Annotated in this window: 52 protein-coding genes and 2 pseudogenes (1 of these 54 only partly in view); 15 read left to right on the forward strand and 39 right to left on the reverse strand. The window is 63.2% G+C overall.

Annotated features, from left to right (window positions below):
* The first annotated feature begins 18 nt into the window (after nt 1-18).
* The 3 genes from HII33_RS00005 to HII33_RS00015 all read left to right on the forward strand — a co-directional run bounded on the left by HII33_RS00005 (nt 19) and on the right by HII33_RS00015 (nt 2,008).
* Entirely contained in the window at nt 19-537 is a 519-nt protein-coding gene (locus tag HII33_RS00005; protein WP_343036829.1) for a replication initiation factor domain-containing protein, read from the forward strand.
* A 77-nt stretch (nt 538-614) separates the two neighbouring features.
* Nucleotides 615-878, forward strand: a complete 264-nt coding sequence (locus HII33_RS00010) for a DUF3173 family protein (RefSeq protein ID WP_225048761.1) — start codon at nt 615-617, stop codon at nt 876-878.
* A complete protein-coding gene (locus tag HII33_RS00015) occupies nt 875-2,008 on the forward strand; it encodes a site-specific integrase (protein WP_179393755.1) in 1,134 nt (377 codons plus the stop codon). Before HII33_RS00010 ends, HII33_RS00015 begins: the two co-directional genes overlap by 4 nt.
* Here HII33_RS00015 and HII33_RS00020 read toward each other — a convergent pair.
* A complete protein-coding gene (locus HII33_RS00020) occupies nt 1,965-2,474 on the reverse strand; it encodes a MerR family transcriptional regulator (RefSeq protein ID WP_179393756.1) in 510 nt (169 codons plus the stop codon). The genes HII33_RS00015 and HII33_RS00020 overlap by 44 nt on opposite strands.
* 256 nt (nt 2,475-2,730) lie before the next feature.
* Between HII33_RS00020 and HII33_RS00025 the strand changes: the two genes are divergently transcribed.
* On the forward strand, nt 2,731-3,015 hold the full coding sequence (locus tag HII33_RS00025) for a hypothetical protein (RefSeq protein ID WP_179393757.1): 285 nt from the start codon (nt 2,731-2,733) through the stop codon (nt 3,013-3,015).
* A gap of 168 nt (nt 3,016-3,183) precedes the next feature.
* Here HII33_RS00025 and HII33_RS00030 read toward each other — a convergent pair whose 3' ends face one another.
* The 5 genes from HII33_RS00030 to HII33_RS00050 all read right to left on the reverse strand — a co-directional run bounded on the left by HII33_RS00030 (nt 3,184) and on the right by HII33_RS00050 (nt 10,069).
* Nucleotides 3,184-4,473 carry an adenylosuccinate synthase gene (locus HII33_RS00030; protein ID WP_179393758.1) on the reverse strand — a complete coding sequence of 430 codons (1,290 nt, stop codon included), beginning with the start codon at nt 4,471-4,473 and terminating at the stop codon, nt 3,184-3,186.
* 168 nt (nt 4,474-4,641) lie between these two features.
* Nucleotides 4,642-5,793 carry a hypothetical protein gene (locus HII33_RS00035; RefSeq protein WP_179393759.1) on the reverse strand — a complete coding sequence of 384 codons (1,152 nt, stop codon included), beginning with the start codon at nt 5,791-5,793 and terminating at the stop codon, nt 4,642-4,644.
* Between the two features lie 138 nt (nt 5,794-5,931).
* Entirely contained in the window at nt 5,932-7,320 is a 1,389-nt protein-coding gene (gene dnaB, locus HII33_RS00040) for a replicative DNA helicase (protein WP_179393760.1), read from the reverse strand.
* 252 nt (nt 7,321-7,572) lie between these two features.
* Entirely contained in the window at nt 7,573-8,028 is a 456-nt protein-coding gene (gene rplI / locus HII33_RS00045) for a 50S ribosomal protein L9 (protein ID WP_179393761.1), read from the reverse strand.
* 34 nt (nt 8,029-8,062) lie between these two features.
* On the reverse strand, nt 8,063-10,069 hold the full coding sequence (locus HII33_RS00050) for a GGDEF domain-containing protein (RefSeq protein WP_179393762.1): 2,007 nt from the start codon (nt 10,067-10,069) through the stop codon (nt 8,063-8,065).
* Nucleotides 10,070-10,200: 131 nt separating this feature from the next.
* Between HII33_RS00050 and HII33_RS00055 the strand changes: the two genes are divergently transcribed.
* Nucleotides 10,201-10,803: a sugar O-acetyltransferase gene (locus HII33_RS00055; RefSeq protein WP_218841883.1), complete on the forward strand. Its 603-nt coding sequence runs from the start codon at nt 10,201-10,203 to the stop codon at nt 10,801-10,803.
* Nucleotides 10,804-10,873: 70 nt separating this feature from the next.
* On the opposite strand, the gene HII33_RS00060 is transcribed toward HII33_RS00055, so the two are convergent.
* The 4 genes from HII33_RS00060 to HII33_RS00075 all read right to left on the reverse strand — a co-directional run bounded on the left by HII33_RS00060 (nt 10,874) and on the right by HII33_RS00075 (nt 16,218).
* The gene (locus HII33_RS00060; protein WP_179393763.1) at nt 10,874-11,416 is read right to left on the reverse strand and encodes a type 1 glutamine amidotransferase domain-containing protein; all 543 of its coding nucleotides are present in this window, start codon (nt 11,414-11,416) and stop codon (nt 10,874-10,876) included.
* A gap of 67 nt (nt 11,417-11,483) precedes the next feature.
* Entirely contained in the window at nt 11,484-12,689 is a 1,206-nt protein-coding gene (locus HII33_RS00065) for an MFS transporter (protein ID WP_179393764.1), read from the reverse strand.
* A gap of 194 nt (nt 12,690-12,883) precedes the next feature.
* Nucleotides 12,884-13,393: a transcription repressor NadR gene (locus HII33_RS00070; RefSeq protein WP_179393765.1), complete on the reverse strand. Its 510-nt coding sequence runs from the start codon at nt 13,391-13,393 to the stop codon at nt 12,884-12,886.
* 125 nt (nt 13,394-13,518) lie between these two features.
* The gene (locus HII33_RS00075) at nt 13,519-16,218 is read right to left on the reverse strand and encodes an HAD-IC family P-type ATPase (RefSeq protein WP_179393766.1); all 2,700 of its coding nucleotides are present in this window, start codon (nt 16,216-16,218) and stop codon (nt 13,519-13,521) included.
* 301 nt (nt 16,219-16,519) lie between these two features.
* Here HII33_RS00075 and HII33_RS00080 point away from each other — a divergent pair, with 301 nt between their 5' ends.
* Both HII33_RS00080 and HII33_RS13925 read left to right on the forward strand, forming a co-directional pair.
* Nucleotides 16,520-17,908, forward strand: coding sequence for a TrkH family potassium uptake protein (locus tag HII33_RS00080; RefSeq protein ID WP_179393767.1), 1,389 nt, complete (start codon nt 16,520-16,522; stop codon nt 17,906-17,908).
* Nucleotides 17,909-17,926: 18 nt separating this feature from the next.
* On the forward strand, nt 17,927-18,562 hold the full coding sequence (locus tag HII33_RS13925; protein ID WP_179393768.1) for an NAD-binding protein: 636 nt from the start codon (nt 17,927-17,929) through the stop codon (nt 18,560-18,562).
* A 196-nt stretch (nt 18,563-18,758) separates the two neighbouring features.
* On the opposite strand, the gene HII33_RS00090 is transcribed toward HII33_RS13925, so the two are convergent.
* The 6 genes from HII33_RS00090 to HII33_RS00115 all read right to left on the reverse strand — a co-directional run bounded on the left by HII33_RS00090 (nt 18,759) and on the right by HII33_RS00115 (nt 23,482).
* Nucleotides 18,759-19,142, reverse strand: a complete 384-nt coding sequence (locus HII33_RS00090) for a DUF805 domain-containing protein (RefSeq protein WP_179393769.1) — start codon at nt 19,140-19,142, stop codon at nt 18,759-18,761.
* A gap of 24 nt (nt 19,143-19,166) precedes the next feature.
* Complete coding sequence (locus tag HII33_RS00095) at nt 19,167-19,682, reverse strand: HdeD family acid-resistance protein (protein WP_179393770.1); 516 nt, start codon at nt 19,680-19,682, stop codon at nt 19,167-19,169.
* A 193-nt stretch (nt 19,683-19,875) separates the two neighbouring features.
* Nucleotides 19,876-20,205 carry an AzlD domain-containing protein gene (locus HII33_RS00100; RefSeq protein WP_343036813.1) on the reverse strand — a complete coding sequence of 110 codons (330 nt, stop codon included), beginning with the start codon at nt 20,203-20,205 and terminating at the stop codon, nt 19,876-19,878.
* Nucleotides 20,195-20,902, reverse strand: coding sequence for an AzlC family ABC transporter permease (locus tag HII33_RS00105; protein ID WP_179393771.1), 708 nt, complete (start codon nt 20,900-20,902; stop codon nt 20,195-20,197). Before HII33_RS00105 ends, HII33_RS00100 begins: the two co-directional genes overlap by 11 nt.
* Before the next feature lie 192 nt (nt 20,903-21,094).
* Nucleotides 21,095-22,369 (reverse strand): ABC transporter substrate-binding protein, encoded by a 1,275-nt coding sequence (locus tag HII33_RS00110; protein WP_179393772.1) that lies wholly within the window; start codon nt 22,367-22,369, stop codon nt 21,095-21,097.
* 174 nt (nt 22,370-22,543) lie between these two features.
* Nucleotides 22,544-23,482 carry a 2-dehydropantoate 2-reductase gene (locus HII33_RS00115; protein ID WP_179394671.1) on the reverse strand — a complete coding sequence of 313 codons (939 nt, stop codon included), beginning with the start codon at nt 23,480-23,482 and terminating at the stop codon, nt 22,544-22,546.
* 102 nt (nt 23,483-23,584) lie between these two features.
* Here HII33_RS00115 and HII33_RS00120 point away from each other — a divergent pair, with 102 nt between their 5' ends.
* Nucleotides 23,585-24,313: a carbon-nitrogen hydrolase family protein gene (locus tag HII33_RS00120; RefSeq protein ID WP_179393773.1), complete on the forward strand. Its 729-nt coding sequence runs from the start codon at nt 23,585-23,587 to the stop codon at nt 24,311-24,313.
* A 69-nt stretch (nt 24,314-24,382) separates the two neighbouring features.
* On the opposite strand, the gene HII33_RS00125 is transcribed toward HII33_RS00120, so the two are convergent.
* On the reverse strand, nt 24,383-25,789 hold the full coding sequence (locus HII33_RS00125) for a PstS family phosphate ABC transporter substrate-binding protein (protein WP_179393774.1): 1,407 nt from the start codon (nt 25,787-25,789) through the stop codon (nt 24,383-24,385).
* A gap of 301 nt (nt 25,790-26,090) precedes the next feature.
* Here HII33_RS00125 and HII33_RS00130 point away from each other — a divergent pair, with 301 nt between their 5' ends.
* Nucleotides 26,091-26,666 carry a helix-turn-helix transcriptional regulator gene (locus HII33_RS00130; protein ID WP_179393775.1) on the forward strand — a complete coding sequence of 192 codons (576 nt, stop codon included), beginning with the start codon at nt 26,091-26,093 and terminating at the stop codon, nt 26,664-26,666.
* A gap of 148 nt (nt 26,667-26,814) precedes the next feature.
* Here HII33_RS00130 and HII33_RS00135 read toward each other — a convergent pair whose 3' ends face one another.
* The 4 genes and pseudogenes from HII33_RS00135 to HII33_RS00150 all read right to left on the reverse strand — a co-directional run bounded on the left by HII33_RS00135 (nt 26,815) and on the right by HII33_RS00150 (nt 32,296).
* On the reverse strand, nt 26,815-28,716 hold the full coding sequence (locus HII33_RS00135) for an ABC transporter ATP-binding protein (protein WP_179393776.1): 1,902 nt from the start codon (nt 28,714-28,716) through the stop codon (nt 26,815-26,817).
* Nucleotides 28,706-30,529, reverse strand: a complete 1,824-nt coding sequence (locus HII33_RS00140) for an ABC transporter ATP-binding protein (protein WP_179394672.1) — start codon at nt 30,527-30,529, stop codon at nt 28,706-28,708. Before HII33_RS00140 ends, HII33_RS00135 begins: the two co-directional genes overlap by 11 nt.
* A 63-nt stretch (nt 30,530-30,592) precedes the next feature.
* A pseudogene (locus HII33_RS00145) lies at nt 30,593-31,410 on the reverse strand (sensor histidine kinase); the annotation flags it as partial.
* Nucleotides 31,411-31,693: 283 nt separating this feature from the next.
* A complete protein-coding gene (locus tag HII33_RS00150) occupies nt 31,694-32,296 on the reverse strand; it encodes a LytR/AlgR family response regulator transcription factor (RefSeq protein WP_343036814.1) in 603 nt (200 codons plus the stop codon).
* A 179-nt stretch (nt 32,297-32,475) separates the two neighbouring features.
* Here HII33_RS00150 and HII33_RS00155 point away from each other — a divergent pair, with 179 nt between their 5' ends.
* Nucleotides 32,476-32,928 carry an NUDIX hydrolase gene (locus tag HII33_RS00155; RefSeq protein ID WP_179393777.1) on the forward strand — a complete coding sequence of 151 codons (453 nt, stop codon included), beginning with the start codon at nt 32,476-32,478 and terminating at the stop codon, nt 32,926-32,928.
* A gap of 457 nt (nt 32,929-33,385) precedes the next feature.
* Here HII33_RS00155 and HII33_RS00160 read toward each other — a convergent pair whose 3' ends face one another.
* From HII33_RS00160 to HII33_RS00210, 12 genes and pseudogenes are all read right to left on the reverse strand, one after another.
* On the reverse strand, nt 33,386-34,849 hold the full coding sequence (locus tag HII33_RS00160) for a glycoside hydrolase family 1 protein (RefSeq protein ID WP_179393778.1): 1,464 nt from the start codon (nt 34,847-34,849) through the stop codon (nt 33,386-33,388).
* A complete protein-coding gene (locus HII33_RS00165) occupies nt 34,833-36,722 on the reverse strand; it encodes a beta-glucoside-specific PTS transporter subunit IIABC (protein ID WP_179393779.1) in 1,890 nt (629 codons plus the stop codon). Before HII33_RS00165 ends, HII33_RS00160 begins: the two co-directional genes overlap by 17 nt.
* A gap of 177 nt (nt 36,723-36,899) precedes the next feature.
* The gene (gene licT, locus HII33_RS00170) at nt 36,900-37,736 is read right to left on the reverse strand and encodes a BglG family transcription antiterminator LicT (RefSeq protein WP_179393780.1); all 837 of its coding nucleotides are present in this window, start codon (nt 37,734-37,736) and stop codon (nt 36,900-36,902) included.
* A gap of 288 nt (nt 37,737-38,024) precedes the next feature.
* Nucleotides 38,025-39,023 (reverse strand): DUF4179 domain-containing protein, encoded by a 999-nt coding sequence (locus tag HII33_RS00175; RefSeq protein WP_179393781.1) that lies wholly within the window; start codon nt 39,021-39,023, stop codon nt 38,025-38,027.
* Complete coding sequence (locus HII33_RS00180) at nt 39,016-39,546, reverse strand: sigma-70 family RNA polymerase sigma factor (protein WP_179393782.1); 531 nt, start codon at nt 39,544-39,546, stop codon at nt 39,016-39,018. The genes HII33_RS00175 and HII33_RS00180 overlap by 8 nt, the downstream gene beginning before the upstream one ends.
* 233 nt (nt 39,547-39,779) lie before the next feature.
* Nucleotides 39,780-41,318, reverse strand: coding sequence for a multicopper oxidase family protein (locus HII33_RS00185; RefSeq protein WP_179393783.1), 1,539 nt, complete (start codon nt 41,316-41,318; stop codon nt 39,780-39,782).
* A gap of 165 nt (nt 41,319-41,483) precedes the next feature.
* Nucleotides 41,484-43,325: a hypothetical protein gene (locus HII33_RS00190; protein ID WP_179393784.1), complete on the reverse strand. Its 1,842-nt coding sequence runs from the start codon at nt 43,323-43,325 to the stop codon at nt 41,484-41,486.
* A gap of 115 nt (nt 43,326-43,440) precedes the next feature.
* On the reverse strand, nt 43,441-44,064 hold the full coding sequence (locus HII33_RS13725; RefSeq protein ID WP_246287277.1) for a sugar O-acetyltransferase: 624 nt from the start codon (nt 44,062-44,064) through the stop codon (nt 43,441-43,443).
* A gap of 75 nt (nt 44,065-44,139) precedes the next feature.
* Nucleotides 44,140-44,616, reverse strand: a pseudogene (locus HII33_RS13930) (LbetaH domain-containing protein); the annotation flags it as partial.
* Between the two features lie 150 nt (nt 44,617-44,766).
* Nucleotides 44,767-45,327: a ferritin-like domain-containing protein gene (locus HII33_RS00200; RefSeq protein WP_179393786.1), complete on the reverse strand. Its 561-nt coding sequence runs from the start codon at nt 45,325-45,327 to the stop codon at nt 44,767-44,769.
* A gap of 13 nt (nt 45,328-45,340) precedes the next feature.
* On the reverse strand, nt 45,341-45,571 hold the full coding sequence (locus HII33_RS00205) for a heavy-metal-associated domain-containing protein (protein WP_179393787.1): 231 nt from the start codon (nt 45,569-45,571) through the stop codon (nt 45,341-45,343).
* A 76-nt stretch (nt 45,572-45,647) separates the two neighbouring features.
* Nucleotides 45,648-47,528, reverse strand: a complete 1,881-nt coding sequence (locus tag HII33_RS00210; RefSeq protein WP_179394673.1) for a heavy metal translocating P-type ATPase — start codon at nt 47,526-47,528, stop codon at nt 45,648-45,650.
* 162 nt (nt 47,529-47,690) lie between these two features.
* Here HII33_RS00210 and HII33_RS00215 point away from each other — a divergent pair, with 162 nt between their 5' ends.
* The 3 genes from HII33_RS00215 to HII33_RS00225 all read left to right on the forward strand — a co-directional run bounded on the left by HII33_RS00215 (nt 47,691) and on the right by HII33_RS00225 (nt 51,069).
* The gene (locus tag HII33_RS00215) at nt 47,691-48,857 is read left to right on the forward strand and encodes an Mbeg1-like protein (protein ID WP_179393788.1); all 1,167 of its coding nucleotides are present in this window, start codon (nt 47,691-47,693) and stop codon (nt 48,855-48,857) included.
* 99 nt (nt 48,858-48,956) lie between these two features.
* On the forward strand, nt 48,957-49,763 hold the full coding sequence (locus HII33_RS00220) for a Cof-type HAD-IIB family hydrolase (protein WP_179393789.1): 807 nt from the start codon (nt 48,957-48,959) through the stop codon (nt 49,761-49,763).
* Between the two features lie 82 nt (nt 49,764-49,845).
* Nucleotides 49,846-51,069: an MFS transporter gene (locus tag HII33_RS00225; RefSeq protein WP_179393790.1), complete on the forward strand. Its 1,224-nt coding sequence runs from the start codon at nt 49,846-49,848 to the stop codon at nt 51,067-51,069.
* A 178-nt stretch (nt 51,070-51,247) separates the two neighbouring features.
* Here the strand turns inward: HII33_RS00225 and HII33_RS00230 are convergent, their stop codons facing one another.
* From HII33_RS00230 to HII33_RS00245, 4 genes are all read right to left on the reverse strand, one after another.
* Nucleotides 51,248-51,571 (reverse strand): MazG nucleotide pyrophosphohydrolase domain-containing protein, encoded by a 324-nt coding sequence (locus tag HII33_RS00230; RefSeq protein ID WP_179393791.1) that lies wholly within the window; start codon nt 51,569-51,571, stop codon nt 51,248-51,250.
* Between the two features lie 84 nt (nt 51,572-51,655).
* Nucleotides 51,656-53,134 (reverse strand): UDP-N-acetylmuramoyl-L-alanyl-D-glutamate--2,6-diaminopimelate ligase, encoded by a 1,479-nt coding sequence (locus HII33_RS00235; RefSeq protein ID WP_179393792.1) that lies wholly within the window; start codon nt 53,132-53,134, stop codon nt 51,656-51,658.
* A 65-nt stretch (nt 53,135-53,199) separates the two neighbouring features.
* Nucleotides 53,200-53,724 (reverse strand): P-loop NTPase family protein, encoded by a 525-nt coding sequence (locus HII33_RS00240; protein WP_179393793.1) that lies wholly within the window; start codon nt 53,722-53,724, stop codon nt 53,200-53,202.
* Between the two features lie 43 nt (nt 53,725-53,767).
* Entirely contained in the window at nt 53,768-54,277 is a 510-nt protein-coding gene (locus tag HII33_RS00245; RefSeq protein ID WP_179393794.1) for a hypothetical protein, read from the reverse strand.
* 191 nt (nt 54,278-54,468) lie between these two features.
* On the opposite strand from HII33_RS00245, the gene HII33_RS00250 reads away from it, so the two are divergent.
* Nucleotides 54,469-55,188, forward strand: coding sequence for a class I SAM-dependent methyltransferase (locus HII33_RS00250; RefSeq protein WP_179393795.1), 720 nt, complete (start codon nt 54,469-54,471; stop codon nt 55,186-55,188).
* A 136-nt stretch (nt 55,189-55,324) separates the two neighbouring features.
* Here the strand turns inward: HII33_RS00250 and HII33_RS00255 are convergent, their stop codons facing one another.
* Nucleotides 55,325-55,801, reverse strand: coding sequence for a MarR family transcriptional regulator (locus tag HII33_RS00255; RefSeq protein ID WP_179393796.1), 477 nt, complete (start codon nt 55,799-55,801; stop codon nt 55,325-55,327).
* 103 nt (nt 55,802-55,904) lie between these two features.
* Between HII33_RS00255 and HII33_RS00260 the strand changes: the two genes are divergently transcribed.
* Nucleotides 55,905-56,459: an NADPH-dependent FMN reductase gene (locus HII33_RS00260; protein WP_179393797.1), complete on the forward strand. Its 555-nt coding sequence runs from the start codon at nt 55,905-55,907 to the stop codon at nt 56,457-56,459.
* 4 nt (nt 56,460-56,463) lie between these two features.
* Here HII33_RS00260 and HII33_RS00265 read toward each other — a convergent pair whose 3' ends face one another.
* Nucleotides 56,464-57,189, reverse strand: the 3' portion of a protein-coding gene (locus HII33_RS00265) for a YitT family protein (RefSeq protein WP_179394674.1). It continues 75 nt past the right edge of the window; 726 of the gene's 801 nt are visible here — the last part of the coding sequence; its start codon lies beyond the right edge, outside the window; the stop codon is at nt 56,464-56,466.

Raw genomic sequence — 57,189 nt, forward strand, 5'->3', positions numbered from 1 at the left:
GGCATGGTCATGCGCTGAATTGTAACGCCTGACTATAAACTCGGAACACACAAATCAAATAGATTCACTGTCTCGAAACTTGACTTAAATCCACGCTTAGCTGATGAACGGGCAACAAAAGCGATTGAGGCGTTGTTAAACGAGCGTGACCCTGCCAAGGTGATATTTGGTATCATCAATCGCTATATACGTTTTTTAAAGCCCAACGGCAAGGCTAGAGCAAGTTGGCCGCTGGACGACCTCTGGGCGAATTTTATCGGCAAATACGTTGAGAAGCTTCGGCTAACAACCCAACCAGAGCCATTCTCTATCAAACGCACGTACAAGTGGATTGAGAAGCAAGTTGCGCCGACCTTGAAGATGTTACTCGCCTACGATTCAGCTACCGCCCAAGACATTTTGATGACGATGATTGCCAACGCTACTATCACGCAAAAGGAGATGAGTGTTCTACAAGCAATGCTCGCATCAACCGAAGAAATGATTATCCCAAGTGAGGAATCAAAAAAGAGCGACTACGCCGACCTAAGCAAGTAGTCACCCTTCACAGATAAAATATGGGTTCTATCTGGTTTGATTATCTCACTCCCGCCAAACTTTAGGAAGTGATTTGATTGAATATTAACGTACCAGCACAGCCAGTCTTCCTGACGATGACTAGAGCTGATCTTATTAACCTAGGATACAGTCAATCGCAAGCAAGCCGCATCATCAAAATGGCAAAAGAGTTGTTGCTCAAACGTGGCCTTGGATGGTACGGTAAGAAAGGCGTAGACCGTGTTCCAGTGGAAGCAGTAGACGCAGTATTAGGCTTGAAACTAAGCCAACTTGAGGGTGCACCAAGTGGCCTTTCCGCAGTTAAGGAGGAACTATCTTGACTACGAAAGACCATATTACAAAACAAGCGGACGGCACTTTTAGCTTCCGCGTGAGCTTAGGAACTGACAAACGGACTGGCAAGCGAATTCAAAAACGCGCCAGCGGCTTCAAAACGAAAACGGAGGCGAAAAAAGCAAGAGTTGCAATGTTGGCAGCTGGGGTCGCCGATGATGAGGACATCAAGAAGACGAAGTTTGGCGAGTTTATGGAGGACGTGTTCAAGCCTTGGTACAAAACCCAAGTGAAGCCACGCACCTACCGCCAACGACTGGTTTTGATGAACACCGATTATCTGACTAGGTTCAACGACATCATCATTGACCAAATTCGGCCGATTGATGTGCAACATTGGCAAGTCAGCCTGCTCAAGGACTGTAAGCAATCCTATGCGCGTACCATCAACATTATGTTAGGCCAAGTGCTTGAACGTGCTAAGGCACTGGGTATCATCACTGAAAATCCTGTGCGGATCGTTGGCCTCATCAAGAAGAAGAAAGCAAAAATCCAGTTCTGGACGCAAGCCGACTTCCAAAAGGTGCTTACTAAGACAAATACCGACACGTACACGGGCCGATTTGATTACACGATGTTGTGGTTCATGTTCATGTCAGGCTTGCGTAGCGGTGAAGCACGGGCGTTAAAGTGGACAGACGTTGATCTCGAAGCTAAGACCGTGAGCGTCAATAAGACGATGGACTATCACAACCGCAACTGGTTTGAAACGCCTGCGCCGAAGACTGCCGCTAGCCGTCGTACCGTGGCGCTTGATGATGATACCGTAGCGTGTTTAGGCGCGTGGCAGGTCGCACAAGCGGCGATGGTGAATTCCGAGTGGGTATTCTCACGCGATGGGATTCCGTGCTCTGACGGACAATTTTTGGACATTGTGGACGCGTACAGTACACTCGCCAAAGTTCAGCGAATTACCGTGCACGGCCTCCGCCACTCGCATGTGTCGCTGTTGATCAGCCTTGGTGAAAATCCACTCCCGATTAAAGAACGTCTGGGGCATGAGGATATCGAAACGACACTCGGCACTTACGGTCATCTCTACCCAAACAGTAACTTTGAAGTCGCAAAAAAGCTCAACGGGATATTCTCCAAAGAGGTGCCCGATGAGCCAAAATAATTTGGAAAGGGTCAAAATTGTGCCACCATAAAATCGGTGGTGCTAGAAACCTTGATACCACGGGACGGGCGCGAGATGTGCCATTGTTCCCGGGAAATTCCTGCGCAGCCCGCGCGATCCGCGTCGCCAACTCCGCGCGAACGTCACGCAGCTGGCCCTGGCGCACGGCCAACGTCGCCAACTGCTCGTCGATCGACTTCAGCTCTCGATCGACGAGCTGGACGTTCGCCTGCCACTGGGCCAGCGTCCCACAGTTGCTGTCGTGGCGCGCACGGATCTCCAGGATCGCGGCGATCGAGAAACCCATCGCCTGCAACGCCCGAATCGCCTCAAAGTCTGCCGCATCAGCCGCTGTATACCAGTAGTTGCGGCCCCGTCGCGCCGGGTGCATCAGTCCACGCTGGACATAGAAGCGAACCGTCTCTTTAGTCGTCTGGTGGGCTGTAATAAATTCACCGATCAGCATATTAGCCTCCGTTCCCGTGTGCCGTCTTGTCGATACGCGGCTGGCGACCGCAGACAAACACTTCCGCCCAAAGTACAGGCGACGCAGAAAGTGCTTGCTTCCGCCCAAAGTACGGGCGACGCAGAAAGTGCTTGCTTCCGCCCAAAGTACGGGCGACGCAGAAAGTGCTTGCTTCCGCCCAAAGTACAGGCGACGCAGAAAGTGCTTGCTATGGGGTGCACCCCACGCGGTTCAATCATGTCAGGAGGTGTTGACAATGACGATTATTCTAACGTGCCTGATCACTGCCTACGCCGGGACAACGGCCTGGGCTGCGATCGCTGACTGGCGCACATATCCGGGCCCGAGCACGCTCTCGCTGACCGCTGCGCTCTGCTTGGGGCTCGGCCTGCGGTGGGCAGTGCTCGTCCCAGTCGGCGTGGTCGCATTACTTTTGGCCGCCATCTGCAACGGGATCGCGCGTTACGGCCACATCCACTGGACCCATCTGCTGGTGCGTAGCGTGTGGTCACTGATCCTCCTCGGCCTGTGGTGGTGCTGAACCCATCCAGGTGGCCACGCGTCTGCGCCAAGCCTGTGACTCACCAAGCGCGCTGACTTGCTTCCGTTCGCCCTGGCCATGAGCACACGCTGGCCACCCACCGATACAAATCAGCACGCGCCCCCCAATGGGGAGCGCGTGCTGTTCGAACGGGCGACCGTCGCGAGCCTAGAACTTCTCCCAGATGTTCGCCAGGATGTTGGTCTGCTCGCGGTCCGGGCCGACGGAGAAGGTCAGCAGGTCCACGCCGATCAGCTCGGCGATGCGGGTGACATAGTTGCGCGCGGCCGCAGGTAGGTCGGCCAGCGTCTTGGCCCCGGTGATGTCGTCAGTCCAGCCAGGCAGCTCCTCGTAGACCGGCTTGCACTGCGCCAGTTCCTTGAGCGATGCCGGGTAGCGGCCGATGGTCTCACCGTTGAGTTCGTAGCCCGTGCAGATCTTGATGGTCTCGAGGCCGGTCAGGACGTCCACGGAGTTCAGGCAGAGGTCGGTGACGCCTGCCACGCGGCACGCGTGCCGCACAACGACGGCGTCGAACCAGCCGACTCGGCGCGGACGCCCGGTGACCGTGCCGTACTCGTGGCCGGCTTCACGGATGAAATCGCCGGCCTCATCGAACAGCTCGGTCGGGAACGGCCCGTCGCCGACGCGGGAGGTGTAAGCCTTGGCCACCCCGGCCACGCGGTCGATCTTGCTGGCGCCGACGCCGGTACCGTTGGCGACGCCACCGGCCGGGTTGGAGCTGGTGACGAATGGGTAGGTCCCCTGGTCGATGTCGAGCATCGTGCCCTGCGCCCCTTCGAACAGGATGTTCTCACCCTGCTCCAGCGCCTCATTCAGCAGCACCGTGGTGTCGCAGACGTACTGGGCCAACTGCTGGCCGTAGCCGTAGTATTCCTCGAACACGTCCTCAAAGGCGATCGGATCCACCCCGTAGATCTTCGTGAACAGCTTGTTTTTCTCGTCCAGGTTCGCGCGCAGCTTCGCCTCGAAGGTGTCGCGCTCCAGCAGGTCGGCGATGCGGATCCCAACGCGTGCAGCCTTGTCCATGTAGGCCGGGCCGATGCCACGGTTGGTCGTACCGATCTTCCCGTCGCCCTTGCTGGCCTCTTGGGCCTTGTCCAGCGCGATGTGGTACGGCAAGATGACATGCGCGCGGTCGGAGATGCGCAGATTCGCGCCGTCCACCCCTTGCGCCTTCAAGGTCGCCAGCTCGGTAACGAGGCTCTTCGGGTTGACCACGACGCCGTTGCCGATCACGGAGAGCTGGTGTGCGTGCAGGATACCGGACGGGATCAGGCGCAGCTTGTACACGACCCCATCACTGTGAATGGTGTGGCCGGCGTTGTCGCCCCCCTGGTAACGGCTAATGATGTTCGCGCCCTGGCTCAGAAAATCGGTGATCTTGCCCTTTCCTTCGTCGCCCCACTGCGTGCCTACGATAACTACTGTTCCCATGTTGTTCCGTCTCCTTTTGTCGATTCGTGAACTGCCACTAGCTATTCTAACAACAAGCTCCCGCTGTGACAAGCAAAAACCGAATAATGGTTTCCCAAGCAAGCGATGAATAATAAAAACCCGAACGATAATCGTCCGGGTCAGGTTTTGACTAAAAATAACCGAATCTTAGCGGCCGCTATGCAGCCGTGCCTCTTGCAGGTAAGCGTAGATGTGGCCAAACGCCAGCTCCTGCACGTCGGCCAAGGCGATCACCTCGTCCTCATCGGTGTCGTCGGCGTGCATCACGAAGTCCGTGGCCGTCACGTCGAACGGCACGCCCATCAGCGACAGCGGCGCTTTGGTCCGCACCCGCACGACGCGCTCGAAGGCCGCGGATTCGCGGATCAGATCCGCGATCAAGTCCGCACTGGCGTCGAACTCACGATCAGCGTTGAGCACCGGCTGCTTGTCCAGGTGGTGCGCCATCATCCAGCCGCTGTACGTCGCGATCGTCTGGAGGTAATCGCTGGCCAGCGTCACGCTTTGTAGCCCCGTCAACCGTAACACCACGTAGCCGCCGAACTGGCCGGCCATGTCGCGGAGACTGAGCACGACCACCGTCGCGTTGACCGCTAGGACGAGGCCGACGTAGAATTGCTCACCTTGGCCCTTCGGCATCGCGACGATCAGCTGGCCGCTGGCCGCGGCCGCCGCCAGCACCGGCTGCAACTGCCCATCGTTCTGGTGAATGTCGGTGCGCACGTGCTGGAGCTTGTCGCGCCCCTGCACCAGAGCTGTTTCGAGCCGCAACTCAAGGCCCTGGAACTCGATCACAAGCACATCAGTGAAGTCGACTTGCAGATAGCGCACATCGGTGTAGTTGAACTTGTTGAACACCGCCAGTGTGAACCGGTCCGCCGCCACGGCGGTCACTTGTCCTTCCAGGTAGGCGTCGTCATCGGCCAGCATCACCAAGATCAGCTCCTGGCTCTGCTTGGCCTGCGTCGCCAGCTGGCCGATCAGCTCCTGCGTCGCGTCGAAGTGGAAGGCCGGGCTGCTCGCCGGCAGGGTCAAGAACTGGTTATCCGCTGCGACCTGCATGCGGAAGGTCATGTCGTCTAGGTCATCGCCGGCGAACTCGACTTGATCGATCGCCGTGAAGCTGATCAGCACCGAGCCGTCCGCCAGGCCCGCGTCGTTATACGTTGCAAGCAGCACGCCGGTCTTGCCCAGCACCTGCACGTAACCGGTATAAAAATCCTCGGTGTCACGTTGGTACACATTGATCAAAAGCTGCTCGTTCAAAGCAGCCATCAGACTCATCAGGATGGCGTCCAAGGCACATCCTCCTTCTTGTGGTTTTGATGCCCATATCACCCGGGCAATAATCGGGGCAGGGCCACGCGCCGCTGTGGGGGCGTCGAACGCCGTCAGGCCACGGCGGTGGCTAAGCGTTCCGCCGCGCTGCGTGCTGGTCTACTGGCCCGGCACGTAGGCGATGGAGCTGAATTTGTTGTAAGACTTCACGAACAGCAGCTTCACCGTGCCGCGCGCACCGGAGCGGTTCTTCTCGATGATCACTTCGACTTCACCGACGTTCTGGTCGTCTTCGTTGTGATCGTTCTCTTCTTCGCCGTCGCCGTCCGGGTCGCGGTAGTAGTCATCGCGGTACAGGAAGGCGACGATGTCGGCGTCCTGCTCGATGGAGCCGGACTCACGGATGTCGGACAGCACCGGCCGCTTATCCTGGCGCTGCTCAACGCCACGCGAGAGCTGGGACAGGGCGATGACCGGACAGTGCAGTTCCTTGGCGAGCTTCTTGAGCTGCCGGGAGATCGCGCTGACTTCCTGCTGGCGGCTTTCTTGGCCGGAACCTTCGATCAGCTGCAGGTAATCGATCACGATCAGCCCAAGCGGACTGCTGCCGTGCTCGTGCTCTTTTTGAAGCTTCAGGCACTGCGAGCGGATCTGCGCCATGCGCACCCCCGGGGTGTCGTCGATGTAGATGCTGGCTTGGCTCAGGCTCCCCATCGCGATGATCAAGTGCTGCCACTCTTCTTCGTTCAGCTGACCGGTGCGCAGGTGCTGCGCGTCGATGCTACCCTCGGCGCACAGCATCCGGTTGACCAGCGACTCGGCGCCCATTTCGAGCGAGAACATCGCGACGGTCTTGCCCGTCTTGGTGCCCACGTTCTGCGCAATGTTGAGCACGAACGCCGTTTTACCCACCGCCGGCCGCGCGGCGAGGATGATCAACTCATCGTCGTGCAGGCCGGTGGTCATGTGGTCAAGGTCTTTGAAGCCAGTCGGCAGGCCGGTGATCTCCGTGTCGTTCTGGTAGAGCTTGTCGATCTCCTCCATGGTCGCGTTGAGGACTTCTTTGATCGGCCGAAACCCCGACCGGTTGTTGCCGTCGCTGACCGCCATGATCTGACTCTCAGCGTTCTCCACCAACCCGGTGACGTCGGCCTGATCGTCGTAGGCCTGCTGGATGATCTTCTCCGACGTCTCGATCAGCCGGCGCAGCTGCGCCTTGTCCGCTACGATCTTCGCGTAGTAGACCACGTTGGCCGCCGTCGGCACCGCGTCGGCCAGCTCGACCAGGTAAGCCATGCCGCCGATATCGTCGAGCTGGTTGTGGCCGTCGAGGAACTCCTGGACCGTCAACGGGTCGATCGCGTCGCCCCGGTCGGACAGCTCGTTCATCGCGTGGAAGATCAGCTGGTGGGCGCGCTTATAGAAGTCGCCTTCGACCAGATATTCCGCGGCGTCGATCAGCGAGTTCGGCGTGAGAAAAATGCCCCCGAGGACTGCTTGTTCCGCTTCAAGATTGACTGGCGGTGTGCGCCTGATCTGATTATCCATGCTTGTCCTCCTGTACCTTAGGCCGGGTTTTGTATCCTATATAGTGTAGATTAAAACGGCACGCCTGACAACCGCGAAGAAGACGCGGGCCCGGGGCGCGACTCGTCCAGTACATCACGGGCCCTAACGCCACGCCCTTGCTGTACAAGAGCGGCCCACTATAAACCCTAAGTGCAGGGTTTATAGTGGACCGCTCGTCTACGCTGGGCTAAACCCGTGTTCTGGCACAGCCCTAGTCTTCTTCAAGCCGGCTTACTTCTGTTCCGTAATGTGCACCCGGATGTTCGCCTCGACGCCCGGGTACAGCGTCACGCTGACGTTGCGGTACCCCAGCGCCTTGATCGGCTCCGGCAGGTCCATCTTGCGCTTGTCGACCTTGATCTGGTACTGCTTCTCGAGCGCCTGGGCGATCTGCTTGCTCGGGATCGACCCGAACAGGCGGGCGTCCTCGCCGGCCTTGCTCTGGATCTGCACGACGGTCTTGTCGTCTTCAAGCTGCGCCTTGATCGCTTCGGCCGCCGCCTTGGCTTCGGCCTCCTTCTTCTCTTCCAGCTTCTGCTGGCCGCGCAGGGCGCTCATGGCCTGCGGCGTCGCCAGCTTGGCCTTCCCGGTCTTGATCAAGAAGTTCTGACCGTAGCCATCCGGCACTTCCTTGACTTCGCCGCGCTTACCTTTGCCGCGGACATCTTGGGTAAAAATCACTTTCATGTTCGATTCCTTCTTTCTGCATTGGGGCCCGGCGCTAGTTGTTCGCCTGCTCCTCTTCGATCGTCTGGGCCAGCATAGCACGGACCTGGGCGATGGACTTGTCGGCGATCTGGGTCGCCGCGTTGCTCAGGTGGCCGCCACCGCCCAGTTGTTCCATCAGACGCTGAACGTTGACGTCACCGAGGCTGCGCGCGGAGATGCCAACCTTATTGTCGGCGCGCTTGGTGATGACGAAGCTCGCGTCGATGCCGTTGAGCTGCAGGAGCGTGTCGGCCGCCTGCGCCGCGATGACGGGGTCGTAGGCCTTCGTCTCTTCACCAGTACATAATGCCATACTTGGCGCGATCATTTCAATCGTGTCAATGAGGTGGTTCTTTTGGATGTAGCTGTCGATGTTCTCCTTCAACAGGTTCTGGGTCATCAGGCCATCCGCCCCGTTGCTGCGCAGGTAGCTGGCGGCGTCGAAGGTCCGCGTGCCAGTGCGTAGCGAGAAGTTCTTGGTGTCAACGGTGATGCCGGCGAGCATCGCAGTGGCCTCCAGCTTGTTGAGCGCCGGCGCACCAGTCGGCTGATACTCGAACATCTCGGTGATCAGCTCACACGTCGAGCTCGCATACGGCTCGATGTAGACGAGCATCGGGTTCTCGGGGAACTCCTCGCCCCGGCGGTGGTGATCGATGATCACGGTGCGGGCGGAGAGCTTGTCGTACAGCTCCGGCGCCGCAGTGATCGAGGCCTTGCTGTGGTCGACCAGCACCAGCAAGCTCTTATCGGTCGCCTGTGCCAGGGCCGCTTCGGGCGTGACGATGGCGTTGGCGATCTCCGGGTCCTGGCCGACAGCGGTCATCAGCCGTTCGACGTCGGAGTGCAGGTGGCTCGGATCGACGACGACGTAGCAATCCTTGCCGTTCATCTGCGCGATGCGGCGAATGCCGAGGCCTGCGCCGATCGCATCCATGTCGGGCCGCTTATGCCCGACGACGAAGACCTTGTCCGTCTGCTTGAACAGCTCCTGCAACGCCTGTGCGATCATGCGCGCCCGCACGCGGGTCCGCTTCTCCATCGGGTTGGTCTTGCCACCGTAAAAATGCGCCTGCTCCCCTTTTTCCCGCACGACGACTTGGTCACCGCCGCGGCCTAGCGCCAGATCCAGGTTAGACTGGCTGGTGACCGCGAGGTGCGACAAGTCGTCTTCGCCGTACGCGATCCCGATCGACAGGGTCAGCGGGTAGTTCTGCTTAGAGGTCTCTTCCCGGATAACGTCAAGGATCTTGAACTTGTCTTTTTCCACCCGTTCCAGCGACTCGACATAGGCGATCAGGACGAAGCGATCGGCCGCGACGCGCTTGACGAACATGCCGAACTCGGCGGCCCAGTCGCTCATCTGGTTGGTCACATAGCTGTTCAAGTTCGTCGTCGCCTGGTCGTCCATCGTCTGGGTGATCTCGTCGTAGTTATCGAGGAACACTTGGCCGATCGCCAGCCGCCGCCCCTTGGCTTCGGCCTCGATCTTCGCGTAGCGCGTGATGTCCATCAGGTAGACGACCCCGATGCTGCGCTGGACGATCATCTCGAATTCATGCTCGCCCCAGCGCACCGTCTGCAGGCCGCTGGCATCGAGGTGATCGGTCACCAGCTTGGCCAGGTCCGGGTCGATCGAGGCCAGCGACTGGCCGAGCAGTTCAGTGTCCCCGAAGTACTGTTGCAGGTAGGGATTGGCCCATTCGATCTCCAGGTGCTCGTTGTACAGCAAGATCCCGACCGGCATCTTGACCAGCGCCTCTTGCTCCCCACGCTTGATGCGGTAGGCCAGATTCGAGATATACTTGTTCGTGTTCGCCGTGATCCGCTCGAGCGCATAGAAGGTCGCGACGAGCAGGCCCAGCAGAAAAACCGCCATCACCAGTGCCAGCCACGGCCGGATGAAACTCGCCACGATCACATCGATCAGCGCCAACCCGGCCATCGCCGCCACGATCCACCGCAGGCGCACGTCTTCGAGGAAGGCCGGCAATTTGATCCGTGCCAGTAGTTTTTTCACGTCATATTCGCTCTCTTTCGCCTCGTGGTCGAGGCTTGATGGTTAAGCAATTCTTAACCCATTCTACCACACCCGCCCGCTGGCCGCCGGGCGCGTGCTACAATGACCTGAAAGACCCCGGAGGTGAACCCATGACCACGATCCCCGAATTCATGACCCGCGACACCGCGTACTGGTCTAACCAGTTCGACATCCCGCCGGCGCTGCAGCTGACGGCCAAAACACTGTGTTGGGACTACAATCAGACCCGCCCGGATGAGGCGGCCAAGCGCCGGGCGCTGCTGGCTCAGCTGCTCGGCACCAGCACTGAGCAGACCTTCATCGAACCGACCTTCCACTGCGACTACGGCTTCAATATCCACAGTCACGGGCTCCTCGTGATGAACTACAACTGCAGCATCCTCGACACCAGTCCGGTGCACCTCGGTGCCGGGACGTTCATCGCCCCAGGGGTGTGCCTGGCCTGTCCGGGCCACGCCCTGCTCGCCGACCAGCGCGCGGCTGGGATTGGCTACTCGGCGCCGATCGTGCTGGAAGACAGCGTGTGGCTGGGCGCCAACGTGGTGGTACTCGGCGGTGTGACCATCGGCGCCGGCAGCATCATCGGGGCCGGCAGCGTCGTGACCCAGGACATTCCCGCCGGGGTGGTCGCCGTCGGCAGCCCCTGCCGCGTGGTCCGGCCGGTCACCGAAGCAGATCGCCTGACGCTGCCTGCTGATCATCGACTAGCCTGACATCCCCACCTGTGCGCCCAAAAAAGCATCGAAGTTGGCGACTGATCACCACTTCGATGCTTTTTTGCGTCTAATTCTGGGCCGCCGTCTCCTTGGCCAGTTCGGCCACGATCGCCTCGTTGAACGCCTCGAGGTCGGCGGGTGTGCGGCTGGTGACCAGGCGGTACGCCTCATCGTACACCACCGGCGCATCCACGACGGTCGCCCCGGCGTAGCGCAGGTCTGGCTGGATCGAGGTGTAGCCGGTCAGCCGCAGCTGGTCGGTTAACCCGGTCTGGATGAAGAGCTGCGGGCCGTGACAGATCGCGAACACCGGCTTGTCACTGACCAAGAACGCCTTGACCAGCGCGACGAAGCGCGCGTCGACCCGGAGCTGATCCGGCGAGAAGCCGCCCGGGATCAGCAACGCATCGAACCGATCGAACTCGTCGATGCTGACGTCATCGATGCCGGCATCCGCCGTGAAGCGGCTGCCCGCCTTGCCTGCAAGCGACTGCCCCGCCTCGAAGCTCACGAGGGTCGTCGAATGTCCCGCTTGGGTCAGCGCCCCAGTCGGCGAGATCAACTCGAGATCTTCCACCCAGTCGGTCGCGATCACCATGATTTTGGCCATAAGGTCCTCCTATTATGATTGAGTCTCGGTGTCTAACTCAACCATAGCATAGTCGGACCCGCGGTCACTACTCCAGCGTCTCGCCCATCGTCTCGCGGCCCAGGGCCAGCACGGCGACCACGGCGATCAGGATTGCAGCGGTGAAAATGCCGAAGATCAGCCCGAAGCTGACTTGCTTGGCGACAAGGCTGCCGACCAGCAGCGGGCCGACGATCCCACCGATGCGGCCGACCCCAGCAGAGAGACCGGAGCCACTGCTGCGAATCACGCTCGGGTACTGCTCAGGCGAGTACGCGTACAGCGCGCCCCACGCCCCGAGGTTGAAGAAGGACAGCAGCATCCCGGAGACCATCAGTAGTGGCAACGTCCCGGCCAAGCCGAACCCCAGGGCGGCCAGGGCGGTCCCAGTCAGGAAGGTCGCGAGTACCTTCTTGCGGCCCCACTTCTCGATCAGCCACGCGGCGACGAAGTAGCCCGGCAGTTGCGCCAGAGTCATCACCAGCACGTAACCGAAGCTGTTGATCATCGAGTAGCCCTTGAGCACCATCACGCTCGGGAGCCACAGGAACATGCCGTAATAGGAGAAGACGACCATGAACCAGACGATCCACAGCATCGCTGTCGCGCGGCGGTACTTCTTCTGCCAGATGTTGCGCAGGCCCTGCCAGAAGCTCGGCTTGCGGTGTGCGTTGGCTTCGTAGGCCGGTGATTCAGCGATGCCTTCGCGGAAGTACAAGGCGTACAGCGCGGTCAGCCCAGTCAGGACCATCGCGGTGCGCCAGCCCCACTGCGGGATCACGAAGTACGAGATCACCGCCGCGAGCAGCCAGCCGGCCGCCCAGAAGCTCTCCAGCAGCACGACGCTGCGGCCGCGGTGCTCGGTCGCGACGCTTTCGGAGACCAGCGTCGAGGCGACTGGCAGCTCGCCGCCCAGCCCGGCGCCGATCAGCAGGCGCAGCGCCATGAACAGCGCGTACCCTTGCGCCAAGGCTGACAGTGCCGAGCCGAGCGAGAAGACGAGCAACGTGATGATCAGGACCATCTTGCGGCCGATCCGGTCGGCCAGCATCCCGAAAAGCACGGCGCCGATCGCCATACCGATCGAGCTGATGCTCCCGATCCAGCCCATTTGAACAGCGGTGAGTCCCCACTCTGTTTTGACTGCCGCGATGATGAACGACAGCATCCCCACATCCATCGCGTCGAAGAGCCACGCGACGCCAACGCCGGTGATCAGACGCACCGGACTGCTAGCGGTTTTTGCTGGTGACATAATGTTTTTCCTCCTGTGTGCTAAGGGCGCCCACGCCCCTGATCGAATAATGTCTTGACACCTTATGAGACCCCATTTTTCCAGTTTTAGGGTGTCTTGTCAACCGGTTTGACGTAAATCCGTGATTTTTATCACGAATTCGGCCCCGGGCCACACAAAAAGGCCGGGGTTGCCCCCGACCTTCGTCATGCGTGTTATTCGAACAAGTAGCCCTTCGCCCGCAGCGCATCCTTGATCGCCTTGAGCTGTGCCGGCGTCTCAAACGCGATGGTGTGCAGGTGGACGCCACCGGTCAGCTCCGACAGCAGGCGGCCGTCGTGCTGCTTCATGTGCCCGACGAACAGGTTCACGTCGGTGCGGGTCTTGATCTGAAGCTGCCCGCGCAGCTGCCCGTACAGCGGATGGTCAACGATGACATCCACCAGGGTGCCACCGTGATCGACGATCGTCGTCATCTCGTCGGCCGCTTGCGCCGGCGTGTGGCGGCAGACGATCACCGCGGAATCCGTAGCCGGCTGCTCGTACTGATAGCCTTGCGGGGTCGCGATGATCGCCTCGCCCTGGGCCCGCATCAGCGCGATGTCACCGACGATGGTCTGCCGGCTGACCCCGAAGTGGTGAGCGAAGTGGCTCGCGGTCACTGGGGTGTCGTTGTCGCTGAGCGTTGCTTTCATCTGGGACTGGCGTTGTGCACTGGTTAACATAGCTGTGTCACTCTCCTCACGTCTGATAATACGCTAACCGCCGCGATTAGCAAAGATATTCTTACAAGCGAATACTCTTATCGCGGCGGCCAACGCAGGGGGCGCAGATCAAGTCGTGACTTGGCTCACAAGGCCGCGGCGCTGCGGTGCGCCGCAAATTTGCGCAGCCCCATGCGGATCAGCTTGTCGGCCTCGGTCACCAGCAGGGTGATGAAGCCGACCGCCACAGCGATGCCCCACTCGCGCAGGGACATGCCGGCGGTGACGAAGACGCCTTGCATGAACGGGACATAAGTCAAGGCCAGCTGCAGGACCATCATCGCCCCGATGATCGCAAAGGCGGCGGGGTTGCTGAAGAACTGCTTCGAGAAGGCCAAGGCGTGGGTGCGGATGTTGAACAGGTAGAAGATCTTACCCAGGATGATGATGTTGACCATCATGGTGCTGGCGGTGACCGCATCGACGTATCCGTTATCCAACAGGAAGTCGTGCGCCCAAAGGCCCAGCCCCGAGATCATGATCGAGACGTAGATCAGCTGGAAGACGTCGTGCTTGTTCATCATGCTGGCCCCGTTCGGGCGCGGCGGGCGGGTCATCAACCCGTCTTCGGCCGGCTCGAAGATGAAGGCCAGCTGGATCGTGATGGCCGAGACCATGTTGATCCACAGCATCTGGCTCGCGTTCAGCGGCATGTCGTCTTGAGTCAGGATGGTGAAGGCGATCACCAGTCCCTCGGCAAAACTGGTCGGGAGCAGGAACAGGATACTCTTCTTGATATTGTCGTAGATCCGGCGACCTTGCGCGATCGCACGTTCCATGGTCGTGAACTTATCGTCGGTCAGGATCATGTCAGCGGCGTCCTTGGCGACGTCTGTCCCGGACTTCCCCATCGCGACGCCGATGTCGGCCTTCTTCAAGGCCGGGGCGTCGTTGACCCCGTCGCCGACCATCGCGGTGACGTTACCGGCGTCTTGCAGCGCGGTGATGATCGCAAGCTTATCCGCCGGCGTGGTGCGGGCGAACACGTCCGCCGACACCATTTCGCGCGTACGGTCCTCCGGCGTCATCGCCGCCAGCTGGGTGCCGGCGACGACTTGCGGCTGCTCTGCGAGGCCCAGCGTCTTGGCGATCGCCATGGCGGTATCCGGGTTATCCCCGGTGATCATGCGCACCTTGACGCCGGCGCGGCGCATGGTGCGGATCGACTGGATCACTTCCTCACGCGGCGGGTCGATGATCGCCGCCAAGCCGAGGAAGTCCATCCCCGCCTGGCAAAAATCGATATCGATCGTCGAGACCGTCGCCGGCACCACCTTCGTGGCGACGGCGATCACGCGCTGCCCGTTTTGGCTATACTGCTTGGTCAAGTCGAGGTAGCGCTGCTCGTCGAACGCCGGATCAGCAGTCTTCGCCATCGGCAGCACCTTATCCGGCGAGCCCTTCAAGAAGACGCGCCGCGTGCCATCCGGGCAGACGACCAGCTTCGCCATGAAGCGGTAATCCGAGTCGAACGGCAGCATGTCCAGCTCTTCGTTCGTCGGGGCGTCCGTGAAGGCCTTGTGGTAGGCGGTCAAAAAGGCCCCATCCGTCGGCTCCCCGTTGATCTGGTACTCGCCGTCGATCTCGGCCAGCGTCGTGTCGTTGGCCTCATAGCCCGCGACCAGCAGCATGGTCAAGTCGGGGTGGCTGGCGACGTCAAGCGTCGCCCCGTCGAGGGTGAATTGCCCGGTCGGCGCGTAGCCGGTCCCGCTGACCGCGTACGTATGCGCCGGGGTGACGATCGCGGTGATCGTCATCTCGTTTTTCGTCAGCGTCCCGGTCTTATCCGTGGCGATGATATCGACGGAGCCCAGCGTCTCGACCCCCGGCATCGTCTTGACGATCGCGTGGTCGTGGCGCATCAGCTCCTTCATCCCGCGCGCCAGCACCACCGCGGTGGTGGCCGGCAGGCCTTCGGGCATCGAGCCGACGATCATCGTGACGATCGCCAGTGCCAGCGTGCCCAGCGTGTAGTGGCCGGACCACCAGCCCAACCCGAACAGCACGACCGCCGCCGCCAGGATCCCGTAGGACAACCCGGCCCCGAGCCCGTCGAGCTCGCGCATCAGCGGCGTCTTGCCGGTACGCACATCGGCGACGGCCTGGGAGATCTTCCCGATCTCCGTGTGCGTCCCCGTGGCGACGACCAGCCCCATCCCGGAACCGGACGCCACCGCGGTGGAGGCGAAGGCCATGTTGCGCTGTTCCGCCAGCGGGGTGTCCGCCGGCAGCGCGGCCACGTCCTTATCGACCGAGTTGCTCTCCCCGGTCAGGGACGCTTCTTGCATCGATAGATTATCGACATCAAACAGCCGGAGGTCGGCCGGGACATTGTCCCCCGCCTCCAAGAACACGACGTCGCCCACGACCAGGTCGGCCGTGTCCACGTCGATCCGCTGCCCGTCGCGGTACACCGTTGCGGTCTGGGCTAGCATCTGTTTGATCTTCTCCAATGCGTTGGACGCATTAGATTCCTGATAGTAGCCAATCACCGCGTTGATCACGATCACCAGTGCGATGATCACGGTATCCGTCATGTGACCCATTAACGTCGTCATAACAGCCGCCGCGATCAAAATATAGATGATCAGATTATTGAACTGGCGGATAAAGATGACCCACTTGGGTGTCGTGTGCGACTGCAAGGCGTTCGGCCCGTTGGTGGCCAGCCGTTGCGCGGCCTCCTGGCTGCTTAAGCCAGCCTCCAAGTCCGCGACCTTCAATTCTGCCTGCAAGTCGGCGACCTCCTCATGGGTCATCGGCCTCTGTTCAGCGGGATCGTCCATATACCATCATCCTTTTATCATTTATTTAGCGCCGTGCGCTAGGAAAATCCTCATGCTCTCATTTTACGGTACGGCTAATTTAGAAGCAATAGGGCTGAGGGGGGAAAAACGTGTCGCGCACACCGGCATGGGGGTGCAAATTCTCACCGGATCCGTCCCTGCCCCTTTGATTCCGGCGGGCGGTTTGCTAGAGTGGAAGTGTACGGCATGCCCCGAACGCCAGACGGACCGTTGGGCAAGCCGATCCCAGGATAGGCTGAGCTCGCGGGTCTCCCCGCGCCGGCTCACGAAAGGATCCATTATGGAAGATAAACACTGGCGCCTGTCTGCCCCACAGGCGATCTTGATCAGTTTTGCGGCGATGATCGCCGTCGGGACGGGCCTGTTGACCCTGCCGTGGGCCAGCCAGGACGGGCAGTCGATCGGCTGGCTCAACGCGCTGTTCACCGCGACGAGTGCCAACTGCGTGACGGGGCTGGTCGTCGTGAACACGATGCAGCACTGGACGCTGTTCGGCCAACTCGTGATCCTCGCCTTGATCCAGCTCGGCGGGATCGGCTTCATCACCGTGGTCACCGGCGCGCTGATCGTGTTTCGCCGCCGCATCGGCCTGCGTCAGCGGCTGACGATCCAGACAATGTTCAACCAGAACACCCTGGGCGGGATGACCCGCTTGGTCCTGCGTGTGCTGCGCTACACCGCAGCGATCGAGGGCCTGGGCGCCGTACTGCTGACGGCGGGGTTCCTGTCCGCCGACCGCGGCTACACGTTCGGTGAGGCGCTGTGGTACGGCGTGTTTCACGCGATCTCCGCGTTTTGCAACGCCGGGTTCGACATCGTCGGGGTCAACTCGCTGGTCGAATTCTCAGGTAACTGGCTGATCAATCTGACCGTGATGGCGCTGATCACGCTGGGCGGCCTCGGCTTCACCGTGCTCCACGAGCTGCGCCACCTGCTCACCCACCGCCGCCGGCCGCTACGCGTACGCTTGCACCACCTCAGCGTGCACACTAAGCTGGTCTGCTGGGTCAGCCTCGGCCTGTTCGTCGGCGGGACCCTGCTGTTCGCCCTGCTGGAGTGGCACAACGCGAAGACGCTCGGGGCCTTCTCGACGCCGCAAAAATGGCTCGCGGCCGCGTTCGAATCCGTCACGCTGCGCACCGCCGGCTTCCTGACCGTCGACCAGGGCCAGCTGACCGACTTCAGCAAGCTGCTCGCCTCGGGCCTGATGTTCGTCGGCGGCTCGCCTGCCGGGACCGCCGGGGGGATCAAAACGATCACCCTTGCGGTGCTCGGCGCGGCGGTCCTGTCCGCGCTGCGCGGCCACGCCACCCTGGTCGTGTTCGACCGGCAACTGCCGCTGGCGGTCTTGCAAAAGGCGCTGGCGATCGTCGGCACCCTGCTGGTGGTCGTCGCCGTCGCCGTCTTGATCCTGAATTTTTCCGAGGTGCACAACGCCTTTCACCCCAAACTGCTCGACTTGCTCTTCGAAGTCACGAGCGCCGCGGGTACCGTCGGGCTGACCACTGGGATGACCCCAACGCTGTCCCCGCTGGGTAAGCTCGTCATCGCCGCGTGCATGTTCATTGGGCGCCTGTCACCGCTGACCATCGCCGTGGCGCTGAACACCCGGCTGGACGCGCACCCGCACACCATCACCTACCCGACCGAGAATGTCATTGTCGGGTGATCCCAGAGGAGGTTCCACGTGAAACAAGCGCAAGCACACTCATTCGCCGTCTTCGGCCTCGGCCGCTTCGGCACCAGTATCGTTGAACATCTCGCGCAAAGCGACGCAGAGATCCTCGCCGTCGATCGCAACTTGGCGCGCGTCGAGGCTGTCGCCGACCGGGTCGACCAGGCCGTTGCGGGGGACGCAAGCGACGAGGAGTTCCTGCGCCGCGTCGCGCTCGAACACTTCGACGTCGTGGTCTTCGCCATGGGTGAGGACTTCGAGTCCAGCGTCATGGGCACCATGTTGGCCAAAGAACTCGGCTGCCCCCGCGTCGTCGTCAAGGCGCTCGACCCGCGCCAGGCCCGCATCCTGACCCGCATCGGCGCCGATCAGGTCGTCTTACCGGAAGTCGAGATGGGCGCCAAGATCGCCAAGAGCCTCGTCAATGCCAACATCCTCGACGTGTTCGACCAGATCGATGGCATCGACATCACTGAGCGGCGCCCCGACCCTAGCTGGCTCGGCAAGACCCTGGCCGAAGCCGACATCCGCCGCACCGCCCAAGTCGAGGTCCTGGCCCTGATCCGCAACGGCCACACCCAGATCCCCGTCAATATCGACACGATCCTGGCGCCCGGCGACGTGCTCCTGACCGTCGACAGCCACTGACGCAGCGGGCGCCAACCGCGGCTTGAGCCCAGCGTCTAGCGGCTGAGGCATCAACCAGTTTTAGGCCAAAGTATAAGCGTGGCCCTCCGTAAAACCCAAACTTGCTTGGGCTTTGCTGAGGGCCACGCTTATATGGCTTGCTTTGCCGGTTCAACCACCGTGAGTGGCGGGCAGCGATGCCGAACGGGCCCGGTGGTCATGCGCCTTCGGTGGCCCGCCAGCGCGAGTTCGCCTTGCCTGGCAGCAGCGTCAAGACAAAGTACCAAAGCGTCCCGATAAGCGGGATCAACTGCACGAGGTACCACCAGCCGCTGTGGTCGGTGTCGTGGAGCCGCCGAATGCTGACGGTCAGGCCCGCCAGCGCGACCAGAAGCACCACAACGTTGCGTACCGAGACGATGGTCAGGTCCCCGAAGGTGTAGATGTCCTCGATCGGGTGGCCGGTGATCGCTTGAATGAGCACGACGATGACGAATCCGAGCACGTGATTGATGAGGATCGGCCACCAGTAGTCGGACCGAGAGGCTGTGCCGTCAAGGATGAACATGTTGCGCCAGAAGCGCTGATAAGAGCGGATCATAGTCAAGACCTCCTCTGCTTGCGCTTAGAACGCGCGGGAGATGAGCAATACGCCCAGCACCAGCACCGACACGCCGACGATATAGGCGAGCCAGATCGCCCCGATCAGCGGGGTGAACAGGAGCGCGATCCCCGCGAGTAGGCCCAGGACCGCAAAGAAGGTGTGAAACCCGGGGTGCAGCGAGAGCCAGCTGACCTGAAGGGCCGAGATGGCTTCCATGATCAGCCAGAACGCCACGACATAGCCGAGAATGACGATCCCGGCCCCGGCGTTCGCCCAGAGGTAGATCGCCAGCACGATGTCGAGGAGCCCGTTCAGGAGCGGGAGCCACTGCGTTGTGTGGCTTTCATGGCGAGCCGAGAAGAACAGCGCCACGTTCATGATGCCACTGATCATCATGGCTAACGCGATGAACCAGACGATCTGCAAGAGGGCACCACCTGGGTGCATCAGGGCATCGATCCCGAGCACGAGCATCAACAACCCGAGGATAAAGCTGGGCCAGCGAAACGTGCGCCGGGTGGATTCAAAGTTTGACATATTGAGCGCCTCCAATAAGAATGAATTAGGTCACACCATCAGTTAAATATAACGAATGGCTTATGCGCAGGATACGACCTCTTCCATCTGGCGTCAACGGTGCCGCCTTAAAATCGCAAAAGTTGACTTTCGGCCCCCTTCTTGGCCGCACACCCCGGCCCAAGCCGCTGACTGAACGCGCCGGGTGCCCGCACTACGCCCAGCCCATGAACCGGATCACCGCCATGGCGAGCACCCCGACGACGACGACCGCCAGCAGGCTCTTGGTGAGGATCGCGGTCAGGATCGCCGGCAGCGACGCGCCGACATTCGGCCAGTTGATCGCCGGCCAGGCGCCGGGGCGTGCGATCAGCAGGCTCTCGACGAAGATCGCGGTCAGGATCGCGACCGGCACGAAGCTCAGGAATTGCAGCAGCCAACTCGGGAGTCGGACCGCTTTGACCAACAGGAACGGGACGACCTTCAGCAGCCACATCGCCAGGCCACAGGCGAGGATCGTGGTCAGCACATAGTTATTGGACACGTTTTTCCACCCCCATCCCGAACAGGCAACCGAGGACCGTGGCGATCAAGATCGCCGTCGTGCCGGGCACGACGCGCATCAACCCAAACAAAGCGACCGCCACGAAGCCGACCACGCCGAGGTGGCGCAGGAAGGGCTTGCTGCGGTCGGTGATCATCTGCATGTACAAGAGCCCGATGAACATCGCCACGGCGGCAAAATCCAGCCCCAGCGCCTTGGCGTCCGGGATCATTGTGCCGATCAAGGCGCCGAGCACGGTCGCCGCGGCCCACACGAGGTAAGCGGTCAGATTGGCCGCGTGGAACCACGCTGGGCGCAGCTTATGCCCGGTCACGTTCAGCTTGTTCATCGACAGCGCGAAGGTCTCATCGGTCAACAGCGTCCCGATTAGAATGTTCTGCAACGTCGATTCCCGCTTCAGGTACGGCGCCACGGTCATACTCATCAGACTCATGCGCGCATGGATCAAGATCGCCGAGGCGACCATCGCGCCGACTGGGCTCGACGCCGCCAGCATGCTGGCGAGCACGAACTGCACCGACCCGCCGTAGACGATCAGCGACATCGCCAGCACCAGCCACACGCTGATGCCACTGGTGTGCGCGACGATGCCGAACGCCAGGCCGACGCCGATGTAGCCGAACACGGTCGGTAGCACGTCCTTCAAGCCGGTCCGAAAATCCAAATCTTGCGTCATCAGGCTGCCTCCTTTTTTGGTGAGAAAGTGATTAGAACCAGTGTACCAATCACAGACGCGAATGCAAGGGGCAACACAAAGGGGCCGTGACTTTGATCACGGCCCCATATTGATGCAAGACGATTCCAGCAGCGTGACGGGGCCAAAGGCGCATCTGGTCCCGCTTCTGTGTGACTGGGTCGCTGCCCGAGGTTACTTGGCCTCAGCCAAGATCCTCTCGGTCTGTTGCTGCAGCGCCGTGAATGCGGTCTTGCCCGGCGTCTGCTTGGTCAGCGTGCTGTCGACCGTCGTCAGCAAGGCGTTGCGGTAGTCCGTGTAACCCGCGAACACGGTGGACGCAAACGCCTGGGCCGAGGCGGCCGTGGCGGCCTTGAACGCCGGGTTCTGCTTGAGGTAGCGCTGGTAGGTCGCACTTGCCACGCCGGACTTGGTCACTGGCACGTAGCCGGACTTCGCCGCCCAGTAGCCCGCGTTCTTCGCCTTCAGCAGGAACTTCTGGAACGCCCATGCGCCGCGCCGCTGAGCCGCCGAGGCCCCTTTGAACAAGACGTTATCGTTCCCGTTCAGCGGGGTCCCGTTGTGCCCGTCGACCCCTGGGATCTGCGCCGTGCCCCAATGCAACGACTTCGGCGCCTGCCCCTGCAGGACTGGGATCGACGCCGAGCTGCCGATCGCGAAGACGGCCTGCCCGTTGATGAAGGCGTTCGTGAAGTAGCCATCTGCCCCCGCGGTGCGCAGGGTGCCCGCCTTGCGCAGCCGCAGCAGCGTGTCGACCGCCTGAAGTGTCGTCGGCGCTGCCAGGTTGGCCTGCCCGTCTGCGGTGATCAGTTGGCGACCGCTCTGTTGCGCCATCCCCTCCAGCACGACGTCGTAGGACTGATCCAGCGCCACAGCCGCGATCCCGGCCGCATGCAGCTTGGCGCCCATCGCCTCGATGTCGGCCCAGGTACGCGGCAACTTCAGCCCGTAGCGGGTCATCAGGTCCTGGTTGTAGAACAAGACGCTGGTGGACACCGAATACGGTAGGCCGTACGTCTTGCCGCGGTACTGCCCCGCCGCCAGGAAGCTCGGATAGAGGTCCGCGCGCTGCGCCGCGCTGAGCTTGTTGGCCCCCGCGGTCATCTCAGGGTCCCACGGGGTCAAAAAGTCATGGGCGACATAGTCCCCGATGTTCGTGTACGGCGCTTGCGCCATCGTCGGCAGCGTCTTGGACTTGGCCGCCGCCATGATCTTCTGCTGTAAGGCGTCGTAGCTGCCCTGCGACACCGCAACGACCTTGTAGTCGCGCTGACTCTTGTTGAAGTCATCGATCATCTTCTGCTGCGCCTTGTTCCAGTCCCCGGTCATCCGGTGCCAGTAGGTGATCTCCACCGGCTGATGCGCCGCCTGCTTCTGCTGCCCACACGCCGCCAGCACGCCCACCAGGGCCACGCCCAAGGTCAACCATTCACCAATTCGTTTTTTCATTCTCGCTCTCCTTAATCAGAGGTGTCTTGACACCTATGATTATCCATATCTGGCGCAAGAATGCAACGGGCGCCGCTCGGCCGTATCGGTTCCTTCCTTAGAGGCGCCCCCAAACTTTTTTGGCCACGCCCAAAAACGGCCTGATCGAATGCGATCAGACCGTTAGGCTTGGGGTCACTGGGCGTGGACCAGCTGCTCCTTGGCGTGGATCAACTGCGTCAGCATGGTGTTGTACGGCGTCGGGATACCGTGCTGTTGCCCCTTGCGCACCACTGCGCCATTGATGAAGTCGACCTCCGTCAGGCGGTGGTTGACGACCAGGTCCTGGTGCATCGACGGGTAGTGCGCGGCAATGTCCGCGGTGAATGTCTCCGCGACATGGTGGCAAACCTCATCTTGATCCAACGTGACACCGTCTGCCGCCGCGACGGTCGCGAACTCGGCGATGATCTCGCGCAAAAACGGGGTGGCCTCACGCGTCTGGCCTAGCTGGCCGATGTTGCAGTCGAGCAACGCGCACAGGCTGTTCAGCGTGCCGTTGACGCAGGCCTTGCGCCAGATCGAGGCCCGGACGTCCGGTGAGTACTTCGGGTTCAACCCCGCCTGCTTGAAGACCGAGACGACGTCCAGCGCGAACGCGTGACCCGCCGGGGCGAAGTTCTGGAGTTCGACTTCCCCGTCCCCGAGCAGCCGCACGTGCCCCGGCCCGGTCATGCCGGCCGTCCACATCGTGATCCCCAAGAGTAGATGGTCGCGCGCAACGAACTGGCCCAGTACGTCCTCATGCCCCAGCCCATTGAGCAGGCACAGCACATAGGTGTCCGGATGGATGATCGGCCGGATCTGGGCGAACATGTCGGCGAGTTGGTTGGACTTGGTGAAAGCGATGATCAGATCCGCCTGCACGCCGCTGGTCGCGATGTCGGCCGGCGTATAGATCGGCAGCTTCGCCACGACCGGCGTCCCGTTGAAGTCAGCCTGTAGCCCGTCGGCGCGGATCGCATCGACATTGGCCTGCCAGCCATCGACCAGCGTCACATCGGCGCCGCTGCGATGCAGCATCAAGGCGAACCGACTGCCCATGCCGCCAGCGCCTACGATCGTAATTTTCATCATGAATGACCTTCTTTCAAAGCCAGTGTAGCACACAACCGAAGCGAGTTCAGGCTCGCGCTGCGGTATACTTAAGCCATCTTGACTCAAGGAGCTGATCTCATGCGTTGTGCCCTGACCGCCGCCCCCAGCCTGAACGGCGCGCTGTCGCTGAACCGCCAGACGCTACACCGCTTCGTCCGCGCTAACGCCGGATGCGACTTTGTGTGCTTCGGCGAGGCCTTCCTGCAGGGCTTCGATGGCTTGACCTGGGCGCCCCTCACAGATCTGTCGCGCGGCCTCGCGCTGGACGGTCCCGAGCTTCAGGCGCTGGCCGCTTACGCCCGCGCACAGGCGACGGGGATCGCGACCGGTTACATCGAGCGTGACGGCGACACCCTGTACAGTAGCTACCTCGTCCTCGACCGCACCGGCCGACGCCTCGCCAACTACCGCCGGATCACCCCCGGCTGGCGCGAAGGGCACGTGGATCGCACCGTCTACCGCGAAGGCACCCAACCGGTCGCCTTCGACTACGCGGGGCACCGCATCGGTATCGGCCTGTGCGGAGACTTCTGGGACGCACCGGCCACCTTTGCGGCGCTAAGCGCCGATGTCACCCTCTGGCCGCTGTACATCAGCTACACCCCGGCGGAGTGGGCGGCCGGCGGCGCCGCTGAGTACGCCGCGCAAGCCGCCAAGGTCAGCGCACACGTGCTGATGATCAATGCCCTCACCCCCGGCGACGCGTACGGTGGGAGCTGCGCGTTCAAGGCCGGCCAGCGTGTCGCCGGGCTCCCGATGGGCGAACCAGGGACCTTGGTCGTGACATTGCCGGACGTGCCAGCGTGAGGTAGCCCCGGCCGCGTCGGCATGCCGTTTTGGGGTGCGCGCCTTGGGGCGAGCCGCGCCCTTGGCCACTTACCGGGCGATCGGCACGTAGCCGGTCTGACGGACCAACGCCTGACCCTGCTCACTTTGCAGCCACGTCAGCAACTGCCGCACTTGCGGGCGCTCATGCCCCGTCGTGACGGCGTACAGGTTCAGCGTATACGGATAGCGCCCGCTTTCGATGGTCTGCGTTGTCGGGGCCACGCCGTCCACCTTGAGCACGCGCAGGTCCTTGGTCTGCTGCATCCCCTGCGTGTAAAAGCGAAAGCTGTAGCCGAGGTCGTTGGGCCCGTTCTCGTAGTCCGCCACCGAAGCCAAGATCCCGCCCATCCCGTCGATCTCCTCCGCCTTCAGCGGCCGCGCCATCTTTTGCCCCCGCATCACCAACGCTTGCATGACGGTCTGGCTGCCCGAATTGGCCGGCCGCTGAAACGCCCGGATCCGGGCCAAGTGACCACCGAGGGCGTGCCAATTCGTGATCTTACGCTGATAGATCGCCTGGATCTGGCTGGTCGTCAGCCCCTTGATCACATTGTTGTGGGACACGAAGAAGATGAACGCTTCCCGCGCGATCGGCGTGTAATGAAAAGTGACGCCCGCCTGCTTGGCCGCCTGAAGCTCGGCCGGTGAGGGCTTGAACGCGAAGACAACCTCGCAGCGCTTGTGCACCAAATTGTCGTAAGCGGCATCGGTCTGGTTCAACTGCACCAACTGATCGATCTTGGTGCGGCCCATTCGCGGATACAGGGCCTGTGCCGCGCCTGCGTAGACGGGGTACGCCGCCGTGGCGCCGTCCAGCCGAGGCAATTGCCCCGTGAGTTGAACGGTCGGTCGAGCCACTCGCACCAATCGGCTGTGCTTGGCAAATGGCAAGTACTCATCCGTGTTCACCCCACTCGCAAGGTTGACCCGGTCAATGTAGCGCAGGTGGTGCTGATACTGACCGGCCCCGTACCAAGTGCCAAGCGCCACGAGCGCTAGGCCACTCACCGTGGCAAGGGGCGACCAGCGGATCACCGCCTTGCGCCGCACGGCCAGTACCATGACCGCGATGAGCGGCGCGCCAAAATTCACCAGCATCAGGACCGGCATGAACGCCGTGAGCTGGGCAAGGGCGGCGAGCAGTTCCGCTAGCCCGTAAAACGGGGTCACCAGCGGCGCCCAGCGCATGACGGCCTGCGCATAGCCATACTGGGCCAGCGTGAACAAGAGGCACCACGGTCCGAGTTCGGCCATCAAAATAGCGAGGTGTGGCGCGAGCATGCGCACCGCCGTGGCCGGTAAAGCGACCCGGTGATACCGCCACAACCAGAACAAGCTCGTCAAAATCACCGTCGGCACGAGCATCCACGGCATCACCGCGGCGAATGCCCCCAGTGTCCCAACGATCAGCGGCGCGGTGATGATCCCGTGCAGCAAACTACGCTTCCAATACATCTTGACCCCTCCTACTCGACCCTCACGCCAGGCCCAAGTGTCCCCGACCAGTACGCCCTGCTTCCAGTATACGCGCTATGTGTCGCACATCCAGTTAAGCCCCCTGTCGCCGGCATCGTTTAGTTGCCCGCCAGCTGGTCTGGCTTACCCGGTTGGCCCCAGGGCCAGCGGGGCGAGTCGCCGCGATCGATCATTTCCCGGGCAATATTCGGGGTGTCAAACACGTTTAGCCCTCGCCCACAGGGGTTTGATGGTAAACTCAACGTGACCCGGCGACAATGAGACCAAGGAGGGACGCTCAATGCAGATCGGCAACCAGATCCAAGCGAACCGCCAGCGGCTGGGGTTGACCCAGGACGCGCTGGCCGAGAAGCTCTACGTGTCGCGCCAGACGATCTCCAACTGGGAGAACGATCGGCACTACCCGGACATCGAGAATCTGCTGTTGCTGAGCACGCTATTCGGCGTCTCCCTGGACGAATTAGTCAAAGGAGATGTATCAATGATGAAGCATCAAGTGTTCACCCGAGACACCGACCGCGACGTCAAGCTGATGCTTGGCTTCTGCCTGGTCGGCGCGCTCGCAGTCGGTCCGTCGCTATTTCTCCCCGGTCACTGGGCCTTCCTCCCCCCAGCCGTGCTCTTTCTCCTCGCGTTCCTGGCCTCATTACGCCTCGAGCGGGCCAAAAAACAGGCGGATGTCCGCACCTACCAGGAGATCCTCGCCTTCATGGCCGGCGAGGACGTCACCACACTGCGGGCACAGCGTAACCGCTGGCACGAGACGTGGCAGACCGCCAAGATCGTGCTCGTCTTCAGCCTCGTCGGCGGCCTGATCGCCCTGCTGGCCAGCATCCCGTACGTGCTCTGGGGGTGACCCCCCCAACGTCAAGAAGCCAAGTGCCGGCGAGTGCCGGCACTTGGCTTCTTGGTCGTTCAGGCGTGCAACCGGCGCACACGCCGGGACTGGGCCTGTCAGTGTGTCCCGGCGCCATGTCCCCGCTTGCTGGCCGGGTGTGCGCCACTCACTCCGCCACGGTCGCCGCGGCTTCGTCTGCGGTGGCACGCTCGGCGGCGACCCGGTCGTCGGTGTAATACTGCGCCTGCGCGTTGAACAGGTCACGGTACAGGCCCGGCGTCGCCATCAGCGTGTCATGCGTCCCGTCTTGCACCAGATGGCCGTGGTCGAAGACAACGATACGCTGGGAGAAGCGCGTCGAGGACATCCGGTGAGAGATGTAGATCGCGGTCTTGTCCCCGATCAGCGCGTCGAAGCGCTGATAGATCTCGTACTCGGAGATCGGATCGAGCGCCGCGGTCGGCTCATCGAGGATCACGATCGGCGCATCCTTGTACCACGCGCGGGCGATCGCGAGCTTCTGCGCCTCCCCGCCGGAGATGTCGATGCCGGCCGGATCGAGCGCCTGGGTGATCGGGGTGTGCAGCCCCCGTGGCATCGCCGCCACACGGTCACGCACATCCGCGACGTCCAGCGCCTGCCAGACGCGCGCCTCATCCGGCGCGGTGCTGGCGGCAACGTTCTCGGCAATCGAGTAGGCGAACAGGCGAAAGTCCTGGAACACCACGCCCATCAGACTCTGGTATTCGTCTTCTGCGTACTTATTGATGTCGATGTCGTTGAGTGTGATCGTCCCTTCCGTCGGCCGGTACAGCCGCGTCAGCAGCAGGATCAACGTGGTCTTACCCGAACCGTTCGGCCCGACCACCGCCAGCCGCTCGCCGACGTGCAGGGTCAAGTCGACGTGCCGCAGTGCCCAAGTCTCGCTGCCGGGATAGCGGAAGGAGACGTCATTGACGCGCAGCTCGAAGTCGTTATCGTCACGTTTTTCCACCGGCAGGCTGCCGCTATCGACGGCGTCCGGCATGGCAAAGAAGCTGACGTAGTACTGGAGGTAGTCGACCATGTTGTTGTACCAGCCGACCTCGCCGATGAAGTCATTGAACGCCGCCATGAACTGCTGGAAGTAGCCGACCGCGATCAGCACGGTGCCGATGGCGATCCCGCCGCCGACGGCCTGCAAGCCGATCAAGACGTAGAGTCCCCCGACAAGGAGGTTGAAGGCGATGTTCGGGATCAGCGTGTACTGCAAGTAGCCCAGCTGCCCATACCAGTAGTTGTCGTTGCCGGCTTGCTGTTCCACTTCCTCGGCCGCCATGACCAGCTGGTCCGCCCCGTAGAGCCGGGTCAGCTCCCCGTGCTTGAAGTCCTCGACGAAGTTCGTGAAGTACGTGAAGCTGCGGTTGTGAGCCAGGATGCTACTGATCATCTCCCGCTGGCGGGTACTGGCGCGCCCGACCGCCCAACTGCCGACCACCAGCGGCAGCGCCAGCAGCACGACCAGCACCACCGGATACCACGGCGTGTTGAACAGTGGCGCCCCGATCGCGGCCGCCTGCACGTGCCCCCGCGCCAGTGTCACGAGGGTCCCGACCGCCAGCACCGTGGCGATCAGCAGCGAGAACGCCTGCCGGAAGCCGTTCTCCAGCAGCCCGGTCATCCCACCGTTCATCGCGGTCCCGCGCCGGACCCCTTCATACGCCTCACGCATCTCGGTCGATTGAAAATCCGGGAAGCTGATCGTCAATAGCTTCTCTGTCGTCCGCGCATCCAGCCGGTCGTTCACCAGCTCGGTGTGGTCCGCCGCCAGTTTTTTCATCCACCCATTCAGCCCGGTCAGCGCGAAGCGCAGCACGAGAAAGCCGATCAGTAGCGCGAGTAGCCGTTCGCGCGCCAGGTGCGCCTGCAAGGCGATCAGCAGCATGCCGAGGAACCCGATGTTCAGGTACGGCACCGCGATGCTCGTCAGCGCGTACCCGAACTGCGCAGGCAGCGCCACCTTATCCAGCGCGGTCACGACCTTTACGATCGCCCAATACCGCTGTACCAGATGCTTCTCAGTCTTCATCTGCGGTCACCTCCTGCTGGTAATACTTGCTCTGCACGCAATACATCTGGGCGTAATCGCCGTCTTGGGCCATGAGCGCCGCGTGGCTCCCCTGCGCCGTGATCCGCCCGTTGGCCAGGACGATGATCCGGTCGCAAAAGCGGGTCGAGGCCAGCCGGTGCGAGATGAACAGCGCCGATTTGTGCGCCGTCAGCTGTGCGTACTCGGTGTAGATCTCGTTTTCGGCCAGCGGGTCCAGCGCGGCGGTCGGCTCGTCCAGGATCAAGACCGGCGCGTCCTTGTACAGTGCCCGCGCCAGCATCAGCTTCTGTAGCTGACCGCCGGAGAACTCGACCCCGTCGTCGTCAATGTTGCGTGTCATCTGGGTCTGGTCCCCTTGGGGCAGGCTGGCGACTTTATCGGCCAACCCCGCCTGCGCGAGGGCCTGCGTGACCCGCTGGGCATCGGGCGTCGCGGCCAGCGCCACGTTCTGGGCCACGGTCGTCGCCATCAGCTCGCTGGTCTGAAACACCGGGGCGAACAGCGCGTACCGCGCGCTGGCTGGCAGCGTCGCGGCGTCGATCCCGTTGACCAGGATCCGCCCGCGCGTCGGGGTGAACAGCCCCATCATCAGCCGCGCCAGCGTGCTTTTGCCGGCGCCGTTGATCCCCACCAGTGCCAGCTTCTCGCCGCCGTGCATCGTGAACGAGAGGTCGACCAGACTGTCGGTCTCGGCGCCGGGGTAAGCGTAGGAGACGTGATCGAAGGTGATCTCGACCGGCCGTTGGGCCAGTGCGGCCTGCTGGGCCGGCGTGACCGTCCCGGTCTCAACATCGGCCATGTCATAAAAAGCGCGCAGCTCCTGCAGGTCTAGGCTCGCCTTCGTCAGCCGGTCCCAGTCCGCCAGCAGCCGACTGGTCAGCGCGACGAACTGGTTCGTCACCCCGAACAGGAGCGTGAAGCGGCTCAGACTGAGCGTCCCCGCCGCGACGCCAAGGATCAGCGTCCCGTACGCCACCGCGTCGCGGATCAACCCGGCGAACTCCGCGATCATCTCGCTGAGCATCTCGCGCGTGCTGCGCTTACGCTGCCACGCCATCCGCGTGTCCACCAGCGCCTGGAAGTGGTCGTGGTACCAGCCATGCGTCTTGTACAAGCGCATGTCCTTGCCGTTCGCGAGCTCGTACGCCGTGCGCCGTAGGTAGTACTTCTGCTTGGCGGTCTTGCTCCATTCGCCCTTGTTCGCCGCGTACCAGTGCCGGTAGCGCTGCAGGGCCAGGTAGCTGATCGTGACGGCGAGCAGCACCAGGAACAGGACCAGCGGTGTGAACGCGCTCAGCGTGACCACAAAGATCAGCATCGTCAGCCCGTCGGCCAAGAGCATCTCAAGGCCGAAGAAGATCGCCTGCCCCCCGGCCAGGGTCCAGCTCAGGGCGTTGTCGTTCGCCCGGCTATACAGGTCCTGTGTCTCCGGCCGGATCAGGGTCTGATAGTCCATCGCGAACGCGTCGCGGTGGGCGCGCAGCTGAAGTTTCCCGCGCAGGTTGCCACTGAAGTTATTGCCGTGCATATCGAAAAAATAATGCATGGCGGTCGCCCCGGCGACCGCCGCGGCCAGTCCCAGCGCGACGCCGACGTAGCGGTCGAAGTGCGCCGCAGTCGCCAGCAGCGCGACGAGCCACGCCGGTAGCGCGACGCTGACGATCCCGAGGATCGCGGTCGTCGCCACATAGCCTAGCAGACTCCACTGCAGGTTCGGTTGCGCTCGCCGCAACACGCCCCAGTACCAGCGCAAGTTGTTGGCCAGCGAGTACGGCACGTTTGATTTTGCCATGATGTTGCCCCCTTTATTTCCTGCCCTTACTGTACACAAAAAGCGCCGGGCTCGGCGCTTCTTCGCGTGAACGGTCATTCTGGCCGCGTAAGTGGGATGGCGATCTCAGTGACAAACACCGCATCTTCGTACTGGCGGTTGATCACCCCGCCGTAGCGTGCGACCAGCTGATTGATACGCCGAATGCCGAGGCCGCGCTTGTCGTTTTTGGTCGAGGCGAACTGCACATCGATCTGCTGATCGGCGGGCCGCGTGTTGGTCACGCTGATGTACAGCTGCTGCTTGAGGATCGCGATATAGACGCGCAGGCGCCGCAGTTCACCGGCCGGCTGCGCCTCGATCGCCTCCAGCGCGTTATCCAGCAGGTTGCCGACGATCACGACCAAGTCGAGGTCGTCGATCAGCGGCTGCGTGCCGACGAACACCTTCACGTTGGTCGGGATCTGCGCGCGTTCCGCCAGCGTCAGCTTCGCGTTGACGATCGCGTCGAGCACCGGATCGCCCGAGTGCACCAGCGTGTCCACGGTGTCGAGCTTGTCCTCCAGCGTGTCGAGGTACGCCTTCAGCGCCTGCAGGTGGTCATGGTAGTCGTGCCGCCAGCCGCGCATATTCGCATACAGCGACTGCACCTCCTGACTGTACTGCGCCATCATATGATCGAGGCTGACCGCGAACACCGCGTCTTGTTGGGCCAAGAACCTGGCGATCAGCGTTGCCAGCGTCAGCACCGCCAGGCACCCGGTGGCCGCGACCGCCAACAGCGCAACGCCATGGGTCAACCACAGACCCACCAGCGCGACGAGCACCAGCGCCCCCGCCAGGCCCCTCACGCGCCAGTGCCGCTGGCTCGCCCAGAGCAGCTCACCGCCGATCACCAGCACCGCAGCGACTGCGACGCGCGCCCCGACCCACGGGCTGAGTGCCGCCGCGAGCAGGAGCGTGCCCCCGCTGGCCCACGCCCGTGCCGGGCGGCGTTGCCGCCACGTCCAGCCCCAGCTCGCCAGCGCCGCGACCGCGAGCAGGCCGGCGACTGCCCCTGGCCACCGGCCCCAACCGATCACCCCCGCCAAGGCGAGGACTAGCCCGCTAGTCGCGACTTGGCCCCGCACCGGCGCCGCGTTCGCGAGCAGCTGGATCAGCGTCAGGCCTGCCAGCGCGAGTAAACTAGCGGTCATCATCAGCTAACCCCCGGTAGTGCGCGAAGAAGGCGGTTTTGACCCTGGTTTTTTGCTGGCGGGAAACCGGGTAGCGCGTGCCGTCCGCCATCTCGACGTCGTTGCCGGCCAGCCGCCGGATGAAGCTCAGGTTGACCACCACGGAGCGGTAGATCTGGATGAAGCCCGGCAGGTCGCGGTAGTCCTTGAGCTGCCCAGTCGCCGTCAGCGTCCGGTCCTGCAGGTGAAAGGCGAGGCTGTGGTCACCGACCTCGATCGCCATCAGGTCGAACAGCGGGACGCGCTGTGGCCCGTCGCTGGCCTCGACCAGCAGCGTCTGCACCGGCTGGCGCGCCGCGACCTTAGCCAACAAGCTGGTCACCTTCGCCGCCGTCAGCGGCTTCATCAGGTAGGCCAGCGCGTCGACGTCGTAGCCTTCGAAGACGTACTCGTCGTAGTTAGACACGAACGCCAGCGGCACCGTCGGCTCGACCGCCCGCACACTGCGCGCCAGCGCCATTCCGTCCATCCCCCCGAGACGGATGTCCAGCACCAGCAAGTCGAACGTCGCATGGGCGAAGCGGTAGGCCTCCGCCGACGCGAACCCCGTCACCTACACCGGCGCCGCTGGGGTACTGGCCGCCTCGAACAGCGCCGCGTTCGCGGCGCGGGTGCGGTCGTCATCTTCGATCAGCGCGATCTGCATCACGGTCACCTCCGTCATCATTAATCGAATTATAACACCCGGCCGCCACTTTTTCGGGTATGCTGGACACAAAAGGAGGCGTCTTGATGACTTACGGTTATATCAAAATGATCCGCGGCCTCGTCGGCCACACCCCGATCATCCTCAACTGCTGCGCCGGGATTCTGCTCAACGACCGCCACGAGGTACTGTTGAACCTGCGCACCGACACCGGCAACTGGAGCCTGCCCGGCGGCTACCTCGAGTACGGCGAAGGCTACGAGGAAGCGATCGTGCGCGAATACCAAGAAGATTCCGGCATCGCCGTCCGCGTCGCCAGTGCCGGGCAGCTGTTCGATAAAGGCGAGACCCGCTACCCTAACGGCGACGTCGCCCACACCATCGCGATGCTCTACCGCGTCGAGCAGATCGGTGGGGCCCCGCTGACTGCCCAGACCGATGAGACCGTCGAGGTGCGCTACTGGCCGTTCGACGCCCTCCCACCCCTTTTGAACCAGCAAAACGCCGACATGCTCGCATGGGCGGGGAAGAATTGGTGAATGCCCAGGGCGGAGCGGAGGCGTACTTAGGGCGACAGGTTGCCTAGTCAAGCACGTTGACCCCCAGGCCTGGGCGCGATGTGCTTATCGGAGTTAGACGCGCCCGCGTTGCGGGACCGCAGCTCGACGAGCCAGAGCGAAGGACTCGCGGGCTTAGCGGGACGGCTAGTCTCACTCAGTGCGTTGAGCCCGCACTTAGGCTCGACGTGCTGAGTGCAGCTAGCCGCGCCAGCGTTGCGGGTCCGCAGCTCGACGACCCAGAGCGGCGCAAGGCGGCCCCCGGGGCACTCGCTGCGACCACACGACCAATTTGAGATTGGGCGCGGCGGTGCGCCCCTGCTCGCCTCATTTGAAGCAATGCGCCAATTTAAAAATTGGTCGTGTGCCCCTCCGGCCCACGTCAAAGACAGGCACGCCAGCGGCGTGCCTGTCTTTGGTTCATTCGCGGTTCATCGCGTTACTCGCTCACCGCCGGTCGCGCTGCTTCGGTCAGCGCGACCGCCCCGTTGCTCGCGATCACCTCGCGGTACCACGCGGCGGAATCCTTCGGCGTTCGGTCGAGCGTGCCGTCACCGTTGTCGTCACGGTCCACATAGATCAGACCGTAGCGCTTGGCCATCTCGCCGGTCCCGGCTGAGATCACGTCGAGTGCGGTCCACAGCGTGTAGCCGAGCAGGTCGACGCCGTCTTCTTCGATCGCCTGGTGCATCGCAACGATGTGCGCCCGGAGGTAGTCGATGCGGTACGGATCGTGCACCGCGCCGGCTTCCAGCGTGTCCACCGCCCCGAGGCCGTTTTCGACCACGAGCAGCGGCAGCTGGTAGCGCTGGGTCAGGCGGTTCAACGTCAGGCGCAGGCCATCTGGGTCGATCTGCCAGCCCCATTCCGAGGTCGCCAGGTACGGATTTTTCTCCCCCATGATCAGGTTGCCTTCCCCGTTATCGGTGCCCGAGGCGGACGCACAGGCGCTGGCGTAATAGGAGAACGAGTAAAAATCGACAGTCCCGGCGCTTAGCGTGGCGGCGTCTTCCGGTGTGACGGCCAGCGTCACGCCCATTTTCGCCAGGCGGGCCTTGGCAAAGGCTGGGTAAGTGCCGCGCGCCTGGACGTCCCCACAGAAGTGGTTGAACCAATCCATGCGCGCCTGCGTCGCCAGCACATCGGCGGGCTTGGGTGTGCTCGGATAGGTCATGCCATAGGCGAGCATACAGCCGATCTGGTTGGCCGGATCGATCCGGTGCCCGGCGCTGACGGCCTTCGCTGAGGCGAGGAACACCTGGTGCAACGCCTGGTACTGCTCAGTCGCGTCGCCGGTGGCGAAGAAGTAGTCGGCCTGCGCCGCCGCGCGCAGCCCGAGGCCGATCAGCCGCCCGGCGCTCAGCGTGCCGAAGTTGATCTCGTTGAACGTCAGCCAGTAGCGCACCAGCCCCTTGTAGCGGGTGAAGCAGGTCTCGGCGTAGCGCTCGAACAGATCGATCACGCGCCGGTCCGCGAAGCCGTTATAGGCGGTGACCAGGTGGTACGGCATCTCGAAGTGACTGAGCGTGACCAGCGGCTCGATGTTTTGGGCGCGCAGCGCGGTGAACACCCGCTCATAGAAGCGCAGGCCGGCCTCGTTCGGCTCGTCGTCGTCGCCATGAGGGAAGATCCGGCTCCACGCGATGGACAGGCGCAGGCACTTCAGGCCGATCTGGCCGAACAGTGCAATGTCTTCTTCGAAGCGGTGGTAGAAGTCCACCCCGGTGTGCGACGGAAAATAATCCTCGAGGTTCAGCTCCGCCACGAAGCGGCGTGGTTGGGTGCGGCTACCCGCGGTCAAGTTTTCGGCCACGCTTGGGCCTTTGCCATCCTCATCCCACGCCCCTTCACATTGGTTGGCGGCCAGCGCGGCCCCCCAGAGAAACTCATTCGGAAACGGCATGGGCACTGACCTCCATTGCGTCTTGGGTGTTGGCGATCAGGGTCAAGAGCGGCGCGCCCGCCGTGATCGTCGCGTCGTTCGTCAGCTCGGCGATCACATCAAGGTAATCGCCCGTGTTGGTCACGACCATCGGGGTCACCATCGCGTAACCGGCGGCGCGGATCGCCGCCAAGTCGAGCGTCGCCAGCAGGTCGCCGGCCTGCACGTGCTGGCCGGCTTCGACAGCCACGTCGAAGTGCTCACCGCCCAGCTGGACGGTGTCCATCCCCAGGTGAAGCAGGACCTCCGCCCCGGTGTCCGTGATCAGACCGATCGCGTGCTTGGTGGGAAAAACCGTCATCACCGTCGCGTCGGCTGGCGCCACCACGCGGCCGTCTGTCGGGTCAATTGCGATCCCTTCGCCCAGCGCCCCACCGGCAAACGCGCCGTCTTGCACGTCGCGTAGCGGTACGAGCTGGCCGGTCATCGGGCTAGTCAACACGGTATCACGTTCCAACCGCGACCCGCCCGGCAACGCGGCGTCTTCGATCGCGTTAGTGACCGGATCATCTTGGTACATCACATAAGCGGCGATGAACGTCGGGATCATGGCCGTCGCCAGGCACAGCCCGGCGAACATCAAGTCGCGGCTCGCGTTTTCGGTGCTGAGCATGCCCGGGATCGCGAAGATCCCCATGCCGCCCATGCGGTAGGTCACCAGACCCAAGCCGCTGCTGAGTGCGCCGGCCAGCCCACCGCCGATGCAAGAGAGCACGAACATCTTCATGCGCGGCAGCGTCACCCCGTAGATCGCCGGTTCCGTGACCCCGAAGATCCCGGAGATCCACGCCGGCAGCGCGATACCCTTGAGTTTCTTATCCCGCGACTTGAGCCAGATCGCGATCACGACCGCGGTCTGTGCGAACGAGACCCACATGATCGGCGTCAGCAAAGCGGTCGGTTGCCCTGCCGCCAGCGGGATCATCGCCATCACGATCAGCATCATGTGCACGCCGAACATCACCAGCAGCTGCCAGGTCGCCCCGAGCACCAGCCCGGCGAGGATCGGGCTGAAGCTCATCAGGGCTTCGATCCCTTGCGTCAGCACCAGCGACACGAGGTTGGCCGCCGGACCGATCAGCATGAAGCCGAGCGGGACGATCACCAGCAGCGTCAGCATCGGGACGACGAAGGTCTTGATCACATCCGGGATCACCCGTTTGAGCCAGCGCTCAAGCGGTGCCGCCAGCGCGACCATCAAGATCACCGGCAGGATCGTCGAGCTGTAGGAGGCGTTGAAGTTCATGCCCCAGAAGTTCAGATCCACGCCGTTGACCGTCGGGTGTAGCAGGGCCGCCCCGATGATCAGCCCAAGGAATGGCGTCATGTTGAACTTTTTGGCCGCGTTGAAGCCGATCACGACCGGGAAGAAGTAGAACGTCGCGTCCCCGATCGCGTTGAGCAGGATGTACGCGCCGGACTTGTCCGTCAGCGCACCGGTGATCATCAGGATCACCGCCAGCCCCTTGATCATCCCCCCGGCGCACATGACCGCCAGGGCTGGCATCATGATGCCGGAGATCAGGTCGATCACCCGGTCACCGAATTTCATCTTCTTCGGGGCATCGCCCCCGGTCCCGGTCTCGATCCCGCCGACGCGCACGACTTCTGCGTACACATCCGGGACGTGGTTGCCGATCACCACCTGGTACTGGCCGGCGGACTGCATCACCGTCACCACACCGGCCATCGCCTTGAGGGCGTCTGTATCGGCCAAGCGTTCGTCTTTGAGCTTGAAGCGCAGGCGGGTCACACAGTGGGTGAGCCCGAGGATGTTCTCCCGGCCCCCGACCCGCGCAATAATGTCTGTGGCTAATTGATCATACTTTGTCATGATAGTGCCTCCTGAAAGAGTTTTCTTTCCGAAGGTTTGGCCAACTGAATGTAACCATCCAACGATCTGACAAAAACACGCGGCCTGGGCCGACCGCAGTGGGCCCAGGCCCTGTGCGCGGATGCGCGCCAGTTCAGTCGGCGCACATCTACGCTAATCTCGGGTCCCCCGCCCTAGTCACTGGGCGGCCTGTCGGTACACCAGCCGTTCGATGTGCAGCGTCAAGTACGCGCACTCCGCCGGCGTCACGGTGTACCCGTAACGCCCCTGAAGAAACCGACTGATCTTCTGGGCGCAGCTCGCCGGCGCCAAGTAGCGCTGGTTGATCAGCTCGAGCAGCCCCGCATCCACCGTCGCCATCGCCTCGCTGCGGCACAGCCGCTGAGCGAAGAATTTTAGGTGCGTGATGAACCGGCTGTAATCCGGCGTGGTGCGGTCCGGTTCGAAGTGAAAATGGTGGCGCACGATGTTCAGGGTCTCCTGCATCAGCTGCGTGATCTTCGCGGCATCTGAGCCCTCACTGCCAGTCTCCGCGTTGACCAAGTGGAACGCGATGAAGCCGGCCTCATCCGCCGGTAGCGTCACGTTCAGCTTCGCCTGCACCAGCGCCAGCGCCGCCACCCCGACCCCAAATTCACGGGGGTAGAACCGCTGCGTCTCCCACAGCATGACATTCGGGACGCTGGCACCGGCCTGCGCCCGCTGGACCGCCGTGTACAGGTGGTCCGCCAGCGTCAGCACCGCGCCGGAGTGCAAGTCGAGCCCTGCCTGGCGCGCCTGCGTCAGGATCTGCCCGGTCAGCTGCAGGTAGATATAGGGGATCTCCGCCAGCAGCTGCGCCAAGGCAGCGGTGCTCTTCGTCTGCAACGTGAACGTCTGCGTGACGACCGCGTCTTGGATCTCATCACCGGGACGCTTGCCAAAAGCCAGGCCGCGCCCCGAAACGATCTGGTCACGCCCCTGTGCATCCCGCACAATGGCGATGTTGTTGTTCAGGACTTTATGGATCCTCATGCAAGCGCCCCCTCACTAGTGTGCCCGTCCTTGCGCGCCAAGGACGGGCTGAATAAAGCGGTTCCACGGAACAAATTAAGCATAGCAGACCGCGCCGCGCCGACGCAACCAAGTTGATGTCTGACGTTAATCATTACGATAACGTCACACTGATACGCGGCCTACATCACGGTGCCCGCACACGCCTCGCGCTGGCGTCAAAAAGACCTGACCGCCTTCTCGGCCGTCAGGTCTTCGTCATCTCGTCAACCAGCCCACATCAGTCCGCTAACCGTCGCCTTGCCCCGTTCAAGGGACCAAGACGAGCGTTAAGGCCACCCGCTCGTCGTGCTGGCCACCAACCGGCGTGTACCCGAACGTGACTGTGTACGCTTGCCCGCTGACGAGGGCCTGCTTCAACGGCAGGGTGTTGACGGCCCCGGCGTCATGCACCACCAACCCATCGCGCCGGTCGATCAGGTCGTGGCCTGCCGCATCCTTGAGCGCCACGATCTCGGCAACCGGTTCGTCACGCTGCCGATCGACGGTCATCCGGTAGCGCAGCGCCGCTCCGTGTGCGTCAGTCGTCATGGTGAGCGGGGTGAACGTCACCCCGGCGGCCCCGGTCGCAAGGCCCTGCTGTCCGAGTGTCGTCACGACCGGGGCGGGCTGGTGCAACTTCAAGTTGAACGACCACCGACCGGCGACCGGCCCGATGTGTGTGACGTGTAGCGGCAGCGTTAGCGCACTCGGCGTCGGCGCCGCGGTCACGTCGTACCGTAACCGGAAGCGGTAGCCCGTCTTGGTTGCCTGAAAATCAGACGACACAAGCGATACCGGCGTCGCGCCGGTATCGCCGACCGCCAAGGAAAGCTCGTCTTCCCCGTTCATGTGACGCTGCGCCGCGGTCATGCCGGTGATCTCCCCGGTCACACCCACAGTCGCACCGGCGTAATACGCCTCGGTCAGGTGCACCGTGAGCCCATGTGACGTCACAGTTTGATTCAGCCCCTTGGCCACCCCCGTCACGTGGAAGGTGTTGAAGTGATCCCGGTCGCCGTGCAGCAGGTAGAAGCTGGACAGCCAAGCCGCGTTATCGAAGGCCTGGCCGACCACTGGATTGAACGCCGCCAGTCCCGCAGTCCCCAACATTAAGGCCGCCGCCGCGGCCAACAACTGCTTGCGCAGTCGGTGCGGCAATGGGGCCGCCTTCACCCCACGTGTGATCGCCGCGGCCACGGCAGCGCGTGGTACCGGGATCTGGTCGAAGCGGTCGTGCATAACTTGGCGATTCGATCGATCAGCCATAGTAGTCTCCTCCTAGTATTGTTTTGAGTGCCGCGCGTCCCCGGCGCAGCCGGGTCTTGATCGTCGCTTCCGGCGTGTTGAGCAAGCGGCTGATCTCGCGGATCGGCAGGTCTTGGTAATAAAATAACTGCAGGGTCTGGCGGTACTCCGCCTTGAGTTGCGTGAACGCCGCCAGCAGGTCCACATGCTGCTCGAGGTCTGCCGGCGGCGCCGGGGCCTGCTCCCCGACGGCCAGCGTCGGGGTCTCACTGGCCCGCAACGTGTAGACGCGTTGCGCCTGCCGGATCAGGATCCGCGTGAACCAGGTGACAAATAGCGCCGGCTCGCGCAGGTGCCGCACGGCCACCACCGCCTGCGTCGTGGCCTCTTGCAGACACTCTAAGGCGTCCTGTTCGTTGCCCACGTACAAGTAAGCGGTCCGGTACAGATAGTCCCCACGCCCCGCCAACAGTCGCTCCAGCGCAGTGCGGTCCCCGCGCACCGCGCGCTTCGCCAGCGACAATTCGTGCGCCGTTAGTGTCATAAGCCCCCTCCTTTCGCCCCATTAGTGGCCGGTTTGGGCCCAAAAGTTTCACCCCCGCCCAATTATTACCGCCTTGGTCGCTAAGCTCAGCTTAGCGACCAAGGCGGAGGCCGTCAAAGGGGCCGTTGATTATTGCCCGGGCAATAACCAGCGGCGGTTACGCACGCCAAAAATCGCGCCACGCGGCAACCAAAGTTGCGGCGTGGCGCGATCGTCATGTCCGGTGTCGCTGACTACATCTCCATCCCCATCTCGTGGTAGGCGTCCATCCCCGCCATCCACAAATCGGCCGGATCGATCCCGCGCTCCGTGGCGAAGGCCTTCATCAGGGTATCCATGTCCATCAAATGGTAGTGCGGCATCGGCCTGTTCGGGTCGTAGGTCTGGATCTGCGCCATCATGCCGCCATCCTCGTGTTCGATAATGTGGCAGTGGTACATGTAGACGCCGGGCAGGTCGAAGCGGACCAGCAGCCGCACGGTCTCACCGGGGTTGACGCCGACTGTGTCCTTGTAGCCGTGTTCGTTGGGGTACGGGGCGTGGCCATTGCGCGAGACGACCAGGAACTGGGTCCCGTGCACATGGAATGGATGGACCATGCCGCCGTGCATCGTGTTGGTGTTGGTGACGTCCCAATACTGCGCCAGGCCGACCGGCTGTGTCGCGTCGATGCGCTGCATGTTGAACTTCTTGCCATCCAGCATCACTTCCTCGTCCATGCCACTCATCACGATCTGGCGGATCGGCGTCGTCGCCGCGACTTGCGGGGCATGGATCGTCAGCAGGTGGGCCGGCAGCGGCGTGGTCGCCGCAGCGAAGGCGTGGATACGGAAGGTCACGATCGGCACGTCGTCGCTGTACAGGCGCACCTCATCGCCGTCGTGGTAACCGGCAAAGTCCAGCACGACCTCGGCGCGCTCCGCGCAGGTCAGCATCAGCTTGGTCAGCCGAACCGGCTCGGGCAACAAGCTAGAATCTCCGGCGATCTGGGTGAACGGCAGGTCGTCGCTCAGGTGCAACCGCCATTCCCGCCGGTTGGCCCCATCCAGCAGGCGCAAGCGCAAGCGCTGCGTGGTGACGTCGAAGACGGGATTGACCGTCCCGTTGATCATCGCCGTCGGCCCCTGCACGCCGTCCGGATCGTAGTCGGCGCGGTAGTCCCACTGGTTATCCGCGTGGAAGCGGCGGTCTTGCAGGACCAGCGGGATATCATCGACCCCGTACGTGTGCGGCAATGGGAGCTGGTCCTCGTGGTCGTCCTTGACGATCACCATCGTCGCCAGCCCGTGCCAAACCTGCTCGGCTGTGCTCGGACACGGGTGCGCGTGCAACCACGTCGTCGCCGCCGGCTGGTCGAGGGTGAAGTCGATCTGTTTGCTTTCGCCCGGATAGACCGGGGCGTGACACCCGCCATCGACATAGGGCCCGCTGACCGCCAAGCCGTGCCAGTGGAACGTCGTCAGCTCCTTGAGGTGGTTCTGGAGCGTGACGTGAATGTGCTTCCCGACCCGGTAGACGATGGTCTGCCCCAGCAGACTGGCGTTATACCCCCATGTCCGGGTCTTCGCCCCCGGCAGGATCTGGGTCTCACCAGCCATGGCCGTCACCGTGTACCAGACGTCGGTCTCCGTCTCCGCATCCGGCTGCAGTAGCGGCGGGATCGCCAGCGGTTGGGCCGGGGCCGGATCGACGACCAGCGGCACGTAGCCGCCATCATGGGTATTGAATGCCGGTTCATCAAAAAAGTAATCCGTAAACAACTCGTTTGCCATTGTGTGCGCCTCCCCTTTTTACCCCTCCAGTTTACCACTTCAAGGATTAAATGGTGGGCAATTTAGGCTCCCCCTACTTAGAAGGGCGGGAACAGACAAAGGCCGCCGCACCTTGATCGGTACGGCGGCCTTTGTCGGTTATCGTGCGCTCATCCAGGGACCCGCCTACTTCAGCGCCGCGTTCCCCACTTGGCCGACGACGCTGCCTTGCGCGTCCGCCACACGGGCGGTGAAGGTCAGCTGGTCGCCAGGCTGGATGAAGCGGGCGAGTGGGTCAGTCTTGGTGCTGACCGTGTAGACCACGGCCTGACCCTGGAGCAGGAAGCTCATCGTGTCACCGCTCAGGCTGATGCGTTGCACGGTGCCGGTCACGGCCCGTTTCTTACCGGTCGTGGCGCTGGCGGTCGGGTCATCCCCGAAGAGGCTGCGGTACTTGGCCAGCGCGGCGTCCGCGCTGTCGCCGGTCGCCACAGTGCTCTGGGTGCCGTTGCCGCTGGCGAGCAGGTAGACATAGCTGCGGAAGGCGTTGGACGAGTCAAGCATGGAGACGACCCAGGTCGGGCGCCCGTCGATCCGGTAGAGCATCGGCATCTTCGGCTTCCAGCCGGTCTGCTTCATCATGTCCTTGGCCAGCTTCTGCGCCCGGTCCGGCGTCATCGCATCATGGTGCTCCCGGTAATAGTAGGTCTTACCGGTCGCGGCATCGGTGAAGGTATAGCCCATCACCGACGTCTGGGTCGACTTGGCCGAGGTCAGCGCCTGCTGGTAGTAGATCTGGCCGTCGTACATCACGGGCGTCACGTCATTGTCATTGCCCTCAGTGCCGGCGCCACTGACCGCGATCATCACGCCGGTGCGCGCACCGCCGAAGCCGTTGGCGTTCCACCACCCGTTACGTTCGCTGCCCCACGCGGCGACCTGGTCGCTGGCCGTGGTCGGATCGATCGCGACGTCCAGCCAGGCCGGTTTTTGACTCAAGTTCTTATAGAACTTCAGCTTGCCGGTCTCCGCATTCAGGGTCACGACCGCCTTGTGGCGAAAATCCTGGCGGTTGGTCACGCCGTAGCGCCGCACTAAGGTGGCGACGTAGTACGGTGTGCCATCGGTCGCAATCTCCAGCTGCGGCGCGTTGGCCATCAGCACGTACCCGGAGTTGGCCGTCGCCGCGTACATCAGGCGCTTGGCGTCCTTACCAAAGTACGCTGCCGGGGTATACCGCATCGCTTTTTTAACAAACTTCGGCGCCGCAGACTTGCTGGTCGCGTCCACGGTGAAGTAACCATCGACCTGCTTGTAGCGCAGGTAGCGGAAGAAGCTGCCGTCAAAATCGAGCGGGGCCACGTACACCAGCTTGCCGTCGTTGATCTGCGCGCGCACGTGCTTGACCTCGTAGACGTTAGCGTTCGGGATGTTGCTCAGCGAATTGTTGACCTGCGTCAGGACCGTCGCTGGCGCGTTGACCACTGGGGCCTGTGCCTTCTGGCTCCCGACGACCGGCATCGGCGCCTTGCTGGTCGAGTCGCGACTGACCACCGGGGTCGCCAGCGCGATCTGCTTGGCGTCGACGATCCCCATCACGGTGAACACGCCCCACGCAACGACCATCAGTGCCACGCCCAACCCGGCCAGCTTGGCGAACTGCCGCCCCATCTTCGTCGGCTTAGCCGGCTGCTTGGGGGTGACGTCCTGCCGGTCTTTGGCGTGCTTACCCGGCTGGGCGAACTGCCGCCAATCGACGCGGACCGGCGACCCGGCATTGGCGGCCACGACCAGTGCCATCACCACCAGGCTCAGCAGGTTGCCCAACACCGTGGTCGCCAGACTCGGCTCCGGCAGGGTGAAGTACAGCCACCCCGTCGCCAGCACGAACAGCCCCAGCGTCTCGACCGCTAACGCCAGTGCCCGTCGGCTGCGCTGATGGCTTGCCAGCGCCACAACGCCGAGCAGGCCCACGACGACCCCTGCCGCCGTGAAGCGCAGGGTGATCCCCAAGAATAATCCCAACATGTATGCATTCCTCCATTATGTACGGGCGTCGCCGCCCTAGACCATGTGGGTAGTATGGCCCACCGGCGGCTGTCTGCGCATCGGGCGCAAGGCGGACTTGTCTCGGCGCGCCGCGTCAGTCCTGATGGGGGATCGCGGCCCAGTCGATCTTGCGGTCCTTGAAGTAGTACTCGCGGTCGTGGGCATTGACTGGCCGGAGCACCTTGCACGGATCACCCACCGCAACGACATTGTCCGGCAGGTCGCGCGTCACCACGCTCCCGGCGCCGACCACGACGTTATCGCCGATGGTCACCCCGGGCAGCACGATCACCCCGGCCCCCAGCCAACAGTTACGGCCGATGCGCACCGGCATGTTGTACTGGTACCCGCGCTCGCGCAGGCTGGGGTCGACCGGATGCCCAGCTGTCGCCAGCACGACATTCGGGCCGATCATCGTGTAGTCGCCGACGTAGATCGGCCCGTCGTCGACCATCGTTAGCCCGTAGTTGGCGTAGATCTGTCGCCCGAAAAACGCGTGGTGCCCGCCCCAATTCGCGTGCATCGGCGCTTCAATGTAACAATCCGGGCCGATCGCCCCGAACATCGTCGTCAGCATCTCGCTGCGGCGCGCCTGCTCAGACGGCAGCGTCTGGTTGTAGCGCGCCTGCAGATCCTGCCACTTCAACTGCTCTGCCATCAGCGCCGGATCGCTCGGCACGTACAAATCCCCGTTACGCAAAACATCATCCATGTTCATCTCTCCTTTATTCCAGTCGCGGCTCGGTCGACCGCCGACAACGCACCCGCTGGGCAGATCATGGGTGACCACGCTGCCCGGGGCCACCCAGACCGAATCGCCCACCGTCACGCCTGGCATCACCGTCACGCCGGCGCCTATGACACAGCGGGCCCCGATCGTGATCGCCTGGTTGTGCACCCAGCCCGCCTCGCGCAGCGCCGGCCACACCGGATGGCCCCCAGTCGCCAGCGTCACGTTGACGTCCAGCACCGTGTCGGCCCCGATCGTGATCGGCCCGTCGTCGACCAGCATCAGGCCGGCCCCTGCACGGACGCGGGCGCCCAGCGTCACATGCGCCAACCCCCAGTTCGCGTGCACCGGACTGCTCAGCGTGCACCCCGGGCCCGCCGCCGCGCACAGCTGCGGCAGCTGCACCGCACGCGCCGGGTCGCTCGGCGCCAGCGCATTGAAGCGTGCCAGCGCGTCTTGCCGCGCCAGTTGCGCCGTCAGCATCGTGGGGTCGCTCGGCCAGTACAGCGCGCCATTGGCTAGTTCTGCAAAGTCATCCATCACGTCACCTCCCCGCTAGTGTAACCGATATCACGGTTCAGGAGAAGGGCCAGCGCAAGCGGATCCAAAAAGGGGACTTGACCAACGTCTCGTCCCCTCATTCATGCACGCTGCGCCCACCAACCTCGCAGGCCCCAAGGCCGAGCGCGGTCAGTCGTCGTCTTCATCCTCATCGACCTCGACGAGCCCTTCCCAGGCCGTCTTGCCAAGGAAGGCCTGGAGCTTGCGGGTCGCCGCGTTGTTTGCGCCGCGCAACCCGGTCAGCCAAGCGGCCATCGCGGGGCGGTCCTCGCGTTGGGCGAGCTTGATCGCCCGGTCGATGAACAGGTTGGCCGTCGTGAAGTCATGGGCCGTCGCATCGACGACGGTCGCCGCATCGGCGTACTTCAGCCGTGGATCCTCGGCGATCTTCGTGTAGGTCGTCAGCTCCTGGACCGTGGCGGGCGGCAACTCGTTTTCATCCAGCAACAGGCCACCGAGCGCGTCGATCTGCGTGCGGTTGGTGGCGATCAGGTCGGTGTAGACTTGCTGGAGCGCGTAACTCTGTGGCCCGTGGACGAACCACAGCGCCTGGTGGAGCTTGACGTCCATCACCCAGAGGTTCGCGAGGATGTGGCCGGTCATCGCGCCAGCGGTCGGCTTGTGGTGGTCCGCGTCGGCCTTGGCGACTTCAGCTTGGTACTTGGCCTCGAGTTCTGCTTGTGTTGGCATCTTGGTTTCCTCCTTACAGTGGCTTGACTTTGATTGACTGGACAGCGTAGCCGAGCTGGGTGACGACCTCGCTCAGCGTGTCCGCAGACACCTGACGGTCATCGAATTCCGCTTTGACCTTGCCGGCGTTGAACAGGACCTTGACCGTCCCGACGCCTGGGGTGTTCTTGACCGCCCCTTCGATCTTGGTCAGGCAAGACGGGCAGGTCAGCTCGTCCAGTTGCATGATGATCTTCTGATTCATAACAATTAGCCTCCTCTTTGATTGACCACTTCAGTGTAATCCCCCGGCGACCAGTGCGACTTGACGCAGATCAAGTTTAGGCCAGGTTTGACCTCCGGCCGCCGTAATCGATCAGGCGCATCGCGTTGAGGATCACGACTAGGATACTGGCCTCGTGGACGAACATCCCGCTGGCCATGTAGATGAACCCGGCGATCAGGCCCAGTAACAGGAACGCGACGACCGCGATGGCGATGATAACGTTCTCGCGGGTGTTCCAGACCGTCTTTTTGGCCAACCGGTAGGCGTGCACCAGTGCGTCAAAACGCGACTGCATCAGCACCACGTCGCTGGTCTCGATCGCGACGTCGGTGCCGGACCCCATCGCGATGCCAATATCAGCAGTCGCCAGCGACGGCGAGTCGTTGATCCCGTCGCCGACGAAGGCCACATGGCGCCCGGCCGCCTGAAACTGCCGCACGTACTCGACCTTCTCGTCCGGCATCAACCCGGCGTGGACCTCGTCCAGCCCCAGGTGCTTGGCGACGTACTCGGCCGTCAGCGGGTTATCGCCCGTCAGCATCACCAGGTGTTTGGCCCCGGCTTGACGCAACGCGGCGAGCGCCGCCTTCGCCTCCGGTCGGATCACATCCGCCACGCCGATCAGCGCCCGCACCGTCCCGGCCACCGCCAGGATGATGATCGAGCTGCCCGTCTGCTGCAGCGCACGCAGATCAGCCTGCTGCGTTGCGCTCAGCGCGACCTGGTGTGCTGCCAGCAGTTTCTCGTTGCCGGCACAGACCGGCTGGCCCGCGATCGTCGCGGTGACGCCTTGACCGCGCAGCGTCTGGTGGTCCACCAGCGCAACGTGGCGGTAGTCCAGCCCGCGGGTCGCGGCGGCTGCCAGGACCGCGCGCCCCAGCGGGTGATCGGACAGCGCTTCAAGCGCCGCCGCCTGCGTCAGCCACTCGTCGGCTGTGCCGCCGTACGTCTTGATGGCGGTCACCGCGGTCTCCCCCTTCGTCAACGTGCCGGTCTTGTCAAACACGAAGGTGTCGACCTTAGCGAAGGCCTCCATCGCCGTACCGCCTTTGACCAAGATCCCACGCTTGGCCCCGTTGCCGATCCCTGCCACGTTCGACACCGGCGCCCCGATCACCAGGGCCCCCGGGCAGCCGAGCACCAGCACCGTGATCGCCAGGCGCAGATCACGACTGAAGGCGAACACCACCAGCGCGATCAGGAGCACCGCCGGCGTGTAGGACTGCGCGAAGCGGTCGATGAACTTCTCCGCGTGGCTCTTGGTGTCCTGCGCGTCTTCGACCAGCTCGACGATCTTGGCGAAGGTCGTGTCATCCCCGACCTTCGTCGCTTGGACCTGCAGCGCGCCGTCGGCCAGCATCGTCCCGGAAAACACCGGGTCCCCGACACGCTTGTGCACCGCCCGCGATTCACCGGTCACCGCCGCCTCATCCGCGTAGCCGTCGCCTTGCACGACGACGCCGTCGACCGGCAGCGCCGCGCCGGTTTTGACCACCACGATGTCGTCTTCCTCAACGTCATCGACGGCCACCGTCTCGGTCGTACCGTCCGCTTGCAGCACGACCGCCGTTGTCGGGGCCATCTCGGTCAGGCTGCGGATCGACGCCCGCGTTTTGGCCAACGTCTTGGCTTCCAGCACGTTCCCGAACAGGAATAAGAAGGTGACGATCGCGCTTTCGTTGTACTCACCGATCGCCAAGGCCCCGATCACCGCGATCGTGACCAGTAGCTCGATCGACACCACCTTCACCCGCAGCGCCTGATAGGCGTGTAGCGCGATCGGCACCCCGGCGATCACGCTGGCAAGCGCCATCGGCACGGCGTACCCCAGCGCGCTGTGCGCGAAGTAGCGGCCGGCGAACCCGACCACGATCAGGCCCGCCGCCGCCGCGGTGATCTGCCCGTTATGCGTCTGTAGCCACTTCTGAACTGTCATCATCTCTCGCTCCCTTTGTTCTGATGACTCCAGTATAGGGGGCAACGCCGCAAGCCAACTTGACGCAGATCAAGTTTGATCAATATTCTGACCAAAAGTTAGTGGTCACGCCTCGGCCATCCCCCCGCGGGATTTATGGCATAATGAAGCTGAGGTGATCTGATGGACAATATGACCCGCTATGCCGCACGCAGCGGCACGCAGCCATTCGACGTACTGGCCCCCACTGTGGTGGACGGCGTGATCTTGGCGCAGCTCGCCTATTTTCCGTTCGAAACGCTCGGCGGGGGGCTGAACCGGCTCGACGCGCTGCAGGACCCGGCCCTGCGCCAGGCGTTGGTCCAGGACACCTGGCGGCCAGCGGCCAACGCGGCCCTGTTGGCGGTGCTGGCGGCACAGCCGCGGTACCGCACCATTCGCTGGCACTCGGCCGTCTCGCAGCTGGATGTGCAGGCCGAGCAACAATTCTCAGCGATCACCTTCTCGCTGCCCACCGGTGTGCACGTGCTGGCCTTCCGTGGCACCCGGGCGGCCTTCGTCGATTGGAAAGAGGACTTCAACCTCGCCTACTTGCAGACGATCCCCTCACAGCGCGCGGCCCTGGCCTACTTCATCGACATCGCCGCGCGCTTCCCCGGTCGCTACGCGCTCGCTGGCCACTCCAAAGGCGGCAACCTCGCGACCTACGCTTACGCCCACGCGCCGGCTGCGCTGCAAGCGCAAGTCGCCGCAGTGGTCAACGCTGACGGCCCGGGCCTTGGGACACCGGTACCGCCCGCCTTGCAGGCGCGCGTGCACAAGCTGGTGCCGCAGTCGAGCGTCATCGGGACACTATTCGACCCCGAGCAAGTCTATCAGGTCGTCGAAAGCACCGCCCACGCGCTCAACCAGCACGACCCCTTCACCTGGCGCGTGGCCGAGCGTGACTTCGTCTACCGCCCCGCCACCGACGCACTGGCCCAATACACCCAGCGGAGCATCGCGGCCTGGGTGGCCGGGCTGGACGACGAGACCAAGCGGGCCGCGCTCGACGCGGCGTACGCCTTGGTCACCCAGGGACACGCGACGACCTTCGCCGACTTGCGGACCGACTGGCCCCAAAGCGCTCGGGCGATCCTGACCGGCCTGCGGCACCAGGACCCGGCCGTCACCGCGCAGTGGCGCCGCGTGCTCAGTCAGCTACTGGCCGCGCTGTGGCAGAGCCTGCCACAGCCGAAGCGCCCGGACTGGCCGACGTTGCCGGCGCAACTGACGGACTGGTCGCCCCCCAGCTGGCCGCCAGATTGGCACCTGCCGCGGCCGTTCACCAAGTCGCCACCGCCGCAATGACCCACCCGGGACGCGGCGGGGCCGGGCGGCGCACTTGCACGACCGCGGCGCGATGGGCGATACTGAACTTGTTCCACGTGAAACACAGGAGGTCTCTGCATGCAACGTTCCCTTGTTCTGAGCGATATCGATGGCACCCTGCTCGACGACCAGCACCAGCTGCCTGCGGCGGTGATCGCCGCAGTGCATGATTATGTCACAGCCGGTGGGCATTTTTGCCTCGCCTCGGCCCGGCCGCCGCGCGGGATGGTGGCGCTCGCCGACCAGCTCGGGGCGAACGGGCCGCTGGTCAGCCTCAACGGCGCCTTGATCGTCACGGCGACCGACGCCGGCTTCACCCCACTGGCCGAGCAACCACTGCCGGTCGGCGCCGCGCAGACGATCGCGGCTTGCAGCCAAACCCTTGCGCAGCCGATCAGCCTGAACCTGTTCGCGGGGCTGGACTGGTGTGCGGCGCCGAGCGCCTGGGTGACACAGGAACAGGCGATCACCGGGTTCGCGCCGACCGCCACCGACCCGGTCGCCTTGCTAGCCAGCGGGCGACCGGTGCACAAGGTCCTCTGCATGGGGGGCCCCGCAGCGATCGACGCGCTGGCCGCGGCGCTGACGGCAGTGCCCGGGCTTGAGGTCACGCTGGCGCGCTCCAAGCCGACGTACCTGGAGATCACCCACCCCGCCGTGTCAAAGCTCGCCGCGTTGCGGTTCCTCGCTGCGCATGACCACCTGCCGATGACGGCGACGATGGCGATGGGCGACGGCGACAACGATATCCCGATGGTGGCCGCGGCCGGCGTGGGCATCGCCTTAGCCAACGGCAGTGCTGGCGTGCGAGCCGCGGCCACACACGTGGTGCCGGCCAACACCGCGGGCGGTGCAGCCGTCGCACTGCGCACTTACGCAATGTGACACGCGGCACGCCCGGCTTAACGTCTTGGCCTTAAAGTGGCATAATAGCTCTTATCGTTCAATTATTAGGAGATGATTCGTCATGGATGACGCCCAACGTGAAAAAGGCCCCTGGAAGCGCAACCTGTACGTGTTGTGGTTCTGTACCTTTGTGGCCGGGATCGCTTTTTCCGAGATCATGCCCTTCCTGTCCCTCTACGTCGGGCAGATGGGCGACTTCACCAAGCAGCAGCTGACCTTCTGGAGCGGGCTGATCTACGCCATCACCTTCCTGGTCACCGCGATCGTCTCACCGATGTGGGGCAGCCTCGCCGACCGCACCGGGCGCAAGGTGATGCTGATCCGGGCCAGCCTCGGCATCGCGGTGTCGATGGCCTTGATGGGCCTGTGCACCAACGTCTGGGCGCTGTTCGCCTGCCGCTTCTTCCAGGGCTTCTTCTCCGGGTACATCCCCAACGCCCAGGCGCTGGTGGCCTCGCAGACGCCGCGGCGCAAAGCCGGGAGCGCGCTGGGCACGCTGGTGACCGGCGGGGTCTCCGGGACGCTGTTCGGCCCGATCGTCGGGGGGATCCTCGCGCAGGTCTTCTCCATCCGCAACACCTTCTTCATCACCGCCGGCCTGCTCGTCGTCGTGTGCCTGATGTCCGCATTCATGGTCGAGGAATCCTTCGTGCCGATCAAGCGCGTCAAAGGGGCGCCGCGCGAGTCGCTGCTCCACAAGGTCGCAGACCCTAAGCTGATCGTGATCCTGCTGGTCTCCACCATGATCGTGCAGACCGGGAACGCCTCGATCTCCCCCATCATCTCCCTATACATCAAGGAGCTGATGCATAACCAAGGCGCCATCACCGTCGTCGCCGGGGTGATCGCGGCACTGCCGGGGATCTCCAACATCCTGGCCGCCCCGCGCCTCGGCCGCTACGGCGACAAGCATGGTTCTGGGCGCGTCCTGATCGGGTGTTACCTCTTCGCCGTGCTCGTCTACTTCCCGCAAGGCATCATCGGGAGCGTCGTCGGCCTCGGGGTCTTGCGGTTGTTCGTCGGCGTGTCCGACGCGGGCCTGTTCCCCACCATCCAGACGCTGCTGACCAAAAACACCCCGCCGGAGACCACCAGCGCGATCTTCTCGTGGAACCAGAGCTTCCAGGCGCTCGGCAACATGTTCGGTGCCTTCCTCGGCGGCGCGCTAGCTGGGATGTTCGACTACAACGTCGTCTTCATCTCCACCGCCTGCCTGCTTTTGATCAACCTGATCTTCCTGCGCCTCAGTGAGCCGCAGTTGCTGCAGCGGACGGATAAGGCCTAACGTAAAGCGACTTTAGCCCAGAATACAAGCGCGGCCCCGTGTCACCCCAAAGCTTGGGGGTGACACGGGGCCGCGCTTGTACGCCATGGGCGTCGCTTGGTGAGTCGTGCTAGTCTGGAATAGTCGTGATGCATTCATGAGCCGTTAATGATGTCTTAGCCCGTTTACGCCGCTCACCTCAAGGTTCGGTGGGCATCGCTTCATCCGGGGCCACCTTGACCCCATTGCGGTACACTCGTTTCTCGTTGATCGCCACCTTCGCCAGCGTGGCCTCACCGAGATCGACATGGCCCATCTCGGCGATCCCGGCCAGGAAGATCGCGACGTCCGCCAACTCCTCGCGGAAGTTCGCTTGATCCCCGTGCAGCCAAGCCCTGAACAGCTCGTTGACCTCGCCGTACAGTTCCAGGAGCTCGAACTGGACGTCGGTCGTATTCCAGCCCTGACGCTTTTTGTTGGCCATGATCTGCCGCTGCAAGGCCTGGGTATCCACTAACGTCATCTTGAACCGCCTCCCTTGTGGCCCGCACGCGCCCGCGTCACCCCTAGTGGCGCGATCCCCGAGCGGCGGCCTGCGGTGCGCGCCCTATTTGCGCGCATAAAAGTCTTCGACGACCTCGACGTCATCGAAGTGGTGCTTGGTGTGGCCGATGATCTGATAATCTTCGTGGCCCTTCCCGGCGATCAGCACGACGTCACCAGCCTTGGCCTGGCTCAGCGCATAGTTGATCGCGGCGCGGCGGTCGGAATCGCGGTGGTACAGGGTCGCGTCGATATCGGCGACCATCTCGTCGAGGATCGCCTCAGGGTCTTCGGTGCGCGGGTTATCCGCGGTGAAGACCGGGTCGGTCGACTTATCGAGCGCGATGTGCGCCATGATCGGCCGCTTCGTGGTCTCGCGGTCCCCGCCACAACCGACGACGCAGAACACGCGCTGCTTGGCAAACGCGTTGATGGTGTCGAGCACGTTGTCGAGGCCATCCGGGGTGTGGGCGTAGTCAACGACGACCGTCACATCAGCCGGGTTCGGCACGACCTGGAAGCGACCGCGCACGCCTGGCACTTTTTCCAGCGCGTCAATGGCGTCTTGCATCGGCACCCCTTGTGCGTAGGCAACGCCAAGCGCAGCCAGCGCGTTGTAGACGTTGAAGTCCCCCATCAAGCGCAAGGTCACAGGGTAGCGCGCGCCGAAGGCATTGAGCGTGAAGGCCGTCCCCCGACTGGTGATGCGCACGTCTTCGGCGTCCAGGCTCCCTTGACCCTGGGTGCCATAGGTGATGACATTGGCCGCGGTGCTTTCGACCAGCCGCGCCCCGTACGGATCATCGATGTTGATGACCGCGGTCTTCGGCTTGCCGTCTGCGTGGTAGGTGTTGCCAAGCTGCTCGAACAGCAGCGCCTTGGCGTCGAAGTACGCCTCGAAGGTCTTGTGGTAATCGAGGTGGTCTTCCGTCAGGTTCGTGAAGACGACGGTGTCAAAATCCACGCCCCAGCTGCGCCCCTGCGCCAGCGCGATCGAAGAGACCTCCATCGCGACGGCGGAATCACCGGCCGCGACCATCGCCGCCAAGTCTTTTTGCGTGTCGAACGCGTCCGGTGTCGTGTTGGTCGCCGGGTACTCCTGCCCGCCGATCTTCGCGTACATCGTGCCGATGATCCCCGTCGAGGCGTGCTGCGTCGCCATGATCGCGGCGATCAAGTGCGTCGTCGTCGTCTTACCGTTCGTGCCCGTCACGCCGTAAACCTTGAGCTGACGGCTCGCGTCACCGAAGAACCGCACGCTCATCTGCGCCAGCGCCTTGTGTGTGTCCGGCACCTGCACGATAAGCGCACCCGTCGCTTGCACCGGCCGCTCGACGATCACGAACTGCGCCCCGGCGTCGATCACTTCCTGCACGTGGTCGTGCCCATCGAAGCGCGCCCCATGGATCGCAACGAAGGTGCAGCCCGGCGTGACCTGGGCGGTGTTGGCGGTCAACGCCGTCACCTCACCCGTCGCCGCCAGCAACTTAGCGTGGTCGGCTTGGCTCGTCATCAACAGTGCGGCGCATTCAGAGATTTTCATCAGAAATAGTTCCTCCACTCATTTGATACTTCTTATTATGCACCGGATCCGGTCAGATTACTCGCCTAAACTGCGTGCCCGGCATGAATTTTGCGCAAAAGCGCACGCTTCTGGCGCGCGGTGCGCACCACGACGACCCGGTGCCCGGCGAGCAGCGGCACGATCTGCGTCTGCGCGCGCCGGTCGTACGCCCACACGTACCGCAAGAACGCCCAGTATTCGCGATCGAGCCGTTCCGTGAACCCCGGGGCCATATCCGGACGGGTCGTGGGATCACGCCGGAACCGCCACGAGCGCCGCAGCACCCGCGCGATCGCCAGCAGGCGCGGACACTGCACCCACACGACCAGATCTGCCTCCGCGAGCCGCAGCGGTAGCGTGCTGCCGTAGTTGCCGTCGATGAGCCAATCCGAGTGCGCCGCCATGAACGCTCGCTGCGCCTGGGCGAACTTCAGCTTGGCGACATGGCTGTAATCCATCGCGTGCCAGATCCGATCCAGCGACAGCAGGGGCCAGCCTGTCGTCGCCCGCAAGCGGCGCGCCAGCGTCGACTTACCCGTACCGGCGTTACCGATCAAGATCACCTTCATATCTGCCTCCTAATATTTATCGTCACGTTAAATATAAATCGGGTCAGCTCGCGTCGATCAGCGCGGCCAGTCGCTCACGTTGTTGCGCCTCCACCTGTACATTACGCCCTTCGGTCAGCAGCCAGACCAGGTCGTGCACGCACGCCGAAGCCGCCGCACTGGCACGGTACGCCGCGGTCGGGCCACTCAGCTGCGGCCGCAGCGTCGTCACGAGCAGCGCGGTCAGCGCCGCCGTCAGGTCGAGCTTCGTCGCGTGCACCTGCAAGAGGATTCGTAGCGGCACGCGGCGCGCCCAGGCGGCGCGTGTCAATGCGACCGGCCAGTCCACTGGTGCCGCATCCAGTGCCGGGGTCAGCTGGCGTAGCGCCACATCGATCTGGCGCTCCAGCCAATCCCCCTTGTCGAGGTAATAGCCATAGAACGTCGGCCGTGTGATGTGCGCCGCCGTACACCACGCCTGCACCGAGAGCTGGTCGAACCCCACCGTCGCGAGCAGGTCATAGCCTGTGGCATCGATCGCCGCCAACGTCTTCAGTGTGCGCTTATCTGTCATTGTGTGACCCTCCTGGATGTGATGCCTCTATGGTACCACACAATAATTACAACGCGTTAAATAAAATCCGATCACTGACCAAGTCAGACGGTGCCGTCTATCGGCCATCGCCGGATGTGCACCAGCGGTAAGCACCCACCGCGCGAACGTGCTACACTGTAGGCGCAAGTTCAATCAACGGAGGTCAACTCATGTCGAACACTTACGATGATCCGTCCTTCTTCACGGCCTATGCCCAGATGCCGCGCAGCCAGCACGGGCTGGACGCCGCCGGTGAGTGGCCGGACTTCCAGGCACTCCTGCCACCGCTAGCCGGCCAACGCGTGCTGGATCTCGGCTGCGGCTACGGCTGGCACTGCCAATACGCCGCCGCACAGGGCGCACAGTCGGTGCTGGGCGTCGACAGCTCGACGCGCATGCTGGCAGAGGCGCGCGCCCACCACAGTGCACCTGGCATCACCTACGAAGCAGGCGACCTGACGACGTTCACCCGCCCCGCCGGCAGCTTCGACGTGATCATCAGCTCGCTAGCCCTGCATTACATCACTGACCTCGCTGATCTGATGCGGCGTATTGCCGCGATGTTGGCACCGGGTGGCGTGATGCTAGTCACCCTCGAACACCCGCTGTTCACGGCGGAAGGGCGCGAACAGTGGGTGACGACCACCACCGGTGAGCGGGTGTGGCCGGTGGATCGGTATTTTGACGAAGGTGCCCGCGCGACCCAGTTCCTCGACCACACCGTCACGAAGTATCACCACACCCTGAGCACGCTACTGACTGACGTACTGGCCGCCGGGCTGACCTTGACCGCCGTAGCGGAACCACGCGGCACCGCCGCCGACATTGCGCAGCACGCGGACTGGACACGGGCGCCGATGATGCTGATCGTGCGCGGGGAAAAACGCTGACGGCGCACAGACATCCTTCGATCGAATACAACATCAGGCGTAACATTCTGGCGTCACCATGTTTCACGTGAAACCGCCCACGCCAACCAGGCGCGACGGCCCTTGGGGGTCCCGTCGCGCCTGGTTTCTTGGTCGTCTACTCACGCTCACGTGGGGCCTTCAGCGCGACGATCTCATCGACGAACTGCTTGAACCGTGCAAGTTCGGTCGGGGTATAGTGCGCAGCGACCGCTTCGGCCTGCTGGCGCAGGGCGTGATCCAGGGCCTGCTTAGCCGCGGCGACCTCTGCCCCCAGCGGCGTCAGTGTCAACTGCCACTCCTTGTGGTTGTTCGGGATCCGGTCGCGGGTGAGCAAGCCTAGCTTGCGTAGCCGTTCCACTGCCCGGCTCGCGGTGGGCTGCGAGGTATTGACCGCCGAATGCAGCGCTTTTTGCGGGTAAGGCTGGGCGGCGGCGACCGTCGCAACGATCAGCACGTCGCGCGTCGACAGCTGGCCGGCCAGCGCCTGCAAGGCTGGCGACGCCGTCTCAGCGAACACCCGCTGCTTTTCGGCGTCATCGTTATCATCCAGCGCCAGTAGCTGGTTGATCGAGCGTAGGAGTTCGTCTATCACAGGGCCACTTCCATTCACGTGAATTAATAGTTGACTTGACGTTGGCGCCTCCCTATACTAGCAAATGTATTCAGATGAATCAATAATGTTGGGAGGTCTTCTCATGTCTATCACCACTCACAAGCCCGTCATCGGGGTCATCATGGGGAGCAATCGCACCGCGCGCATCGGCGGTGCAGTCGCCAACTGGGCACTGGACGCCCTGCAACGCGACGATTACACGCTCCGCCTGATCGTTCTTGCCGAACTCGCCCTGCCCTTCCTTGATGAGCCCGACATCCTGGCCCATGGTCACTACCAGAACGCCAGCACCCAGCGTTTTGCCACGCTCATCGCCGGCTGCGATGGCTTCGTGCTCGTGTTTCCCCAGTACAACTGGGGCTACCCCGCGGTCTTGAAGAACGCCCTGGACACTGTGTACGCCGAATGGGCCGACAAACCCGTCGGCACCATCATCTATGGCAACCACGATATCCAGGCCGACATCGCGATCCGCCTGGTCCTGGCCGGGCTCAACATGCGCCAGCTCGCCACTAACGTTGGGCTGCGCCTGCGCCCGACGACGACCGCCGCCACGGTCGCCCAGGATTTTCGGCCTTTTTACCCGCTCGTTGAAGCGATGGGCACCGAGCTCGCCTTGCGCCTGACCCACGCCTGAACGGTCACAACAACTGCTTCATCTGCACCCCGCGTACGCTGCGGACCTGATCGGCGACGATCAAGGCGGCCGGGTCGAGGCGTTCGATGATCGGGATCACTGCGGTCCACTCCCGCGCCGTGCAGACGAAGTAGACCACGTCTTGCGCCGCGCCGCTGTGGTAGCCGGTCGCCTTAAGCAGCGTGACGCCGTGGCCGAGCTGCGCGGACAAGGCCGCGGCGATCGCCTGGTGCTCTGGCGAGATCACCATCAGTGAATGCATCGCGCCGAAGCGGTCGAGGTACTGGTTCAGCACGACAGCGGAGACGTAGAGCTCCAGCACCGTCAGCAACATGTTCTGGAAGCCGATGACGGCGACAGACGGGAGCGCGACGCAGAGGTCGAAGGCCAGCGTCGCCGTGCCGTTTTTGACCCCGAAGTACTTATTGACGATCTTAGCCAAAATGGTACTGCCGGCAATGGTCCCGTTCGCGCGCAGGATCACGCCCATCGCAACGCCCATCAGCACCCCGCCGAACACCGCCGCGATGACGGTCTGCTGCGTGTGGTACGCCGCCCACACCGGCACACGCAGGAACACCGAGATCCAGGCGATCGCCCAGAGCGAGTACACGACCGTGCGCTTGTCTAAGAAGCGAAACCCGACCCCCATCAGCAGGCCATTGAGCACCAGGTTCGTCAGCGCCGGTGGGATGCTCAGCGCGTAGTACCCGATGGTCGTCAGCCCCGT

The sequence above is a fragment of the Lacticaseibacillus absianus genome (genome assembly GCF_013407595.1).
Classification (GTDB): Bacteria; Bacillota; Bacilli; order Lactobacillales; family Lactobacillaceae; genus Lacticaseibacillus; species Lacticaseibacillus absianus.

Coding starts and splice junctions, on each gene's coding strand:
- HII33_RS00020 (WP_179393756.1), bottom strand. CDS start 2,474: ATGCTGATCGGTGAATTTATTACAGCCCACCAGACGACTAAAGAGACG.
- HII33_RS00025 (WP_179393757.1), top strand. CDS start 2,731: ATGACGATTATTCTAACGTGCCTGATCACTGCCTACGCCGGGACAACG.
- HII33_RS00030 (WP_179393758.1), bottom strand. CDS start 4,473: ATGGGAACAGTAGTTATCGTAGGCACGCAGTGGGGCGACGAAGGAAAG.
- dnaB (WP_179393760.1), bottom strand. CDS start 7,320: ATGGATAATCAGATCAGGCGCACACCGCCAGTCAATCTTGAAGCGGAA.
- rplI (WP_179393761.1), bottom strand. CDS start 8,028: ATGAAAGTGATTTTTACCCAAGATGTCCGCGGCAAAGGTAAGCGCGGC.
- HII33_RS00055 (WP_218841883.1), top strand. CDS start 10,201: ATGACCACGATCCCCGAATTCATGACCCGCGACACCGCGTACTGGTCT.
- HII33_RS00060 (WP_179393763.1), bottom strand. CDS start 11,416: ATGGCCAAAATCATGGTGATCGCGACCGACTGGGTGGAAGATCTCGAG.
- HII33_RS00065 (WP_179393764.1), bottom strand. CDS start 12,689: ATGTCACCAGCAAAAACCGCTAGCAGTCCGGTGCGTCTGATCACCGGC.
- HII33_RS00070 (WP_179393765.1), bottom strand. CDS start 13,393: ATGTTAACCAGTGCACAACGCCAGTCCCAGATGAAAGCAACGCTCAGC.
- HII33_RS00075 (WP_179393766.1), bottom strand. CDS start 16,218: ATGGACGATCCCGCTGAACAGAGGCCGATGACCCATGAGGAGGTCGCC.
- HII33_RS00080 (WP_179393767.1), top strand. CDS start 16,520: ATGGAAGATAAACACTGGCGCCTGTCTGCCCCACAGGCGATCTTGATC.
- HII33_RS00090 (WP_179393769.1), bottom strand. CDS start 19,142: ATGATCCGCTCTTATCAGCGCTTCTGGCGCAACATGTTCATCCTTGAC.
- HII33_RS00095 (WP_179393770.1), bottom strand. CDS start 19,682: ATGTCAAACTTTGAATCCACCCGGCGCACGTTTCGCTGGCCCAGCTTT.
- HII33_RS00105 (WP_179393771.1), bottom strand. CDS start 20,902: ATGACGCAAGATTTGGATTTTCGGACCGGCTTGAAGGACGTGCTACCG.
- HII33_RS00110 (WP_179393772.1), bottom strand. CDS start 22,369: ATGAAAAAACGAATTGGTGAATGGTTGACCTTGGGCGTGGCCCTGGTG.
- HII33_RS00115 (WP_179394671.1), bottom strand. CDS start 23,482: ATGAAAATTACGATCGTAGGCGCTGGCGGCATGGGCAGTCGGTTCGCC.
- HII33_RS00120 (WP_179393773.1), top strand. CDS start 23,585: ATGCGTTGTGCCCTGACCGCCGCCCCCAGCCTGAACGGCGCGCTGTCG.
- HII33_RS00125 (WP_179393774.1), bottom strand. CDS start 25,789: ATGTATTGGAAGCGTAGTTTGCTGCACGGGATCATCACCGCGCCGCTG.
- HII33_RS00130 (WP_179393775.1), top strand. CDS start 26,091: ATGCAGATCGGCAACCAGATCCAAGCGAACCGCCAGCGGCTGGGGTTG.
- HII33_RS00135 (WP_179393776.1), bottom strand. CDS start 28,716: ATGAAGACTGAGAAGCATCTGGTACAGCGGTATTGGGCGATCGTAAAG.
- HII33_RS00140 (WP_179394672.1), bottom strand. CDS start 30,529: ATGGCAAAATCAAACGTGCCGTACTCGCTGGCCAACAACTTGCGCTGG.
- HII33_RS00155 (WP_179393777.1), top strand. CDS start 32,476: ATGACTTACGGTTATATCAAAATGATCCGCGGCCTCGTCGGCCACACC.
- HII33_RS00160 (WP_179393778.1), bottom strand. CDS start 34,849: ATGCCGTTTCCGAATGAGTTTCTCTGGGGGGCCGCGCTGGCCGCCAAC.
- HII33_RS00165 (WP_179393779.1), bottom strand. CDS start 36,722: ATGACAAAGTATGATCAATTAGCCACAGACATTATTGCGCGGGTCGGG.
- licT (WP_179393780.1), bottom strand. CDS start 37,736: ATGAGGATCCATAAAGTCCTGAACAACAACATCGCCATTGTGCGGGAT.
- HII33_RS00175 (WP_179393781.1), bottom strand. CDS start 39,023: ATGGCTGATCGATCGAATCGCCAAGTTATGCACGACCGCTTCGACCAG.
- HII33_RS00180 (WP_179393782.1), bottom strand. CDS start 39,546: ATGACACTAACGGCGCACGAATTGTCGCTGGCGAAGCGCGCGGTGCGC.
- HII33_RS00185 (WP_179393783.1), bottom strand. CDS start 41,318: ATGGCAAACGAGTTGTTTACGGATTACTTTTTTGATGAACCGGCATTC.
- HII33_RS00190 (WP_179393784.1), bottom strand. CDS start 43,325: ATGTTGGGATTATTCTTGGGGATCACCCTGCGCTTCACGGCGGCAGGG.
- HII33_RS13725 (WP_246287277.1), bottom strand. CDS start 44,064: ATGAACATGGATGATGTTTTGCGTAACGGGGATTTGTACGTGCCGAGC.
- HII33_RS00200 (WP_179393786.1), bottom strand. CDS start 45,327: ATGCCAACACAAGCAGAACTCGAGGCCAAGTACCAAGCTGAAGTCGCC.
- HII33_RS00205 (WP_179393787.1), bottom strand. CDS start 45,571: ATGAATCAGAAGATCATCATGCAACTGGACGAGCTGACCTGCCCGTCT.
- HII33_RS00210 (WP_179394673.1), bottom strand. CDS start 47,528: ATGACAGTTCAGAAGTGGCTACAGACGCATAACGGGCAGATCACCGCG.
- HII33_RS00215 (WP_179393788.1), top strand. CDS start 47,691: ATGGACAATATGACCCGCTATGCCGCACGCAGCGGCACGCAGCCATTC.
- HII33_RS00220 (WP_179393789.1), top strand. CDS start 48,957: ATGCAACGTTCCCTTGTTCTGAGCGATATCGATGGCACCCTGCTCGAC.
- HII33_RS00225 (WP_179393790.1), top strand. CDS start 49,846: ATGGATGACGCCCAACGTGAAAAAGGCCCCTGGAAGCGCAACCTGTAC.
- HII33_RS00230 (WP_179393791.1), bottom strand. CDS start 51,571: ATGACGTTAGTGGATACCCAGGCCTTGCAGCGGCAGATCATGGCCAAC.
- HII33_RS00235 (WP_179393792.1), bottom strand. CDS start 53,134: ATGAAAATCTCTGAATGCGCCGCACTGTTGATGACGAGCCAAGCCGAC.
- HII33_RS00240 (WP_179393793.1), bottom strand. CDS start 53,724: ATGAAGGTGATCTTGATCGGTAACGCCGGTACGGGTAAGTCGACGCTG.
- HII33_RS00245 (WP_179393794.1), bottom strand. CDS start 54,277: ATGACAGATAAGCGCACACTGAAGACGTTGGCGGCGATCGATGCCACA.
- HII33_RS00250 (WP_179393795.1), top strand. CDS start 54,469: ATGTCGAACACTTACGATGATCCGTCCTTCTTCACGGCCTATGCCCAG.
- HII33_RS00260 (WP_179393797.1), top strand. CDS start 55,905: ATGTCTATCACCACTCACAAGCCCGTCATCGGGGTCATCATGGGGAGC.